This is a genomic window from Bradyrhizobium sp. 23AC (assembly GCF_054863025.1).
On sequence record NZ_JAVAYN010000011.1, the window covers coordinates 172274 to 229944 of the forward strand.

At 57.3% G+C, this 57671-nt stretch carries 46 protein-coding genes and 3 pseudogenes (2 of these 49 running past the window's edge); 24 read left to right on the plus strand and 25 right to left on the minus strand.

The genetic code is table 11. The features are described from left to right. From RAD10_RS24780 to RAD10_RS24800, 5 genes are all read right to left on the minus strand, one after another. On the minus strand, nt 1-411 hold the 5' end (the start) of the coding sequence (locus RAD10_RS24780; protein ID WP_461619546.1) for a branched-chain amino acid ABC transporter permease. The gene continues 636 nt to the left of window position 1, outside the view; the window shows 411 of its 1047 coding nt (coding positions 1-411); it begins with the start codon at nt 409-411; its stop codon lies off the left edge, out of view. A 3-nt stretch (nt 412-414) separates the two neighbouring features. Beyond that, nucleotides 415-1305, minus strand: a complete 891-nt coding sequence (locus RAD10_RS24785; protein ID WP_461619547.1) for a branched-chain amino acid ABC transporter permease — start codon at nt 1303-1305, stop codon at nt 415-417. Next, nucleotides 1305-2132 (minus strand): ABC transporter ATP-binding protein, encoded by an 828-nt coding sequence (locus RAD10_RS24790; protein ID WP_461619592.1) that lies wholly within the window; start codon nt 2130-2132, stop codon nt 1305-1307. The genes RAD10_RS24785 and RAD10_RS24790 overlap by 1 nt, the downstream gene beginning before the upstream one ends. 116 nt (nt 2133-2248) lie before the next feature. Continuing rightward, the gene (gene sfnG, locus RAD10_RS24795) at nt 2249-3355 is read right to left on the minus strand and encodes a dimethylsulfone monooxygenase SfnG (RefSeq protein ID WP_375849153.1); all 1107 of its coding nucleotides are present in this window, start codon (nt 3353-3355) and stop codon (nt 2249-2251) included. 669 nt (nt 3356-4024) lie between these two features. After that, nucleotides 4025-4225, minus strand: a complete 201-nt coding sequence (locus RAD10_RS24800) for a hypothetical protein (RefSeq protein ID WP_027544377.1) — start codon at nt 4223-4225, stop codon at nt 4025-4027. A gap of 1503 nt (nt 4226-5728) precedes the next feature. Here RAD10_RS24800 and RAD10_RS24805 point away from each other — a divergent pair. From RAD10_RS24805 to RAD10_RS24840, 8 genes are all read left to right on the plus strand, one after another. Further along, nucleotides 5729-7045, plus strand: a complete 1317-nt coding sequence (locus RAD10_RS24805; protein ID WP_458180839.1) for a lysine N(6)-hydroxylase/L-ornithine N(5)-oxygenase family protein — start codon at nt 5729-5731, stop codon at nt 7043-7045. Further along, entirely contained in the window at nt 7042-8295 is a 1254-nt protein-coding gene (locus RAD10_RS24810; RefSeq protein ID WP_458180774.1) for an MFS transporter, read from the plus strand. Before RAD10_RS24805 ends, RAD10_RS24810 begins: the two co-directional genes overlap by 4 nt. 21 nt (nt 8296-8316) lie before the next feature. After that, a complete protein-coding gene (locus RAD10_RS24815) occupies nt 8317-9096 on the plus strand; it encodes a phytanoyl-CoA dioxygenase family protein (RefSeq protein WP_458180773.1) in 780 nt (259 codons plus the stop codon). Nucleotides 9097-9121: 25 nt separating this feature from the next. Beyond that, complete coding sequence (locus RAD10_RS24820; RefSeq protein WP_461619548.1) at nt 9122-9451, plus strand: cupin domain-containing protein; 330 nt, start codon at nt 9122-9124, stop codon at nt 9449-9451. Nucleotide 9452: 1 nt separating this feature from the next. Next, entirely contained in the window at nt 9453-11036 is a 1584-nt protein-coding gene (locus tag RAD10_RS24825; RefSeq protein ID WP_461619549.1) for a class I tRNA ligase family protein, read from the plus strand. Then, nucleotides 11033-12178, plus strand: a complete 1146-nt coding sequence (locus RAD10_RS24830; RefSeq protein ID WP_461619550.1) for an aminotransferase-like domain-containing protein — start codon at nt 11033-11035, stop codon at nt 12176-12178. Before RAD10_RS24825 ends, RAD10_RS24830 begins: the two co-directional genes overlap by 4 nt. 569 nt (nt 12179-12747) lie before the next feature. Next, complete coding sequence (locus RAD10_RS24835; protein WP_461619551.1) at nt 12748-13521, plus strand: phosphoribosylaminoimidazolesuccinocarboxamide synthase; 774 nt, start codon at nt 12748-12750, stop codon at nt 13519-13521. Next, nucleotides 13518-14243, plus strand: coding sequence for an HAD family hydrolase (locus tag RAD10_RS24840; protein WP_461619552.1), 726 nt, complete (start codon nt 13518-13520; stop codon nt 14241-14243). The genes RAD10_RS24835 and RAD10_RS24840 overlap by 4 nt, the downstream gene beginning before the upstream one ends. Nucleotides 14244-14382: 139 nt before the next feature. Here RAD10_RS24840 and RAD10_RS24845 read toward each other — a convergent pair. Further along, a pseudogene (locus tag RAD10_RS24845) lies at nt 14383-14612 on the minus strand (IS110 family transposase); the annotation flags it as partial. A 445-nt stretch (nt 14613-15057) separates the two neighbouring features. Here RAD10_RS24845 and RAD10_RS24850 point away from each other — a divergent pair. After that, entirely contained in the window at nt 15058-16299 is a 1242-nt protein-coding gene (locus RAD10_RS24850; protein ID WP_461619553.1) for a cytochrome P450, read from the plus strand. 239 nt (nt 16300-16538) lie between these two features. On the opposite strand, the gene RAD10_RS24855 is transcribed toward RAD10_RS24850, so the two are convergent. Both RAD10_RS24855 and RAD10_RS24860 read right to left on the minus strand, forming a co-directional pair. Continuing rightward, nucleotides 16539-17045 carry an avidin/streptavidin family protein gene (locus RAD10_RS24855; RefSeq protein ID WP_461619554.1) on the minus strand — a complete coding sequence of 169 codons (507 nt, stop codon included), beginning with the start codon at nt 17043-17045 and terminating at the stop codon, nt 16539-16541. A 377-nt stretch (nt 17046-17422) separates the two neighbouring features. Beyond that, complete coding sequence (locus tag RAD10_RS24860; RefSeq protein ID WP_461619555.1) at nt 17423-18505, minus strand: cytochrome-c peroxidase; 1083 nt, start codon at nt 18503-18505, stop codon at nt 17423-17425. A gap of 1222 nt (nt 18506-19727) precedes the next feature. Here RAD10_RS24860 and aepX point away from each other — a divergent pair. From aepX to RAD10_RS24890, 6 genes are all read left to right on the plus strand, one after another. Next, nucleotides 19728-20699, plus strand: a complete 972-nt coding sequence (aepX, locus tag RAD10_RS24865; protein WP_461619556.1) for a phosphoenolpyruvate mutase — start codon at nt 19728-19730, stop codon at nt 20697-20699. Between the two features lie 230 nt (nt 20700-20929). Beyond that, a complete protein-coding gene (locus RAD10_RS24870) occupies nt 20930-22120 on the plus strand; it encodes an aminotransferase class I/II-fold pyridoxal phosphate-dependent enzyme (protein WP_461619557.1) in 1191 nt (396 codons plus the stop codon). A 704-nt stretch (nt 22121-22824) separates the two neighbouring features. Next, nucleotides 22825-23613 carry a phosphocholine cytidylyltransferase family protein gene (locus RAD10_RS24875; protein ID WP_461619558.1) on the plus strand — a complete coding sequence of 263 codons (789 nt, stop codon included), beginning with the start codon at nt 22825-22827 and terminating at the stop codon, nt 23611-23613. 41 nt (nt 23614-23654) lie between these two features. Beyond that, entirely contained in the window at nt 23655-24812 is a 1158-nt protein-coding gene (locus RAD10_RS24880; protein WP_461619559.1) for an aminotransferase class I/II-fold pyridoxal phosphate-dependent enzyme, read from the plus strand. A 20-nt stretch (nt 24813-24832) separates the two neighbouring features. Then, nucleotides 24833-25438 carry a CDP-alcohol phosphatidyltransferase family protein gene (locus RAD10_RS24885; protein ID WP_461619560.1) on the plus strand — a complete coding sequence of 202 codons (606 nt, stop codon included), beginning with the start codon at nt 24833-24835 and terminating at the stop codon, nt 25436-25438. Between the two features lie 102 nt (nt 25439-25540). Then, a complete protein-coding gene (locus RAD10_RS24890) occupies nt 25541-26368 on the plus strand; it encodes a class I SAM-dependent methyltransferase (RefSeq protein ID WP_461619561.1) in 828 nt (275 codons plus the stop codon). Nucleotides 26369-26726: 358 nt separating this feature from the next. On the opposite strand, the gene RAD10_RS24895 is transcribed toward RAD10_RS24890, so the two are convergent. The 10 genes from RAD10_RS24895 to RAD10_RS24940 form a co-directional block, all read right to left on the minus strand. Continuing rightward, nucleotides 26727-28265, minus strand: coding sequence for a porin (locus tag RAD10_RS24895; RefSeq protein WP_461619562.1), 1539 nt, complete (start codon nt 28263-28265; stop codon nt 26727-26729). Between the two features lie 613 nt (nt 28266-28878). Further along, on the minus strand, nt 28879-30216 hold the full coding sequence (locus tag RAD10_RS24900; RefSeq protein ID WP_461619563.1) for a M24 family metallopeptidase: 1338 nt from the start codon (nt 30214-30216) through the stop codon (nt 28879-28881). A 109-nt stretch (nt 30217-30325) separates the two neighbouring features. Next, nucleotides 30326-31558 (minus strand): extracellular solute-binding protein, encoded by a 1233-nt coding sequence (locus RAD10_RS24905; protein WP_461619564.1) that lies wholly within the window; start codon nt 31556-31558, stop codon nt 30326-30328. A 245-nt stretch (nt 31559-31803) separates the two neighbouring features. Beyond that, nucleotides 31804-32652 carry a carbohydrate ABC transporter permease gene (locus tag RAD10_RS24910; RefSeq protein ID WP_461619565.1) on the minus strand — a complete coding sequence of 283 codons (849 nt, stop codon included), beginning with the start codon at nt 32650-32652 and terminating at the stop codon, nt 31804-31806. After that, nucleotides 32649-33623: a carbohydrate ABC transporter permease gene (locus RAD10_RS24915; RefSeq protein ID WP_461619566.1), complete on the minus strand. Its 975-nt coding sequence runs from the start codon at nt 33621-33623 to the stop codon at nt 32649-32651. Before RAD10_RS24915 ends, RAD10_RS24910 begins: the two co-directional genes overlap by 4 nt. Beyond that, complete coding sequence (locus RAD10_RS24920; protein WP_461619593.1) at nt 33620-34798, minus strand: ABC transporter ATP-binding protein; 1179 nt, start codon at nt 34796-34798, stop codon at nt 33620-33622. The genes RAD10_RS24915 and RAD10_RS24920 overlap by 4 nt, the downstream gene beginning before the upstream one ends. Before the next feature lie 524 nt (nt 34799-35322). Further along, entirely contained in the window at nt 35323-35580 is a 258-nt protein-coding gene (locus RAD10_RS24925; RefSeq protein ID WP_461619567.1) for a hypothetical protein, read from the minus strand. Between the two features lie 89 nt (nt 35581-35669). Next, complete coding sequence (locus tag RAD10_RS24930) at nt 35670-35969, minus strand: hypothetical protein (RefSeq protein WP_461619568.1); 300 nt, start codon at nt 35967-35969, stop codon at nt 35670-35672. 274 nt (nt 35970-36243) lie between these two features. Further along, the gene (locus tag RAD10_RS24935) at nt 36244-36729 is read right to left on the minus strand and encodes a hypothetical protein (protein ID WP_461619569.1); all 486 of its coding nucleotides are present in this window, start codon (nt 36727-36729) and stop codon (nt 36244-36246) included. Between the two features lie 10 nt (nt 36730-36739). Then, complete coding sequence (locus RAD10_RS24940) at nt 36740-37858, minus strand: helix-turn-helix domain-containing protein (RefSeq protein ID WP_461619570.1); 1119 nt, start codon at nt 37856-37858, stop codon at nt 36740-36742. A gap of 126 nt (nt 37859-37984) precedes the next feature. On the opposite strand from RAD10_RS24940, the gene RAD10_RS24945 reads away from it, so the two are divergent. From RAD10_RS24945 to RAD10_RS24960, 4 genes are all read left to right on the plus strand, one after another. Beyond that, complete coding sequence (locus RAD10_RS24945) at nt 37985-38863, plus strand: IS1 family transposase (protein ID WP_461619571.1); 879 nt, start codon at nt 37985-37987, stop codon at nt 38861-38863. 135 nt (nt 38864-38998) lie between these two features. Beyond that, nucleotides 38999-40198, plus strand: coding sequence for a pyridoxal phosphate-dependent aminotransferase (locus RAD10_RS24950; protein WP_461619572.1), 1200 nt, complete (start codon nt 38999-39001; stop codon nt 40196-40198). A gap of 42 nt (nt 40199-40240) precedes the next feature. After that, entirely contained in the window at nt 40241-41083 is an 843-nt protein-coding gene (locus RAD10_RS24955; RefSeq protein WP_461619573.1) for an isocitrate lyase/phosphoenolpyruvate mutase family protein, read from the plus strand. A gap of 367 nt (nt 41084-41450) precedes the next feature. Continuing rightward, nucleotides 41451-42359, plus strand: a complete 909-nt coding sequence (locus RAD10_RS24960) for a LysR family transcriptional regulator (protein ID WP_426420552.1) — start codon at nt 41451-41453, stop codon at nt 42357-42359. Between the two features lie 691 nt (nt 42360-43050). Here the strand turns inward: RAD10_RS24960 and RAD10_RS24965 are convergent. Both RAD10_RS24965 and RAD10_RS24970 read right to left on the minus strand, forming a co-directional pair. Then, nucleotides 43051-43818 carry an amidohydrolase family protein gene (locus RAD10_RS24965; RefSeq protein WP_461619574.1) on the minus strand — a complete coding sequence of 256 codons (768 nt, stop codon included), beginning with the start codon at nt 43816-43818 and terminating at the stop codon, nt 43051-43053. Next, entirely contained in the window at nt 43815-44132 is a 318-nt protein-coding gene (locus RAD10_RS24970; protein WP_461619575.1) for a hypothetical protein, read from the minus strand. Before RAD10_RS24970 ends, RAD10_RS24965 begins: the two co-directional genes overlap by 4 nt. Nucleotides 44133-44796: 664 nt before the next feature. Between RAD10_RS24970 and RAD10_RS24975 the strand changes: the two genes are divergently transcribed. Then, nucleotides 44797-45234: a hypothetical protein gene (locus RAD10_RS24975; RefSeq protein ID WP_461619576.1), complete on the plus strand. Its 438-nt coding sequence runs from the start codon at nt 44797-44799 to the stop codon at nt 45232-45234. Between the two features lie 738 nt (nt 45235-45972). Here the strand turns inward: RAD10_RS24975 and RAD10_RS24980 are convergent. The 3 genes from RAD10_RS24980 to RAD10_RS24990 form a co-directional block, all read right to left on the minus strand. Beyond that, on the minus strand, nt 45973-47367 hold the full coding sequence (locus RAD10_RS24980; RefSeq protein WP_461619577.1) for a Gfo/Idh/MocA family oxidoreductase: 1395 nt from the start codon (nt 47365-47367) through the stop codon (nt 45973-45975). A 159-nt stretch (nt 47368-47526) separates the two neighbouring features. Further along, nucleotides 47527-48555, minus strand: coding sequence for a radical SAM protein (locus tag RAD10_RS24985; protein ID WP_461619578.1), 1029 nt, complete (start codon nt 48553-48555; stop codon nt 47527-47529). 1082 nt (nt 48556-49637) lie between these two features. After that, nucleotides 49638-50192, minus strand: coding sequence for a GNAT family N-acetyltransferase (locus RAD10_RS24990; protein WP_461619579.1), 555 nt, complete (start codon nt 50190-50192; stop codon nt 49638-49640). Between the two features lie 436 nt (nt 50193-50628). On the opposite strand from RAD10_RS24990, the gene RAD10_RS24995 reads away from it, so the two are divergent. The 3 genes and pseudogenes from RAD10_RS24995 to RAD10_RS25005 all read left to right on the plus strand — a co-directional run bounded on the left by RAD10_RS24995 (nt 50629) and on the right by RAD10_RS25005 (nt 53713). Further along, on the plus strand, nt 50629-51207 hold the full coding sequence (locus RAD10_RS24995) for a GNAT family N-acetyltransferase (RefSeq protein WP_461619580.1): 579 nt from the start codon (nt 50629-50631) through the stop codon (nt 51205-51207). Nucleotides 51208-51340: 133 nt separating this feature from the next. After that, nucleotides 51341-52310 (plus strand): annotated as a pseudogene (locus RAD10_RS25000) (transposase family protein); the annotation flags it as partial. A 383-nt stretch (nt 52311-52693) separates the two neighbouring features. Then, nucleotides 52694-53713, plus strand: a complete 1020-nt coding sequence (locus RAD10_RS25005; protein WP_461619581.1) for an ATP-grasp domain-containing protein — start codon at nt 52694-52696, stop codon at nt 53711-53713. 915 nt (nt 53714-54628) lie between these two features. Here RAD10_RS25005 and ectB read toward each other — a convergent pair. After that, on the minus strand, nt 54629-55921 hold the full coding sequence (gene ectB, locus RAD10_RS25010; protein ID WP_461619582.1) for a diaminobutyrate--2-oxoglutarate transaminase: 1293 nt from the start codon (nt 55919-55921) through the stop codon (nt 54629-54631). 605 nt (nt 55922-56526) lie between these two features. Next, nucleotides 56527-56881 (minus strand): annotated as a pseudogene (locus RAD10_RS25015) (transposase); the annotation flags it as partial. Between the two features lie 527 nt (nt 56882-57408). Here RAD10_RS25015 and RAD10_RS25020 point away from each other — a divergent pair. Beyond that, nucleotides 57409-57671 carry the start of an aminotransferase class I/II-fold pyridoxal phosphate-dependent enzyme gene (locus RAD10_RS25020; protein ID WP_461619583.1) on the plus strand. 889 nt of this gene lie beyond the right edge of the window, so the window shows 263 of its 1152 coding nt (coding positions 1-263); its start codon is at nt 57409-57411; its stop codon lies beyond the right edge, outside the window.

Below are 57671 nucleotides of genomic sequence, written 5' to 3' on the forward strand. Positions count from 1 at the left end.
CGCCCATTGCACGAAGAATTGCGCGGCGAGCGTCGATACCGCGAGATAGAAGCCACGCAGCCGCAGGCTCGGCAGCCCGAACACGATGCCGATTGCCGCCGAAATGCCGCCGGCCAGCACCAGATCGACCAGCAGCGGCAAGGCCGGGACGCGAATATGGAGGTTGTAGGCGGCATACGCGCCGACAGCGAGGAAGGCCGCCGAACCAAGCGAAACCTGCCCCGCATAGCCGGTGAGGACGTTGAGCCCGACCGCGGCAAGCGCCAGCGCCAGGAACGGCGTGAGCACGGCATCCAGCACATAGTCCGATCCCGCAAGCGGAACGACGCCGTAGGCGGCCACGATCGCGATGCCGATCCACAGCGTCTCGGCCGAAGGCCAGCGCAGTCTGGCGGGCGTAAGAGCGGTCATAGCCTACACCCTTTCCACCAGCTTCTGGCCGAACAGGCCAGATGGCCGGATCAGCAAGAGCGCGAGTGCCACGACATAGGCTGCCCACGCCTCGATGCCGCCGCCAAAGAACGGCCCGACATAGACCTCTGCCAGTTTTTCGATGGCGCCGACGAGGAGACCGCCGACGATTGCACCGGCGATCGAATCGAACCCGCCGAGCACCAGCGCCGGCAGCGCTTTCAACACGACGAGCGACAGCGAGAACTGCACGCCGAGCCGTGCGCCCCACAAGAGGCCGCCGACGAGGGCAACGATTCCGGCCACCGTCCAGACCGCGGCCCACACCCGCGGCAGGCGCAGGCCCACCGCAAGGGCGGCAAATTGATCATCGGCTACGGCACGAAACGATAGCCCGGTGCGGGTATAGCGAAAGAACAGCGCAAACAGCGCAACCAGGCTGCCCGCGACGGCCGCCGCAAACAGGTCGAACTGACTGATCAGCACGCCCGCCACTTCGAACGGCGTGTCGCTGATGCCGATGTCGAGGCCATGCACCTGCGTGCCCCACAGAAGCTGCGCAGCGCCCTCGATCACGTAGGAGAGTCCAAGCGTCGCCATGAACAACGTAATCGGTGGCTGGTTGACCAGCGGCCGCAGCACCGCCCTCTCAATGACGATGCCTAACACGATCATGATCGCCAGCGTTGCCGCCAGCGCTGCGGCAAACGATGTACCTCGCTCGACCAGGCTGACGAAGGTCAGCGCAGCAAACAGCAGCATCGCGCCTTGCGCGAAGTTGAGCACGCCGGAGGTCTTGTAGATCAGTACGAACCCGATCGCCACCAGCGAGTACATCACCCCCGAAAGCAGGCCGCCAATCAGAACCTCGATCAGAAACTGAAAATCGATCATCAGATCGCAAGCTCCGTATCGTCCTCATGTGCGACGCCGAGATAGGCATCGATCACTGCTGGGTCGGCGCGGACCTGGTCGGGCGTGCCGTCGGCGATCTTTCGTCCGTAATCGAGCACGGCCACGCGGTCGGACAGCCCCATCACGACGCCGATGTCGTGCTCGATCAGGACGATGGTGGCGCCGAAGCTGTCGCGGGCGTTGCGCACATGCTGCGACAACTCCTGTTTCTCCGTGACCGTCACGCCGGCGAACGGCTCGTCCAGCAACAGGAGCTTCGGTCGGGCAACCAGTGCCCGCGCCAGTTCGACCCGCTTCTGGAGCCCGTAAGGCAGCGTTCCGGCCATGCGATCTTGAACCTCGCAGAGGTGCAGGAAAGAGATCACCTCTTCCGCAGCCGCGCGATTCTCTGCCTCGATCCGCCGCGCCAATGGTGAGCCGACGATCTGCCGCAGAAAACCCGCGCGCACGCGATGCGCCAGCCCCATCAGCACATTGTCGAAAACGGAATGCCCCTTGAACAGGGCAAGGTTCTGAAACGTCCGGGCCACGCCATGCGCGGCAAGCTTCGACGTCGGCACTTCGCGAAATGAGCGATCGCCGAACCACACCTCGCCCTGATCGGGTCGATAAACCCCGCTGACGATGTTGAGCAGCGAGCTCTTACCGGCGCCGTTCGGCCCGATCACCGCCCGGATTTCGCCCTCGGCGACGTGCAGATCGACATCGCGAAGCGCCGCGACCCCGCCGAATGTCAACGAAATATTCGCAAGTCCGAGGACCGGCCGCGCGAGCGTTTGGCCGGCCGGCTCGGTGCGGCTCGGTATCGCCTCACCCCGTTCTGCACTCGACCCACGCACGTCTCCATCCGGAGGCAGCTCCTCCAGCCGAAGTACGCCGGCTCCTGTCGCAATCCCCGCCACCTGGCTGCCTTTCCTTGCGCCTATTCAGCAGCCTGAACGTGTGCGGGCACTCTCGCCTCGAGCTCGCGGACCAGCGGGATCACATGCTTGCCGAAATATTCGACCTCTTCCTGGAAATGCAGGAACCCCAGCAGAATCAGATCAGCGCCCGCGCGTTTGAGCTCGATGATGCGTTCGGCGACCTGCTGCGGCGTGCCGATCAGATTCGAGCGGAAGCCGTCGTTGTACTGGACGAGATCCTGGAAGGTGGATTTGGCCCAATTGCCCTCACGCTCGGGGCTGGCATTGCCGGCATTCTGGACCTCATGGTGGAAGCCACGCACGGCATCCGGGATCGCTTTGTCGAGAATTTCCTGCAGGACGTCCCTGGCTTCCTTTTCGGTTTGCCGGACGATGCCGAACGCGTTGATGCCGATCTTGGTTCGCCAGTTCTTGCCGAACGCCTTTTCCTTGCTTCTGATGTCGTCGACTTGCGTCTTCAGACCGTCTGGGGTGTTACCGTTGGTGAAATACCAGTCGGAGACGCGGGCGGCCATGTCGCGGGCAGCGCGCGAGGAACCGCCCTGGAAAATCTCCGGCAGCGGGTCGAGCGGCTTCGGCTTCACGGAGTAGTCGCGAAATCGGTAGAAGTCGCCGTTGATGGTGAAGCTCTCCTCGTTCCAGATCCCACGCAGCGCGTTGATGAACTCTTCCGAGCGGCGGTAGCGCTCGTCATGATCCAGCCAGGGTTCGCCGATCGCATGGAATTCACCGCGGAACCAGCCCGAGACGATATTGACCGCGACCCGGGCATTGGTCAGGTGGCTGATCGTCGCAATCTGCTTTGCGGCCAGCGCCGGATTCCATGGGCCGGGAAGGATGGCGGCGATGACGTTGAGCTTTTCGGTGGCTGCGAGAAGTGCGTGCGAGAAGCTGACGGATTCGTGCTGCTTGTCGGCACCATAGCCTGCGGTGAAGCGGATCTGGCTCAACGCGTAGTCGAAGCCGGCCTTCTCGGCGATCTGGGCCAGTTTGCGATTGTAATCGACTTCCCAACTGGTGCGCTGTTCGATCGAGGAAATGACGAGGCCGCCCGACACGTTCGGCACCCAATAGGCGAATTTGATGGCATTGCTGTTCGTGGTCATGCTGTCACCTCACGTGATTGGCTTGTGATCGGCGAACGGCGGGTTAAAGCAGGCAGCACAGTGCATTCACGCCGCTCGGGACAAGCGAGTGCATACCCAATTCAATCCGACGCTAAGCTAGAAGTCGTAGAATTCTTGGCGATCTGCGGTGCAGGTGCCATTGACGCAGGATGGCCTCATCAACAGAGCGGCGCGCCCACCATAAGACGCGAAGTCCTCCGCGTGGCGGAACGTTCGGCCTCCTCGACGAGATCATTGCAAACCATCAGCGCTTCCCTCTCTCAAGCACCATTGATTGACGGTCGATAGTCCCAGAGAACCCATGAGCGCGCGAGTCTAAGACCAACTCTTTTTCGAGGTATCCGAGAAACTCATTTTTTTAGATTCGCAACAAGCGGCTTGTTTGTTGCTCCACGACCAAGACTCGCGTCGCACAATCACCGATGCCGACATTCCCTGGTCGCGACCGTCTGAAGCGGACGACTCCCGCGTTGGGAGCGCAACCATTCATCTTCAAGCGGTCAGCGTTGCCTCCAACCGTTTTGCGGTGCCTTCACCTGGCCCTGACCCGCGCGGACGGCCGACGCCGCGCCCCTCAGCCGTGGGAGCGCGATCGCTCAACGGTCCCACCGCTCCCACACAAGCTGAAACGTCTGTCTGCCTTGGGCTTTATGGCGCTTGATTGCCGGCGCCGCGGCGTTGCTCGACAAGTGCCCTCGCCGCGCGTTCCGCAGCGCGGGCGGAGCCGAAATGACCGCCGTCGAGGCTGTCAAAGACCCGCTCCGATGAGAAGAAGCGATAGCCGCGTCCGTCGCTGACGACGATACCAGCGGTTCGATCGAATACTTCGATGACATAGGCTTGGGACATGTCTGCTCGATCGCCGGCCTCTGGCGCTCCTGCCTGATTGTTGATCAATTCGGTTTTGTTGGTACAATCAACTACAGACGCCGGTCGCAGCCGAGACGGCGCGATGTGGCATGCGGCTTCGCATGTCGAACATCAACCTTCCGTCGCATTGCGGCGACCCTGAGCCGCACGATCTGCTGCTGACGACTATCCGGCAGAACAGCACGATGGTCAATGAAATGGCTATCCAAAGTTGATGAATTGGCGCGGTGCCGCATTCATCTCAGACTAGAAATGAGCAAAGTTCTAGCGACGCCGGCTGCAGAAGGTCGTTGCGGCGCGACGCCTCCTGACCGACACTGGCTCAACGCGCGGCCCCCAAGCCCCGCATTTGCACTCGGGCACATAGATCATTACGCGTCTCCAAACCTGCAAGCATCGACACTATGTTGCTGAAATGAATTGTCCTGTCTCGCGTTTTTCGAGAGAATTGCTTTTCTGCCAGTCTAAGCGCCCTCACACGCACAAGATTGAATTGGTTCCCGTCGAGACCGACGGTGACGCCGCAACGTTTCGTCCGTTCGACCGAAATCGGCCCACAGTGTCGACGAGGTCATCACCGTGACGACGACGTCGCCCGCGACGGTATGTGACTTCGATCGACCGCTGGCGCCGGATTGCGGCGCGGCCCGCGCAAAGCAGTGACGTGTCCGTCATGAGCTCGTGTGCTTCATCCCGATCGTGCCGTTGCACGACGCTCCCGGATCGGGACAACATCGTCTCCCGGCCGCCCGGCAAATATGTGCCGGCGGCAACGCGCCACCCCATCGCGCAAACAGCCGTCGTGAATCATTTGGATGCGTACCTCCCTGCCGACGCGGGGCAGATCGGCAAGCTGTCCATGGTGGCGAGCATTGATTCGGCGCGAACGCATCCCGCACAACGGGCAGTTGGCCGCCGCCATCTCCGAACGCGCTGTCAGAATTATCTGCGTCGGTCGACTGGCTTAGGCTGTCAAACGCAAACCCACGAGGCACAAGTGACGAAGCTCGGAAGCCAGTTCGCATGGCGTTGATACCTATGGAGAACCCGAGGTCGCCGGCGACACTCGTCGGAGTCGCACAAGGCCTCCGCGCTCCAATGCCGATATGTGTATGATGTGCTCACCTCGGTTGGCTAAACCCCGTTCGCCCGGCCGCCCTCACACAGCTCGTCCATCACGAAATTGCGCAAAGAGTCCTTCCGCGTGCGGGTGCCGGTGGATGCTGACAGATCCATACAAAATCACGCGCTTGCCCGAGCTGGGCCGGCGACACCAGATGACGATGGCTGCTGCCGCCGGCTTCACGGCGCGGCTTTGTTGCAGCCACTCTACTCACGGCAGAATGGCATGCGGTCCAGCGGGATCATCTGAAGGCGCTTGTATCGCACGTGACGTCAGGTTGTAGGCTGCCAATTCGAGTAGGCGACTTCCTTCGTCCTCCGGATAGGTTTTACACGAGCGTGACAGAGGCCTCTGTGGATATGCTTGATGTCATCGGCATCGGGATCGGCCCATTCAACCTCAGCCTGGCGGCACTGATTGAACCTACCCCGCTACGCGCGCTCTTTTTAGAGAAACGCGAGGGATTTTGTTGGCATCCGGGACTGGCGCTGCCGAACAGCAGGCTACAAGTGTCGCCACTTAAGGATTGCGTGACCCTGGTAGACCCTACCAGCCCCTATTCTTTCCTCAACTACCTTGCACTGCACGGGCGGCTCTACAGCTTCGTCAACAGACGCGACGCCTCAACCTCGCGGCGGGAATTTACCGACTATTACCAGTGGGTCGCACGACGGCTCAAGACGCTCCGCTTTGGCGAAGAGGTGGTCGACGTAGCGCCCTTCAGGGACGGCTACCGCGTCAACACGAGCACAACCACATACCTCGCGCGCGCTGTGGTGATAGGAATTGGCGTAGAGCCGAAGATTCCCGCGTGTGCTAGGCCCCTGATCGGCAACGCCGTCTATCATGCGGCCGAGTATCTCGAGCGCGATCCACCTGACGTCGGCGAGCATGTGCTCGTGGTGGGAGGTGGTCAGAGCGGTGCTGAGATTGTTGAGCACATGCTTAGTCGTCCCGTAGCGGCCCGGATTACGTGGGTGACGTCGCGGACAAACCTGTTTGCAATGGACGACAACAGTTTCGTTAACGAGGCTTACATGCCGGGGTACAGCCGGCGTTTTCACGCTCTCCCGCTCCAGCAACGTCGTGCCATCGTGGAGCAAGAGAAGCTGACAAGCGACGGCATTTCCGTCGAGTTGTGCAATCGCCTCTATGACCTGTTGTACGAACGCGGCGTTGAGGGCACGCTGGACGACAGTTTTCGTTTGTTGTCCAACGTTGTCCTAACGGACATCACGTCCCACAACAAACGTTGGCAAGTCGATCTGAGTGAGATCGCGGCGCAGCGAAATCACAGCATCCTGGTTGATCGCATAGTGCTCGCCACAGGCTTCCAGCCGCGCACCCCGCCCTTTTTGCAAACGCTCCTCCGGGGCGCGCGTATGGAGGATAGCCTGCCTGTCGTCGGCCCGGACTACGCGGTCCGGTTCGATCAACACATGCCAGGGCCGGTATATCTGCAGAACCAAAGCCGCCTGCAGCATGGGCTGCAGAGCGTCAATTTATCACTGGTCGCATACCGCAGCAGCCTCATTATCAATAGCCTGCTCGGACAACCGTTCTATCTCGATACGTCAGATCGGCAGATCCTGGACGGTCATGACACATCAGACATGCCCGAACCATGTAGTCGAGATGCGATGCCGTCCACGCAACCCATGGCCGCAATCACATGAGCCGAGCGTCGTTCTCCCCCGTACACGGCCGTCGTGTTGATGCGTCCGCTGTAGCTGCGGACGAGCTATCTGTCAGGCTACATCACCGCGCCTTTGGACCATTTCTGGTCGCATCGATTGTTATTGCAGCAGCTTACGGCACGAGCTTCCTATTGCCGGACTACATGCAGGCGCTCGGTAAGAGCAGTGAAACCGCAGGCTTTCTGATCTCCAGCGCCATGGTTGTGACGATCGTGTGCTGCTGCTCGGCAGGCTGGGTCGCGCAGCGCATCGGCATTATGCCGACGGTGGCCGCCGCCTCGATCACCATGGCGCTAGCCATGCTGCTCGTTGCCGGCGCAGTCCTCGACGAGCGAGCAGCTTATGCTGGCAGTATGCTGATGGGCGCGGGATGGTCGGTGTCCTTCATCTTGTCGCCGCTGCAGATCATTCGCCATCTCCGGCCCACCGCACGTATCCAATATTTAACCATTTTGTCCGGCTCACAAATGGCCGGGCTCGGTCTAGCCGCTCCACTCGGTCACTTCTTGGCAAACGTCACCGGCTCTTTGGCCATGGTCTATGTCCTGTTCGCGATAGCATGCGTCATCGCGACGATCTGCGTAGAAGTCGCACGACGTGCCATGTTGGACCTGTCCGCAGTGCCGATGCCGCATATCGAACTCACGGTAACTGAGACCGTAGCGCTCGTTCGAAAATCCACAGCTGCCCCCATCGCCATGATTGCGGTTGCTGCCTGCACTTTCTCGGGACTGTCGACGTATCAGAGTGCCTATGCCGCATCCCGTCACCTGAATTCCGACTTGTTCTTTTTGATATTTACCGCGTCCAGCGTGGCGCTACGCTTCTCTCTCGCCCACGTGATGGGCCGCCTGCCCGTACACCGACTTGCGCTCATGCTCTTCGCAGCTACTGGTGCGTCACTGGTACTATTCGTTGTCAACACCGGCAGCACCGCGCTCTATATCGTGGCCACGGCAATCTTCGCGACAGGCTATGGGCTCACCTACTCCACCCTGAACGGAATGGCCGTCAATCTTGCTGGCGACCACGGCGTGTCCGTGCCGGTCACCTCACAAATCTTCACGCTGGCATATTTCCTCGGATTGTTCGGCTTTCCGTTGGCCGGCGGGCAGTTGATCCGCGGATTTGGTCCCGACGTGATGTTGCTGACGCTATTGGGCGCGACGGCCTTGAATGCGCTGCTGGTAGCTGCGCTTCGAGTGAAGGCTACAACTGGTTACCTGTAATTTTGAGAAAGGAGCTCGCATATGCTGACCGAGGCGCAAAAAGCGAAATGGCAACAGGACGGATACCTCCGGCTCGAAGGCTTATTCGATCCGGCCGCTCGCGACGCGATTTCCAATTTCGTGGACGACGTCGCGCGCTGGGATGTAAGTGCCGACAAATGGATGATGTGGTTCGAGAAGACGGCCGGCAATCGCAAGATCATCTCAAAGGTGGAGAATTTCCTGGATTACCATGACGCTCTGCGCGAGGCGCTGTTGGCCGACGGCCGCATTCGCACGGCGGTCGAGACGCTACTCGAGGAGGACACGCGGATGTTAAAGGAACTGCTGATCTTCAAGTATCCTGATAGCGGCGGCTACCGCCCGCACCAGGACATTTATCATATCCCACACAAGATACCGGAACGCATGGTGCATGCAGTCGCAGCCATTGCGATCGACGATTCGCAGCCTGACAACGGCGGTCTTTTCTTCACGCCCGGTCGCCATAAGGAGGGAGTGTTTCCAATGGATGCCGGCGGCGTGATCAATCCAGAGGTCGCCGAGACCTTCACATGGGAACCGGTGTCATGGAAAGCCGGCGATGTGTTTATTTTCGACGACTACGCCCCCCACTATTCACTGCCAAATAAGAGCAATAGGCCCCGCCGCGCGCTTTATCTTGTGTTCCAGCGCGCATCTACGGGAGGTCCAACGCGTGCCGAGTATATGCGCATGAAGCGCGCCTACAACCCACCGGAAGGCAAGCTATCGGATCCGGAAAACCTGAACGCGCCTAACGGCATATTCTATCGCGATTGAGTGCCAATTCGAAGGAAGGACCGTCGTGTACACCAAGCAGATCGATCATTCTTTGATGCGAACAGAATATGGCGTGCTGGTCTGCCGTCTGTTGGAGCATCTTCCGGATGGTCTCAGCCCCGGGTTCGGCGCCTCGGTGGTGGAGGTCGCGCCCGGTGGTGCGGTCGATCTGCACGGGCACCACGAGCACGAACTGTGGGTGCTGATTTCCGGGCATGGAGAGTTCGAAGCTGACGGCCAGATGAGGCCGGTGAGCGAGACGACGTTGTGCTACATGCGACCAAACCAGCAGCACACGATCCGCAACGTCAGTCGGGACAGTTCTCTCAGATTTCTATCTATTTGGTGGGATTGACATGCGCACCTATTTTGTCTGTCCCGCTCCCCCCTGTCCTAACGGCAAGCTGCATCTCGGTCACGTCGGCGGCGTATACTTACTCGCCGACATGTTCACGCGCTTTCAGCGTATGGCCGGCCATCGCGCGTACTATATTACGGGAGCGGATGAGCACGGCACGTACACGCTGGTGAAAGCACGAAAACTTGGCCGACCGGTTAGCGACGTCGCACAGAAGCACGTTCACGAGATCTTGCAGTGCTTGCGCGCGGTGCAAATCACGCCTGATGCGTTTGTGCGTACATCTAGCGAGACCCACAAAGAGAATGCGCTGGCGATTTTCCGCGAATTGCAGGAGGCCGGCTATGTCGACGTGCGCGACGGTGTCCAGCTCTATTGCGAACACTGCGACGAATTCGTGGCCGACTCGCTGGCAGTGGGCGCCTGTCCGGCATGCGATGCGACGACCGACAGCAATTTGTGCGAAGACTGCGGGCTAGCTGTTCAGCACGACACCCTACGCGACGCGCGGCACACCACGTGCGGCGGCTCGCTTGGGCTAAGGCCGATCAAGCAGGCCGTGTTTGATATACCCCGGCTGGCTCAGGTGCTGGACAAAGCCATTGAACAAAGCGCGTGGCCCGGGGTTATCCGCGACAAGGCGCGCACTTGGTTAGCCGGCGCCGTACATGGCTTGCCGATGTCACGCCACTTCAGTCATGGCGTCAAGCTAACACAGCCTGAACATTTGATTGGCCAAACCCTACTCACATGGTTTGAGGGCCTGTGGAGTTTCGACACTGGGATTCGCGAGCTATGCGACCGTGACAATCTGGACGCCGACTCGGCATTGCACGATCCGAACACCCAGCTTTTGTTTTTCATGGGCCAGGATAACCGGTTTTACTACACGGTAGGTGTGACAGGCACCCTGCTCGCGCGCGGCTACCCGATTCCCAAGAATCATTCCGTCCAGGATTTCTACAAGCTCGAGGGCGAAAAGTTTTCGACTAGTCGTGACCATGCCCTTTGGGCCGATGAGGTGACGCGAGACGTGGACGCCAGTGTACTCCGCTACGCGCTGGCGCGAGTAGCCAAGCCATTCGACAGCAATAGGAACGACTTCGATGTTGACAGCCTGATCATGGCAGCGTCACGCCTTCGGATCTGGGAGGATGCGTTACGCCACTCAGCCAACAACGCACGCACAGTGGACAACAAGCACCTCTGCCCTATTCTCCGCAGCCTGGTTCAGCGTTATGCCGATGCGATCGAGTCGCTGCGTTTCTGGGATGCGCTTGATATCATCGACACGTACCTGGAGGTGGCCGACTTTGCCCGCGAGGACAATGGTACGTGGAATGCTGCGACGATCTCATTGTTCCTGAGTCTGCTTTATCCCGTGGTACCTGAGCTAGCGATACGCTACGGTCAGCATTTCTTCGGCGCGGCCTGGCAGCCGTCCCTCACGAAACCTGCTGCAGCCGCTGCGCTGCCGGGCGCAAGAGTGGACTTCCCGTATTTCAGTGCGGCGGTATCTGCGAACTTCATTGCAGCGTACAACACGCGTTTTCGCACAGAACAGGTGAGGCAATCTGTTTGAGAGACAAAACCATGACTTCGCGGGCCTCCAACCGTAGCGCTCTCGCTCAGGGCTTTGCCCCGTTCTCTTACTCAGGTGCGAAGCACGCCATCAATTTCGGTTACGGCCTGCCCGATCCGGTGATGTTTACAGAGCTGGCCTGGCCGGATGCATTTAACCGGGATACCGGGGTCGCACCCGCCGATCTGCCGCAGTATACGGATGCGCTGGGTTTACCCGAGCTCCGTACAGGGCTCGCAGGGCGCTACGGTGTGCGCCATGACCAAGTTATCCTGACGGGTGGCGCTTCACAGGCTTTGCAATTGATTGCCGACGCTTGGATCGACCCAGGCGATATCGTCCTGACCGAGGACCCGTGCTATTTGGGCGCATTGCGAACGTTTTCGATCGTTGGTGCGAACGTCCTCCAGCTCGGTATGTGCGCAGAAGGAGTCGATCTGAATGAACTCGAAGCAATGTTGGGTAGCAATACCCGCGTGACGCTTTTCTATACGACGCCAGCATTTCATAACCCGACCGGGCGCCAGATGTCGCGCACCCATATGGCCCGGGTGGCAGCGCTACTCGACCATTATGGCGTGGCGTTGGTACAGGATCTTGTGTATGCGGAGCTGCCCTATAACGGCACGGTTGATTGGTTGGCACCAGGCGGCAACGTGATCAACATCCATAGCATCTCCAAGGTCGCCGGACCGGGGTTACGGGTAGGCTGGGTGCTTGCGGAGTCGGACATCATCAACAGGCTTGCACGGCTAAAATGCGATGGCGGCGTAAGCCCCATCGTCAGTAATATCGTTTTAGCGTTGGTGCAATCGGGCGCCATTGATGCGCACATTGCGCGCCTGTGCCAGCATTATCGGGCCAAGCGGGATATCCTGCATACACTTTTGCAGTCTAGCCGCTTTTGCGAGCCAGAGTATGTCGTACCAAGCGGTGGTTTCTCGTTTTGGGTGCGGTTGGCTGCTGGTCTCGAGGTTGAGACTTTCATTGAGGCTGCACGTCGCGAGCACGCCGTTCATCTCATAAATGGTCGCAATTATGGCCCACGAAGTGGCGATCATGTACGCCTGTGTTTTAGCTATCTCCCCGCATCGCTCATTGAGCAGGGCCTGGCGCGATTGGGTACCTTGCACGCGACCTAACTAAGCTTCACACACATAACGTCGCCTGCGCCCGCACGGCTTCCAGCGCGATCGTTGCCTTCAGTGCCGCGTCGATCTTGCGTCTGGTGTTCGTCGTCATCATGGGCTCCGCCTATCAAACGGAGCGAGCCCTTCCAATCAAGTCCGTGGCCCGAAAATCGGGGTCCATTACAATCCAGCTGATCTTGTCGGATATCCTTCAGTGTCGATTGTCGGTTTTGAGACAGTTGGAGCCATGTGACGCGACGTCCGCTTCAAGGCTCTTGAAGATGCTTGGATCAAGGGTCTGCAGAAGCGCCAGTTTCAGTTCGGCACGCCATTTGCGTGTCGGAAGGACATCACTGAGCAATCGGTGATGTGGGGCGGATCCACCGCCTGACAATACCCGACGTTGCGCCACTCCGTTTGTAATCGGAACGAGGTGGTATGCAATGGTACGCCTGGGCGGTTGCGGCGCGGTCGCTCACAGCCTCGTCGGGATGCCCTGGGGGTGTACGAACACGAAGACCCTTGCGTACGACAGGACAGTGTCCTGAACGCAGGAACATAGTGAATAGATGGAAATCCAAATGCAGCCTATTGAACACGCCGCGTTTCCACATCCGGACCACTGGCGCTCCAGGTTCGAAGATTTGCCTTTGCTAATAGAGGGCGAATCGAAGGTGATCCGCGTTATCGACGATCAAAGCGTCATCGTGCGCCTAAAACCCACGTTGTTTTCGTACTCCGCAAATCGCGCTGCCACAGTTGAGGGCACCGACTGGTTACGTCTACGCATCAGCGAGCGGCTTTGGCGGATGCTAGAGACTGAGGGTGTGCCTTCCACGATCGTGCACGTTGGTGACGACTATTACATCAGTCAGCGAGTTGCGGCTCCGCCTATCGAGGTCATCGTGAAGGCTGCCCATGTCGGGACACCAAAACATATTTACCTCGGGTTGGAGACTTTTCCAACGCGTCATGGCGGATACCTCCGACCCGATCAACGACACGAACCCTATGTGCGCTTCGACTGGCGCAACCCACTACCACATCGGGACGAATGCATGCCGAACTGGCTGGCGGACCGCTTCATCGATACGGATGCTGCCAGGCATTTGGCTTTGCGAGCCTTCAAGGCGCTAACGAGACTCTTGGCATCGTGTGAAATTGAACTCCTCGATATTTGCTTTTTTATCACCGCCGAAGGCGATGCGATATTTGGCGAGGTTTCACCAGACTGCATGCGCGCCAAGCACGCGTCAAATGATTTAGATAAGGACCTTTGGCGCAAAGGCAAAGATCCAGAAACTATTCTCCGCCAGTGGCGAGCGTTTCTGGATCGGCTGAAAGTGCTTCCATGAAGATGAGCAATCCAACAGCCATCATCTTTGACTGGGGTAACACCCTCTGCGACTATCCATTACGGACCGAGGCCGCACAGGTTGAGTTCTTGCATGATTTCCTCACCGATCCGTCCAGCTTTACAGATTTGGCCACTGTCACAGCGCCGAGATCCATCGCTAGCGCAGCGTTGCAGGCGCTGAACAAAGAGCGCGAGGATTGTCGTGTGGTTTCTTTCGCCGACCGGTTGAGATGCGTGCTGGCACCCGACATGGATGACGCGGATGCAGCGCTACTCGAGCTGCGCCTCTGCGAAAGAATCTTTGCCAGTGGCCGGCTCATGCCAGAAGCGGAGAAAGTCATTGCTACAGTTCGCCGAATGGGCTACCGGACGGCGATCTTGTCTAATACGCCTTGGGGAACGAGCCACAGGTTGTGGCGAGCCGAGGTAGGTCGGCACACAAACGTCAGCCGCAACTGCGATCTTGTCATGTTCTGCGGCGATTGCGGTTATCGCAAGCCCAGCCAAGCCGCTTTTGAAGCCTGTTTAGAACTTTTGCGTGAGGCGCCAGACGGGGTCATCATGGTAGGTGATAGCTTTCACTCGGATGTTCTGGGCGCACGCGGCGCGGGATGCCGAGCAGTCTGGTTTTGCCGTGACGCCTCGTTGCCAAAAGACGAATCGGTCGCTGTCATGACGACGCTCGATGACATCATTTCGCTCCTCGGCAAGGGTGCATAAGCAGTACCGGTAATTTTCTAAGAAGCGTTTGTGACTCTGGATGCCGCTGTGCCACACTCAGATTGAGCACTACAGTTGATGCGCCGGGAAACCGGCAAGGAGTAGGTGATGGACATCCACTGCGAAGAGGACGTAAGTGCTGCTCTTCGCTCCTTCCCGGCACGACGCGCATGCTCGGTCGCGTCAGCGCATCGCAGATTGCTTCTGCATCTGCCGCGACATTCTTGCCGCGCTTGAGGCAGCCTCTGGACGTAGCCCGGCGGCACCAGCCGGACCTGGTGGCCGAGCGCGATCAATTCGCCGGCTACAATGGTGCGCAATCGCGCACGCCTCGCTACCGATCAGGCACGGAGCGAGCCCGGCTAAGAACGCCAGCAGATCGAGCGGTCGCGCAGAGAAGCTGGCGTCGTCTCGATGCCGCAATCACTTGCCAAAACTCCTTCTCGGTCTGACATTCAGCGACGGGATCGGGGTCAGTCAAGCCCCAGTTGCCGCCTCCTGACCGGCCAAGCCGTCACCAGAATTCTGCGATAGCTCGCGATGACGCTGCAACCAGCTGGGCGGTTGTGCGAGGAACGATTATAGCAGTGAACGCGAGCTCACGCGCCTCCCAATCATGATAGGGGGATCTGCCCTCCGGCTTGCGATATTGTTCGACCATTCAAACCGATCAATCGCTCGCAACCGAAAGCGCCGCAGCGGACGGGAAATGAAGGTCGGTCCGTCCAAAAATCGTGGGAAGCTCTCAGAGCCGCGGTGGGAATTCGCCCAGGCGAGCGAAAGCAAGATGAGAGGTTAAGGCCGGAGGGCGATCATGAATACAAGATTGGCAGGTCATGCGCGCCAGAGCGCATATGATGTTCTTCTGAGCGATCTGGATGTCAGCGACGTCAAGCGCTTTCAGGATGACAGCATTTGGCCTTACTTCGAGCGGCTACGAAAGGAAGATCCCATCCACTACTGTAGCGATAGCCCGCACGGTCCCTATTGGTCCATAACAAAATACCACGACATCGTTGCAGTCAACATGACTCACGGCGTGTTCTCGTCAGAGCAAGGCGTCACGATCGTCGATTTGCCGGAGGAGTATTGGACTCCGAGTTTCATCAAGATGAGCCCTCCGAAACATGGCGAGCAGCGCAACACGATCAGCCCGATAGTGGCACCGGAGAATCTGGCCAAGCTCGAGGGCTTGATCCGTCGGCGGGTCAAGGCCATTCTGGATGGCTTGCCGCGCAATGAAACCTTCGACTGGGTCGATAAGGTCTCGATCGAGTTGACGACGCAAATGTTGGCGACGCTGTTTGATTTTCCATTTGAGGATCGGCGGCTGCTGACCTATTGGTCTGACGTCGCCGCCACAACTCCGCGAACTGGCCACGAGATCGACACTTGGGAGAAGCGACGGGCAGTCCTGTCCGGGTGCTTGGACTATTTCACACGACTTTGGAACGAGCGCAAAAATGCCGAGCCCCGCGCCGACTTGATTTCGATGATGGCGCACTCACCGGCGACTCGGAATATGGAGCCACCCGAGTTCCTGGGAAATCTCATCCTGCTGATCGTAGGCGGGAATGACACCACGCGCAATTCGATGAGTGGAGGCGTATTGTTCATGAACCAGAATCCGTCCGAGCTCCGGAAGCTACGCGAGAATCCTGTGCTGGTATCGAGTGCCGTCTCCGAGATCATACGCTACCAGACGCCGATCGCACACATGCGCCGCACTGCCATGGTCGATATCGTGATAGGCAACAAGCAAATCAGACGAGGCGATAAGGTCGTCATGTGGTACATTTCCGGGAACCGCGACGATGAGGCCATCAACCACGCCGACAACTTCATCATCGATCGGAAGAACCCACGGCAACATCTCTCGTTCGGATTTGGCATCCATCGCTGCGTCGGTAGACACCTTGCGGAACTGCAGCTGAAGATCCTTTGGGAAGAAATGCTGAACAGGCGCCTCGACATCAAGGTCGTCGGCGAGCCGGAACGAGTCGCATCTAACTTCGTGCACGGTTACTCCGCCCTCCCAGTGCAGATGGCAGCTTAGGCAATAGGCTTCTCCTTGCAATCGATCTGAGATGAGCCGGAGATTGCAACCGTGAGCCGGTCCGAGCAGTCCCACGCTGGGAGAGGGCTTCTCGCGATCTTCGAAAGCCCCGGCGGATGTCCAGGCGGCACTTGTCGAATATTCGATGAGTGCACTCCCGCCAACGCCGGCGGCGCAAAAGCGAGTTCATTTGGCAATGTCGGGTGACGTCGCTCAACGTCGTCACCCGAAAAGATCGCTTATTTGCGGTTTTTCGTGTTGGAGAGTTTCTCGCCTGGCCCGTCCTTGGCCTCCCCTTTACCAGCGGATATCAATTTCGACTTGTCGCCGCTGCCGAACGTGAAAGTGTCAGCGCCGGCGCTGATCCCATTCCATACCACGGGCTCGGCGAGCGAGAGGAGCCAAAGCCCTTGAAAACCCGATGCGGCATTGAGCTGTCCCGTCCACACGGTCGTTGAGCTGCAGCCCCCGAAGTTGACTGTAAAGCTGATCGCTGTGCCGCTATTGGTTTGGGCCAGCCAGCCTGTCATCGGCTGAGGGGCGCCTTCGTCGCAGCTATTCGTTGCGTTATTTGTATAGGTGCCGGAAATGGCGCCCGTGCTCTGGTCGTAGCTGTTGACCGCCAGAACCGAGCCGTATTGGTTGTTCCAGGTCCAGATGGGCTGCGCCCGTGCGGGTGCCGCCATTAGCAGCCCAAGGCCAGCCAAAGCCATCCATCTTGTGAGTGTCCGTTTAGCTTGATGCATCACCGACTCCATGTCGCTTCAGAAAGATCGCGCTTTGCATATAAACCTCTCTTTCAAGATTTACAATCCAACCGTGCATTCTATTATACCGCCCTTACGAGTTGCTTTATTCGATATGCCGTTTAGGTTTGGGCCAATCGTGCTTTTCATTCAGCACGGCGAGGGACAACTTCCTCCACAATGTCGGTCGGCGCCGGCGCATCGGTCTAACCCATATGTGGGAACGGCCTGGGCCGCGAGATCTTTCGTGGTTGAACAAGAGATGACTGTGCGGTCATGAGTTCCGCTTCGAGTAAGGCACTTGGCCGCTGGCGAACGCGCGGCTTCCAGCGCCATGCTTTCATCAAACAAAACGGCCACTATAGGAACGGAACATATTATTTTCCTGTAGACGGCAGTGGCGTCGTCTCGGTCCGGGTGGGCAGTATCGGATACTCAATCTTGGGCAGCTGCCCGGTCAGCGAATTCAGAAACGCGACAATATCGTTCTGTTCCTTATCGCTAAGCTTGGCGCCAAGCTGAACTTCAGCCATCACGCCGACAGCTTGCTTAAGGCTCCAAACCTGACCCGAATGGAAGTATGGCGGTCGCAACGCGACGTTGCGCAACGGTGCTGCACGAAAAACGTATTCGTCGCTGGCCACTTTTGTGACGGCGGATCTGCCTTTGTCGGCGGTCGGAAGCAAGCTTGTGCTTGGTCTTTCGACGGCGCCAAATGGAAAGTAATCCTGTCCGCCAACGTTGATTCCATTGTGACAGGAGGAGCATCCTGTTTCCATGAATAGCTTCAATCCAGCTTTCTGCTGAACGTTGAGAGCATTTGGATCGCCTTCAAGGTACTGATCGAAAGGGGCCGCGGGCGTAATGAGAACCGCTTCAAAGGCCTCGATCGACTTCGCGAAGTTGTCAAAGGTGACTGGCGATGCCTCGATTGGAAAGGCCTTTTTGAACATGACCACATAGTCGCTCATCGAGTTCAGCGTGTTGATCACATGCTCTGGAGTCGCGTTCATTTCAACACTCGCCTGCACGGGGCCCTTTGCTTGCGCCTTGAGATCCGGCGCCCGCCCATCCCAGAACTGCGCCACATTGAAGACCGCGTTATATACGGTGGGGGCCCGGCGTGGCCCTAGTTGCCAGCCGTGACCGATCGATGTCGGACCCGCATCCGCTCCGCCGGTACCTAGATTGTGACAAGTATTGCAGCTAATGATCCCGCTAGCCGAGATTCGCGGATCGAAGAACAGCATCTTACCGAGCTCGACCTTCTCGTGGATAACCGGGTTGTCCTTCACCGCAGGAACGACCGAGGGGATCGGTTTGAACGTCCGCCTAGCAGCGTTCATCAAATCATCGTCTGCGCCTGCCTGTGACGAGACGAGTATCGCAATGGCCGCGACACACAACTTGCGTACAAGGTGGACTTCCAGGACCGCGGGCTTCTTTCTAATATGGATCATCGGTACCAGTTCTCATTGATGCTCTGGGGAATTGGAAGACATGACGCCGGGCTCGTCGCCCGTGGCGTTAATGCAGCTGCAACTCACCTGACGTTCACGCTCGAGTCGCCGCGGCAAATCATCACAATAGAGCGACGCGCTTCAGGCTTTTCTCACGCAAAGTTCTTCCGAAAAGTCGCCGATCTTTTCCGAGTTGTTCGCTGGCACCAGATGCTGCCGATCTGCGCAGCGTTTGCCCGGCTCCTGCAGTTTAACCCCTGTGCTGTACTTGGCTAAACTCCATTAGCGAGCGAACGCATTCCGCCTCCCGCGAAAGCGCGTCACGTGATACCAGCGGTCGGTTATATGGCTTCCAATGGCAATATGCGCGACGTTGAGGATCATTGCAGCATTCGGCATGCTCGTCGGCGTTAGTCGGCGCCTTTTAGACGAACTGCACCACGCAGGAATTCCAGTTGGGATAACACTGGTAATGGTCCACTTCCTTCCGGTCTACGGCTCTAGGTCACGAGCGCACGTAGATCTGCAAGGAGCCGACAACCGGCTTGATGGAGACGATACCGCGCACCCGGTCCTCCACCCTTTCAGAGGACCCGGGACGCGAACAGCAAGTCTCGTACCAAATGCGGCACCCGCCGAGCTCCGCGCAGAAACAAGCGCTTGAGAAGCTCGACGAGCAATTGCGGCGCATCACCCGATTGAAGCAATCGCGACCTATGTCGGACATGGGACACACGATTCGCTACAGCTGAGACATTGGTGAATATCGAACGGAGCGGCTGGAGATATCTTTGCGCGCTACAGATGTGCGAGAGCGGGGCACATACTACAGTCAACGATCCCAGCGTTCACCAAGGATACAAACACTTGCACCAGATTGCATAAATCATGCCTTGCCAACACCTTGAGCCAAGTCAACAGGCTCCAGGCCGAGCAACGCAGGAAGCTGCGCTGGTTCTCTGATCGTCAAACGCGTGCGCTCTGCGAGCCACCGCCGATCAACAACAATGTCCCGCGCTTTGCGGTTAGCCGCAGCGGGTGGGTTATTTGGGAGATGGAATACGCTACGCGCCGGTCAACTACCAACGATGGTGATTGATCAAAATGACAGAAGCATATCACCTGACTGAGCTGCGGGATCGCCCAAACGACTTAGCCAACGAGAATTCGACTAAGGACGCACTGTGCGCCCGACAGGTCAACGCACCTCCAAGGAATCGGCATGCAATATCAACCAAAATCGGCTGTTATCAATCGACCTGAGCGAAGCTCAGGCTCCTCGCTTTCACAAATTCTGCGCGATGAAATCTGCTCCAAGACCACCCTCTCATTCTTGATGGAAGCTCATGATGCGCTTTCGGGCGCGATTGCCAAGCGCGCAGGCTTCAAGAGCCTGTGGGCGTCGGGCCTGTCCATTGCCAGCTCTCTCGGCTACCGCGATGCCAACGAGGCTTCTTGGAGCCAACTCGTCGACGTGGTTGAGCGCATCGTGCACTCGACCGAATTGCCTGTGCTTGTTGACGGCGATGGCGGTTTTGGGAATTTCAACAATGCGCGCCTGCTGGCACGCAAGCTCCATCAACGTGGCGCCGCCGGGATTGCGCTGGAGGACAGCTGCTTTCCGAAACAAAACTCGTTTGTTGGCGACCGGCACCCCCTGGCCGACGTCAATGAATTTTCCGGGCGCCTGCGGGCAGTGAAAGATACAGTCGCCGACGACTTGGTCCTTGTGGCCCGGACCGAAGCCCTGATAGCCGGCCATGGAATGGACGACGCTATTCTGCGCGCCAGCGCTTACGCCGCGGCGGGTGCCGACGCTATCCTCATTCACTCGCGCAAGACCACCGCAGAGGAGATCCTCTCCTTTGCAGCTGCCTGGCAACACCGTCTGCCTGTCGTGATCGTTCCAACGAAGTACTACCGGACACCCGCCTCTGCATACCGTGATGCCGGTATCTCCACGGTGATCTGGGCCAATCACTCCATGCGCGCCGCTATAGCGGCAATGGGGCACGTGTGCGGTCGCATTCTTGCTGAGGAAGGCATTGCCGGAATTGAGCCAGACGTTGCGACGCTCGACGAGGTCTTCGAGTTGTTGAAATATGACGAACTTGCCACGGCAGAAGCGCGATATTTCCACCCAGCTGACCTATGGCAATGTCCTCAACGGGACAAGATGCCTGTGCCCGACTGAGTTTCTTCCATGCATCGATTTCTTCTAACCTCGCGCCTAAATGCAACCTCAAACAAAGCACGTTTGCCCTTGCCCGACATCGGAGATATCGACATCTATTGACCAATCTCGATGCCCCGGGGCGGAAAACGGCCGATGCGGACGATGCCTAGATCCCTCCGAGCCCCTGGCATCCGGCAGATTTCAAGCACATAGGGCCCTCAAAAGTAACAGGTTTGAAAGGAACGCTTATGCTGGCGCAACGGACCCGCTTATTCAAACTGTCGGAGACTGCCGCGGCGAAGGCGGCAGCTAAAGCCGCTGCCGCGAAGGGCAAGAAAATAATCGACTTGACCGCCGGAGAGATATGGAGTGACCTTGCTTCGTCGGTACGCGAGGGTGCGATTGCCGCGATCGATCGTAACCTCAATCGATACACCGACACTGTCGGACTGATGGAATTGCGGGAAGCGCTTGCTCGCAAGATCTGCGCTGAGACTGATCAACCCTGGTCGGCCGATGAAATCGCGGTGACGAACGGTGCCAAACAGGCGCTCTTCAATGCGGCCATGGTCATTCTTAACCCCGGCGACGAAGTCCTGATTCCCGTCCCGTACTGGACCACCTTCCCGGCACAGTCTCTCGTTGCGGGCGGCATGCCGGTCTTTGTTGAGACCCGGCATAGCAATTTTGTGCCGAGAGTTAGAGACCTAGCGGCCGCCATTACGTCAAGGACTAAGGCAATCGTAGTCAACACGCCGAACAACCCCACGGGCGCGATCTACGACCGCGACACGCTTGCTGGTATTGCCCAGCTCGCCATAGATCGAAATCTTTGGATCATCTTCGACGAATGCTACGAGACTTTCGTTCATGCCCCACATACCCATCATCCCATCGTCTCGGTGAGCCCCTTGGCACGCGACCGTATTTTGATCGTTAATTCATTCTCCAAGTCGTTGGCTCTGACCGGTTGGCGAATTGGCTATCTGGCTGGCCCCAAGGTGGTCATCAGCGCGATCAAGGCGCTACAAAGCCATACAACCTCCAATCCGAATGTCATTGCACAGCATGCGCTTCTCCACTACTTGGAGCACGGCGATCCTGCGTTTCGATTGCAATTGCAGCGTCGCATTGCGAACGCCCGGGCGCTCGGGCTATCGATCCTCTCAGCGCTACAATTTGTTCCTCCTCCTGCTGCCCAGGGCGGATTTTACTTTTATCTTGATATTCGCGAATTGCAGGAGCGTGCGAAGGCCTTCGGTCGCGAACTAAACGCGGATGATGTAGTTAAGATGTTATTGATGGATGCTGGTGTCGCAACCGTCTCCGGCACTGCCTTTGGCGACCCCGCCGGCGTCCGCCTCTCCTACGGCGTCGATCTTGAGTTGCTGGACAAAGGCTTGCGGGACCTGACCGCAACTCTGAACACGTGGATCTGATCAGCCGCTCGACGAGGTCCCGTAGCTAAGAGGGTGACGGTACGCAGCATTCCAAGCCATGCTACAACGCTTGCACTGTTCATCTCAAGCGACCGCGCAAGAGTGTGATCGGCGCCTCGGCTAGCCCCTGGACGCTCGCTTTAGTGGCGTCCCTCCGTTGGAATAAGAAGCCGTTGCTCGTGGTTTGCACGAGCTCTACGTGACGTAGGGCGGTGGCCGCTCATGCTGCCAACTCTCGTACGACTTCTCTTTATGGCGATTGGCCTTTCACATCGCGGTTTGGACGTCATTCTCGCGATCGCCTTAGCTTGAGCAGAACATGCGACCGTCGATCGATGTCTTTTTACGGCCCAAAACGGCCATGAATGGCGTCCGGCGGCGTCAACTACCAACGCTAGTCGTTGATATGGATGACGCTCGCATGAGAAACATGCGCGACCGACGGGCCGGTCGACCAGCATCAGAAAACGCTCGCGCATGCAACAACAACTACAAGCAGTCTCCGCACCATCGAACCCCATGCATGCCGGGTGCTTACCTCCAGAAAGGTTGCGAGCGGCGGCCTAATCCAACCACAACCTCCGCCTGCGTATCAAACGTGAATTGGACCCGGCGGGATCGCGTCCTAAAGCATGGTTCAATGCCTCCTGGCGTCTAGCATCGATCGCACGCCCCCCCGGTATCGAAACCATGAACGGAAGATAATGATTATTGCTCCTAAGAACGCTGTCATTCTCGCCGCCGGCTTCGGCTCTCGCCTCCGACCGCTAACGGATCTGCGGCCGAAGCCGCTGGTCGAGGTTAACGGCACGCCGATCCTCCACAACGCGTTGAGAAATCTGGAACTAGTCGGCGTCGAACAGGTGACGATCGTCGTCGGATACCGCAAGGACGCCATTCAATATGCCTGCGGCCACCGGTTCGGCAAGCTTGAGATCAACTATGTGGAGTCAACAGTATTTCAACGGACCGGAAGCGCCTATTCCTTGTGGCTGGCGCGCGACACGCTGCTTTCGGCAGACTGCTATCTTCTCGAGGGGGACGTCTTCTTTGAGACCCATGCGCTTCGCCTCCTCAACTCGGACGATAGGGCCGATGTTGCGGCCGTTGCGCCGTTTGAATCCAATATGCAAGGCTCGGCAGTTTTTCTGGCAGAAGATAGAATAGTCGCCGGATTTCGGCTGAAACAAGACGCATCGAGCCTGACCTCTGATGGACCCAAGCTCTATAAAACAATGAACCTGCTCAGGTTATCCAAGGCAACCTTAGCTAGAACTGTCGTTCCCGCGCTCAACGACCTTATCGGCTCCGGAGCCACGCAAAGCTACACGGAAGAACTACTAGCATATCTGGTTGAGCACCGGGGGCTGCAACTTGCAGCCGCTGAATGCGACGGCGTTAAGTGGTACGAGATTGACAGCCAGGATGACTTGCGTATCGCCGAAAAGATTTTCGCATCGAGTTCGAGTGAGCGTCGTGGCCGTGCCTTATGAGACCGCTGGAAAGCCACCAAAGCTCGATGCGAACGGCGGAAATGAACGAAGGACACTTGGCAATGGCGCAACAACAGATCAGCATGATGCGTGCAGCAGCGCCGAAACTACAGGTCTTCGCAGACGCGTTGAAGATGACGTGGCAGGAACTCGCGAACTCTGGAGAGAGCGTAGCGCCTCAGTTCCAAACGCATAGGTTCAATGGGACCGACGAAGACCGAGCTGCCGCTGTTTCGTGGATAGGTGATCGGATCTCGCCAAAGCCTGCGCTTGATCGGCTTATGGTCACGAATGGCACGATGAACAGCATACTTTTGCTTTCATCATCTCTCGTTGGGCCCGGTAACGTCATTCTCACTGAGGAGTTGACATTCCCGATCGCCTTCACGTTGACAGAGATCGCGGGCGCCAAAGTTGAAGGAGTTGAGATCGACGACGTAGGTATGATTCCTGAGGACTTTGAAAGAAAGTGCGAACAGTTCAAGCCAAAGGCCGTCTATGTGAATTGCACGGTCCACAGTCCGACTGCATACGTGACACCAATTGAAAGACGAGTACAACTCGCTGAGATTGCGCGGCGCTATGGTGTGCAGATATTTGAGGATGAAGCTCAGGCACTTTATCCCGAAACCGTTCCATACTCGTTTGCAACCATCGCGCCGGACATCACCTGGTACATGATGGGGCTCTCAAAGTATTTGAGCCTCGGAGTGCGCATGGCATACGTCGTTGCGCCTTCACCCCAAGCGCTGAGCTCGATTCTGGACAGACTGCGACCCGTGACAACTTGGCATCCGGCGCCGATTCTAGCCAGTATCGTGACGCGCTGGATTGAAACGGGCAGAGCGCAAGAACTGCTCGGTGCCTCACGCAAGGAAGTCCATTGCCGCCAGCTTGTCGCGCAAGACGTCCTCAAAGGTCTGGACGGCTTCAAGACCTCGCGAGGGATCCATTTTTGGCTGCAAGCGCCACCGGGCGTGAATAGCACAGAGTTCAGCGAAGCGATCGGCAAGGCAGGAGTTATTGTCCGCCCCAGCCGGCTCTACTCTCGAGCTAACAAGCCTCGCTTTCAAGGCGTCCGCCCTGGGATCGGAGAGCCTGTCAATATCGAGGAGACGCGTCGCGCTGTAGAGCTAATCCGCGAAGTCTACGAGAGGCTCGATCGACGCAACCACAGCGCCGCCCGAGCTACATTTTAGACATCGAAATTGAGGGCGCGATGATCCGACAGCTAGCTGATCCCGCAAACGCTATCACGACATTGGGCCTTGCGCTCTCAATAGCAGCCATCAATCTCGCGTTGTTTGACCAAATCGCACTCGCCGTGTCCACGGCGCTCTGGGCGCTTTTGGCCGATCATCTCGATGGAGTCGTCGCCAACCGCACTCGGAACCGCGGGGTTATTACCAGTCAGGTTGGCAAAAACCTCGATTCTTTGGCCGACCTGGTCAGCGCCGGGGTTTTTCCGGGCATCGTGCTAGCGAAAGTCACCAATGGAGCGCCGTGGGGGATAGGAGTCGCGACGCTCTTGGGTCTGGCGAGCGCGCTTAGACTTAGCTACTTCAATTCTGTCGGCCTTGACGGCCGCAATTTCATCGGCCTGCCCACGACATACGCACTGCCAGTTGTAGCCGCTGTGGTCTTGTTGAGCCCATTCGCGGCCCCATTAGCCGTCGGACCAACCCTTGCCGTTGCGATGCTAATTGTTGCAGCCCTTCACGTGAGCTCGGTGAGGGTTCCGAGCACCCGTGGTTGGATGTATGTGATCGTCATCATTTACTGCGTCTCGGCTTCGGTCCTGCTTGCGCTCAAGTCCTTCACGTGATCATCGCACAAGCCGGGGGCGTCGGCACACCACACTCTTCATCAACTGAATGAGGTAGAGAAATTGGTGAGCCATGTGTCAACAGACCGAATAGAGGAAACGATGACGAGAAATGCGTTACCACCCAATAACTGGGCGCTGTTTAATGAAACACTCGCCACTGACTTTCAGGTACGCCCGGGTTACGCGACCGAGGCGCTGCAATACTTAAATGCCGAGCTTTGTGAGCGCGGCGGCCGGGCGCGCGTGGCCGATGTCGGTGCCGGCACCGGTATATTCACCCGACAGATCGCTCGGTTGGTGACAAATGCTGCGGTTATCGTCGGAATTGAACCAAGCGACGCCATGAGACGAGTTGCTGGAATGCAATCCAGCACGAGGCCGATCGAATACGTCGCCGGTTCGGCCGAGGAGTTGCCACTGCCCGCGACGCCATACGACGCTGTGACAGCGGCCATGGCCGCGCATCGATTTAACCGTCCGATTTTCTTCAACAGACTTCCACTCATGCTTCGCCCGGGAGGACTTATCGCATTCATTGACAACTTGCCGCGCGACAATCCATCGAAGCTGCATGATCGTTACCTGACTCTTCAGGAGAGGTATGTTTCATCTTTCCGCCGAGGAATGAACACTGATGGGAAAACCAACGACTACCTATTTTTAGATTTGGTGAAGGAGCTGAGCGAACATGGAGGCTTTCACGATATAAGAAGCTTGCAGTGGAATAACGATCACCACGTCGATGAGGCAACGTTTATTGCCTTTGCAAATTCATCGACAATAAGCCTTCGCGTGATCGAACAAATTGGCAAAGCCGAATTCGATGCAAGAATTAGAGAGATCTACCGCAATTCGGCCAAGGATGGCTCCAAGACCGAGCTGACCTATACGACCAAGCTAATTGTCGCCAGGCTGGCTCCCTGTTGAACTAGTGCACTGCTTTTTAGAGGCGCTGACTTGGTTAAAAGTCTGGGTGTTATCCGGCCGCCGGCTGAGTCGGCAGATCCGGTTATCTGTCAGACTGGTTGCTTCCGGGAGCCGCCGTTGGACGAAAGGCGCACTGCCAATCATGCAGGATGCAAGTCTAGTCTGAACACCCGCTCACGTTAGGACGCTCCGCCAAGGAGAGTCCAGAACACCTCCGCCCCGCATCACGGGGGCGAGAGAGGCCTCCGATGGGCATGTCGGAGGTCTTCCTTGGAGCTTTGGCACCGAACTAGCCGGCTAAGGGAGCCGGCTTTGCCTGGTTTCGCCGGTACCCACTACCGTGGAGGTGTTGAACGTTTCACCAATTGCGCTGAGCCCGCACAAGTAAGCTCACCGCGTTCTGGTTCTTGAGTTCGTAAATTCCCCCTGGCTTGGAAACAGCGGCAAGGGTTGGCATAGTGATCATGCCAGCGTATTTCTGATCAAGAAAAGTGGCGGCGAGGTCAGCCGAGAACGTTAGATTTCTGACCGGCGTCCAGCGGACGACGGTACCGACGGCCGCGATGTTGAAGTCTGGATTGCAGACACCAGTCAACGCGAGCGCCGTCATGCCAGTGCTACCGCAGATCTGGGCCTTAGCCCCACCAGTGTAGCGGACGGCGGCCCACCCGCCGTAGAGAGACGTATTCCAATAAGGGTCCCAGTTGTGAGTGTAACCAGCGTTGAAGCCGTACGTCGTGGTCAGTTCCAGGCCAGTCCCGATAGTGGCGGCTGCACCTGAGTAGACACCGTCAGAGACGCCGGCGAAGCCGACACTCTGGTACGCGACTCCTCGACCGGTGCCTCCGTACATAGCCCACGCGGTCGCGAGATTTTCCTGAATGTCGAAGCTGCTCGCGCCGTTGGTGTACACTCCCTGCAAGTTGATTGAGTCACCTGCGCCAGTGGGAATGTGTTTGATCGAGAGCGCTAACTGAGCAGCCCAGCCCCACTTATCAGTGGCATGTCCGCTGGTTTCGGCCGCGCTGTAGTACGCAGCATGGTTGTTGTGCGCCGCGAGCGATGCCTGGAAGAGACCCCACCCTTGGTCAATGCGCATCATGCCAACTATGTCAGGAGCCCGGGTACCGCCGAAGCTCTGAGATCCGTAAACGCCGGTGGCGATCCCGGCGGCCGTGGCATTGGTCGTATTCCAGATGTTGGTCTGGTAGTACGCGGTTGGATCTTGCGCCGAAATTGTCGCCGTAATCCCTTCACCAAAGTCAGCGGTATAGCTCAACTGATTAACACCTGTTGAATCACCTCCGCCGCCAGGAAGGCCGCTGAAGTTGTTGGCCGGATAGTTGGTCCAGGGAGCGCTGAACTGGGAGACCGCCTTACCCATTGTGAAGCCGGCGAACTGGACGAAGGCAAAGTAGACGCCAAGTGTCCCTAATCCGGCCCCGTCACCCGAATATGAGGTGGCGCCCGTCCCGGTGCCTGTGGTGGAGCCAGTGGTCCAGCTGAAGGTCGACTCGAAGAAGGTGCGGACCATTCCGTATTCGGTCGTGGTGCGCGTATCGATAGTGAAGTCCTCGCGAGAGCGAGCACTGTAGTAATTGCTGAGACGGTTGTGCGCCCCTGCCGGTCCGCTAACAGGGCTATTGTAAATGCTGTTTGTCGAAACTGCGGCTTCGACGCGTAGGTATCCGCCCAGTTTAATGCAGGTGTCAGTGCCGGGAATGTAATAGAATCCGACACCATACAACGAGCAGACCTTTACATATTCGATCGCTCTGACCTTGACCGGCGGTTCAGCTGCCCGTGCCCCATCCATGGCAAAAAATACTGCCGCTGAAGCCAGCAAAGCCTGCATAGTGGTTCGATGTAAGTGAAAGCTCTTGTTCGAGAATGTCATTGCCACCCTATCCTATAGGCCAGAACTTGGTCGAGGCGATGCCATAACGCGGCGAAACAATCACTTCAGTGACAGACATCAACTATCGTGATGAGACGCTCTGATTTTGCGATGGAGCGCTTCGAGAGCGGAAAATATGCAATGCGACCTTCTCGGCTAAACAATCGGCTAGCAATCACCGGAACGCGCCAATTCAACCAAACAAATGGAAACAGATACTGGTCGGGTTCAGACAAATGCGGCAGGGAGAGCTTCTGCTTGCGCTAGCGGCTTGGCGCATCCGTTATCATCGAGGGGGGCGTCACGTCGTTTTAGGCAAGAAGTCGCGAGGCCGAGAGCCGTGGGCCGCCTAGCGTCTACGAGCCGCGATTGTCGCAGCCAGTAACGACTTCAAGGCGACGGTTCTGCACCAACGGCCGCAGATCAATCAGGGATTGTACTGCTTTCGCCGTTTGACAACTGCCGGTATCAGCCACGACCTGATCGCCCAGAGGGAGATCCGTTCAGACGCCGAGACTAATGGGAAAGGGTCTTGTGATGCTACTCACATGCCGCAGATCTCGTCGCGCGGCCCTCACGCGGCCTATGAACCTGCGCGAACCTAGTGCGCAACTTAGTCGCAAAAGTCGGGATCAAAAAGGGACGAGGATAGAAGCTCTGGCCCGTCAGAACGGATAGCCAACTGATGCTCGAGCTTTACGCCCTCGCCGCCGTCCCTGCGGCCGGCGAAAGTCCCCACGCACAGCACCATACCCTCCTCTATGTAACCCTGGTGGATGCTTCCGTGACGATATCCAGGACGCCGGCCAATGGCGGGAAACTCTCCGATACTCATTCCATTTCCATGAGCAATACGGTGCCACTGCCGGTATTCCTCCGGAAGAACGTTGGCTTTCTCGATGATTTCGGCGAACGAGCGCCCCACCTGCAAAAGCTCGGTATTGACCGTGATTTGATTATAGGCCCGCTGATAAAGGTCTCTTTGCTCTGCTGTTGGCTTTGCAGCACATATAAAGGCACGCGAAAGATCCGCGCCATAACCAAGCGGTCCGATGAGATCACAATCGAAGGTGATCATTTCGCCCATCTCGATTCGCTTCTGACTGGCCTCTTGATGGAAGGGATTTGTGCGCAAGCCGGACGTTAGCAGCCGAGTTTCGATGTATTCTCCTCCGAGCGCGATATTGGTCTGATGAAAATGCGACCAAAGCGATAATTCTGTGATACCTGGACGCAACTCGGCTTTGATGCGCCTGATCCCAGCCTCACAAACGTCAATTGCAATTCGCGTAGCCGTAATCTCATCTTCAGACTTAATGGACCTGGCTTGCTCCATCATTTCCTGCGCCTCGTCGCTTACAACAAGGCCGATATCTTCTAGGGACTTTAATCCCATTCTGTCGCAGCGATCCACGTAGAGGCGAGGCTTAGCGCTCACCTTCGGGATGCCGATAAGGTCAGCGATCTCGACTGCAAAGTCTCTCACATGATTGTGCGCCTCGGGTCCGGAGTAGTAGTAAAACCACGGTCGCGCGACGCGAACCTCATCAATCCCAGGTAGTCCATCAGCATGATGTGACCTGCCCCCGATTTCGAAAAGAAATGTATTTCCGGACCGCAACACCAATGCGTACCGCGCGGGCTGATGCATCGTCCAAATTTGCATGTTTCGCACGCCTGTCGCGTACCGTATGTTGACAGGGTCAAACAGTAGAAGGGCGTCACAACCACGCTTGTCCATTTCCTTTTGCAGACGGCCGGTGCGATAATGGTGAAGGCGCTCGAGATCAACATTGTGGCGCTCCGGATTGACACCGTAGCACTTACAAACGTCAGCAGGCGGATAAATGTCTGCTACGGATGATCGCGCGAAATTGCCTCTTTCCCGCTGTTGGTGCAGTGAAGTGCCGTTTCGGTTGATCCCGTTTCCAGTACTATCGACATCCATCATCGTGAACTTCCTCCCTCTGTGGTAGTCGGCCCTCGCATTGCGCGACGCAAACGGCTTTTGCCAATGCAATGCCTTCGCAGAGACCTACGGCAGTACTCATCCCGAGCGCTTACTTAAGTAGAGCCCGCGTGGCTGTAGCCATATCTTGCAGAGCTACCTTGGGGTCTAACGCACCCGTATATACTCTCTGCATGTAAGTCGTTATGATTGAGTGGATTTTCAGACCATTAGGTCCAGGAAAGCTCGGCCAAGAGCCGGCAATTTTCAAACTTTGAGCCGCCATTCCTAATTCAGGATTTTCCGCATAATACCTGCCCAGCTTATCTGGTGACTCGATCGCAATCTGATTGAAAGGCAGAAATCCGCTCCGTTTACCTACGAAGCTTTGTGCGTCGGGCGAAGACGCGTATTTCAAGTAATCCCAAGCGAGATCAGCTTTTTTTTTGTTGGTGGTTAGCAGCACACCTGCCATGCCCGAGGCTGGCACTCTTCCCTTTTCCGCGACGGGAAAGGGAACGACCCCAATCTCAAAAGCCCCCGCCGCCGCTTTCTTGTAATTGGAAAGACCGCTCGATGAATCGACGAGAATGCCTAGCGCGCCTCCAATGAATGCCTGACGTGCTTGCGCCTTGCTCATATCACTGTAGTGGCGGGCCGCGCCCAACTCCGCTAAATCGTGAAGAGCTCTGATGCCTTCTGAAGAGTCAAAAGCGACGTCCTTTCCGTCATCACTCAAAATCTTCCCACCCTCGCTCTGCACAAGGCTCATGAAACTCCAACTCGAGGAGCCATCCCAGTTAAAGAAGATTCCACCACTTCTGGCTTCAATCCTCTTGGCAAGTCTAAGGATTTCTGGCCAAGTTTTAGGCAGGTGATTGGGATCCCCGCCCGCTTCGGCAACAAGCTTGTTGTTAAAGATCACAACCATAAAGGACGCACAAAACGGAATTCCATAGGTCTTACCTCCGCATTTCGTGACCGCAAACGCGCCCTCGGGCATACCAAGTGAAGCCCACTCAGGATCATTCGTGATGCGGTCATCAAGTGGCTGTGCAATTCCGCGGTCAGCGAGCACACAAACATCGGAAGTGCCAAAATATCCGGCGTCTGGAGCTTGGCCGATGAGTGACTGCCTGAGCGTGATAGCCATCGCGTCGGTGTATTCGAGCGCAGACTCTAGGTCCACGGTCGCGCCAGGATGCGTCAGCTGAAAGTGCTCCTTGAGCTTATTGTGGACGGGCGCCATTAGATTGGATGCTGCGTAGAGCAGGTTCAGGTCCGCCGCAGAAGCTGGCGCCACGCTTATCGCGATGGCCAAGGTCGTGAGTAAAATGAGTTTCATTGGGTTCTCGAGATTGGCTAGCGAATGCACATGCTGAACTTGATGGCCGCACTTCCAAGAAATCGCTCTTCTTTGAGAGAACGCTGCTGGCAGCCAACGAAGCACAAGGAGTGCAACACAGCCGGATCCGCAGCCGTGCCGACCATCAATCCGAAAGCGGCAGCGCACGACGAGAGCAAAGCCGGCAAACTGATGCCTGCGATTGGGGTATCGCTGGGGGTCAGGGGCATAGCAATCTCCTGTGACTATTTCACCGCTCCTCCTGTCATTCCTTCGACGAACCACTTCTGAGCGGCAAGGAAGGCGATGACGAGCGGCAACACGACGAGAGTGGATGCAGCCATGAGGGGACCGTAGTCGCTGCCGGCCTCCTCGTTCTTGAATGCCATGATGCCAAGCGGAGGCGGCATGAGGGCTTGGTCGCGCACTGAGATCAGCGGCCAGAACAGGTCGTTCCAGTGCGAGACGATTGAGAATATTGAGAAGGCGATAACGGCCGGCAGCGCCATCGGCACCATGATCCTCCAGACAATGGCCAGTTCAGACAGGCCGTCGAGGCGCGCGGCGTGAATCACGTCATCAGGAATCGTCTTGAAGAACTGCCGCAACAGGAAGATACCGAAGGGGGAGACCACATAAGGGAAGACCAGCGCTGCATAGGTGTTGAGGATACCGATCTGATAGCCGAGGATGAAGAGCGGCAGAGAGAGCACCTGGTGCGGCAGCAGCAGACCAATCAGCACCATAACGAAGAGCAGGTCGCGGCCGGGAAAGCGAAGTTTGGCGAGTGCATAGGCACAAGGGACGCAGAGGAGGATCTGAAAGCCGAGGATCAGAGCACAGACGATAAGCCCATTGCCCATATAGCGCGGCAGCGGCGCTTCAGTCAGCGCCCGCGTATAGTTCTCGACCCCGTAGAACTGCGCCGGCCAAAAGGAGAAATTTGCGCGGAAGATCTCGCCCGGAGGCTTGATCGACAGCGACACCATCCAAACGAAGGGAGCGAGAATGAGCGCTCCGGTGACAAGCAGCACGGCATGTCGAAGAATGGCGGCCTGCGGCGACAAGCGGTTGATGAAGGTCTTGGCGCTCATTGATAATGTACCTTCCTGTCGACGAGGCGGGTTTGAGCGAGAGTGAGTGCCACGACTATGATAAGAAAGACCACCGCAAGGGCGGCGCCATATCCGGTGCGCAGATACTCGAAGCTTTCCCGATACAGCGTATAGAGCAGCACCTCCGAGGCGTGACCGGGCCCGCCTTGGGTAAGCACCTTCACTGTGTCGAAAGCTTCGAATGCCCTCAGCGCCACCACGGTGATCACAAACATCGAAACTGGCCCGAGCATCGGGAGCGTGACAGTGCGCAGCCGGTCAAGCCAAAGGTCAGCACCGTCGACATCGGCAGCATCATAGAGATCCTGCGGGATGCTCTTTAGGCCGGCCAAGAACAACACCATGGCGTAACCGAGGTTTTGCCAGATGCCGATCACGGCCAGCACGGGAAGCGCCGTATTCTCGTTGCGCAGCCAGTTCGTGCTCGGCAGGCCGATAGCAGCGAACGTTTGATTGACGATGCCGATCGTGGGGTGCAGCAGCGCCTCCCAAGCGATCGCCATGGCTGTGAGCGTCGCCATGAAAGGCAAAAAATGGATGGCGCGGTAAATGGCGCGGCAAGACTTTCCGCTTTCGATCAGAAGCGCAATCAGAAGGCCGAGGACGAGCGTCCCAGGCACGACGATCAGAACGTAGACGAAGGTGTTGAGGAGTGACGCCCTGAAACCCGTGTCAGCGAAGACCTCGCGGAAGTTGGCGAGGCCGACAAAAGAGAGCGTCCGCGCGCCTAACTGCCAGTCGGTGAGCGCGACCACGAAGACACCGAGTACCGGAAGAAAGAAGAGGACGAGCAGAAAAAAGACTGCCGGCCCGGCCAGCGTCCAGGCTGTCAGCGCTTCTGGAAGGGTTTGGCTTCGCCTCAAAGAGACAGTGGGCGATGGAAGCGCTCGAAAGCCATCTGCGACGGACCGCCCTTCGGGTCCGCTAGAATGAGCAAGAAGCTCGCTCATGGGACGAGTTCCTGGATTGGCGTGATCGATGCGTGGTCAGATTCAGCCTCCCGGCGCAGACGTTGCCCATCACGGGCAAAGACAAGCACACGGTCCGGCCTTACGCCGACGTGCAAGGTTTGCCCGGGTGCTATATAGGGAGCCCGTTCGGCCAGCAGTCTTGCGATCAAAGGGCAATCGATGCCTGCGAGATCAAGATGGACGAAGAGATCGGAGCCCATATGCTCGATCATGCGCACCGAGCCGGTCAGCGCGCCCTGCCCGCCGTGGTCTGCGAGATGAAATGCTTCCGGGCGAATGCCGAGGGTGAGGTGCACGCCAGCAAGTGCATCAGCCTCGATCGGAAGCGTCGAACCGGCCACATCGATCAGACCCCGGTCGCGTACCACGCCGTCTAGTATATTGATCTTTGGCGAACCGATAAATTCGGCGACGCGACGATCATCGGGATCGGCATAGATATCTCGTGGCGGTGCTACCTGCAACAACTCGCCATCGAGCATTACTGCTACCCGGTCGGACAGCGTCATCGCCTCGGCCTGGTCATGGGTGACATAGACAAAGGTGACCCCGAGCCGCTGGTGCAGCTCCTTGATTTCAGCGCGCATCTGCACGCGCAGCTTGGCGTCGAGGTTGGACAGCGGCTCGTCCATCAGGAAAACGGTCGGATGGCGTACCATTGCTCGGCCGACCGCCACGCGCTGGCGCTGGCCACCAGACAGCTGCAGCGGTTTACGCGCCATCAGATGGCCAATACCGAGGGAGTTCGCCGTCCGAGTGATTTCCAGCTCGATCTCGGCAGCGATCCGCGCCGTTCCTGGCAGCATACGGCCGAGAAGAGGAAGCCTCTGAAAGGCCGAGAGCCGACGCATCCGGAGTGGCAGCGCCAAGTTGGAGGCAACTGTCATATGGGGGTAGAGCGCATAGGACTGGAACACCATCGCTACGTCCCGCCACTTTGGCCTGAGGCCATCCACTGCCCGGCCCGCAATCGATACCGAACCCGCGTCCTGTGTCTCAAGACCTGCCAGGATGCGCAGCAGCGTCGACTTCCCACATCCCGAGGGCCCCAACAAAGTCAGGAACTCACCATCCGCTATGGAGAGAGAAACACCGCGTAAGACGGATGTCGGACCGTAGTTTTTCCGGACGCAGTCAATTGATACGAATGCCATGGCCGCCTTCCAGGTCAGCACGAAACGTTTCGCGGAGCGGAGCATTGCAATCGTCACTCTTGCTTGACCGCATCGCTGCTACGCGAGACCTTAGAAGCTCGATTTGCTACAGGCAGATGACGCTCATCGAATAACTCGATATGAACTTCGCAAGATGAGATGAGGCACCGATCTCCGGAAGCGTAACGTCCGGCGAACACGAGAGCTGTCGCCCAACGCAGGGCGTGACTCCTGGAAACCACGCGGGAAGCTGGGTAAGAGCATCTACGGTCCTGATTGGATCCAGCGCGCTTCGAAAAGCCTTGGCTCAAGGAAGATCACACAACGTGCATCGGTTGGTCAGGCCGCCGGACGCGATCTTGTCACGGCGCGGAACAGGTCCCGATACGACGAGCCAGCGAAGGTGAACCGCATCATCGTGCGCGCACCTCACCCATAGCTGCGCCTTCACGGCTTTCGGTCACTCGATGAGGGACTACAGACGCACGCCGTATCCAAAGAGACGGTAGAGTCTCAGTTTGAATTTATTTGCCGTCGAGGGTAAGAACCTCGATATCATCGGGATCGATCGGCAATTTGCGCTCTTTTGCCTGAGCAAACACGTATTCAAACGCATCACGCCAAGAGCCACCTATTTTCTGGTTCATGATGACTTCGCGATCCTCTCCCAGCTCTTTGCGGAGCCAGAGCTGAACCTGAGCTGTATTGCCCTCCAGCTCGTGAATGCGCGCTTGCAGCCTTGGAAATTCGAGACCGGCTTCCGGGTCGTTATAGTCGTTCAACGGCATTGTCTCCTCCCTTGCGAGGCTTACCGCTAGCTTTTCTTCCAGCGGGCCAAAGCTGCGGCTCTAGCTATCTCAGGCTGTGTTTTTTAGTCTGGACCAAAGTTGCGATCGCATTCTTGGCAGCTGTCCAAGCCAGAGTTGTCTTCGTACACCTCCTTGAGTAAGTCGGTTACGTCGCGGCGCTCCTGCCCAGATTTAAGCGTGATTTCTCCGCTCGAAATACGAGCATTAACGACCTTGTAGGCCCGCTCAACGTCTCCGTCGCCATCAAAATAAGTGCCCGGATGATTCTCGCATTCCTCAAGAATGCCGAGCTCGCAGAGCAGGGTGCGCGCCCACTCATGTTGTTCTTCTTTTTTCATCATCTCCCATTTCGCTTGACCCATCTGGTGTCACTCCCACTATTCGGATATGCTCAGCCCAAAGCTGATAGGAATAAACTGGATCAATGCCTAGAGGCCCTAAAGGCGAGCGACGCCCCGGAGACGTGATCGGTGCCGCCGTCATGGTCGGCCGGATTGCGACCGGCGAGATTTCGGAATCCCCAGGCAGAACACCTAAACGAGCAAAGGGCGGCGCGGCGCGCGCTAAGACGCTTACTGAAGAGCAGCGTTCAGAAATTGCTCGGGCGGCTGCATCCGCCCGTTGGAAAAAAAGCACTTAAGCCGCGTCGTCGTCTTCAATCCCGCGCGCGATCTTCATTTCCTCAATGTCTTCCTCGAAATTGAAGATTACTTGAAGCGGCTCTTCCTTTGGATGGGTCGCGTTGTAGTGATCGACCTTCATTGCCAAGGCGAAACAATCGTTGGCTATTGAGCGCCTTTCGCCTTGCACACCCTTTTCAACGTGATTGCGAGGGGCCAGATCGATATCAGCCCATCTAAACAACGGGAAACCGTCTTTGTCTTTCGTCTTTGCTGGGATGAAAGCGCGGTATTGCCGTCCGTCTTTGTCGGTCCTCGTTTGCTCGCGAAGTATGTCAGCCATCTCGCGAGCGAAGCTTGCGGCCACGTCAACAGGACGCGGGGCCCATTTACCTTTCGCCATAGCCCATGCAGCAAGCTCTCGAAGGTCGGCTGGTTCAGCGGAAACCTCTTCGTGATACTGTTTCCAGATATCGAGCATATTCTCTTTATACGTACCCAAGTCCGTCTCCTTATGAATCGGTCGGGATCACATCACCCCAACCATCCATCATCATCGACCGCGCTAGATGTGGGCGGACCTTCACAAGATACTTTCGCAGGAGATCGTACCTATTGAGCATGCGTTGTAATTGCCCAATGGTAAGACCCGGATGAACTTTAACTCGCTTCGAAAATGCCAACACATCGCTTTCCGAGAAGAACGGTTTCTTACGTAGGTAAAACGAACGAATTTGCTCCGACGACACACAAAAATCAGCAGCTTCGGTATTGGCGATTCGCTCTTCTTCGTTGGTCGAAGGCTCGTTTGTCGCGCCTAAATCTTCGTCCACGATGGCTTCAGTCATTCCATGGCCGTGCAAAACGTGTGCACATTCGTGGCGTAAGACGAACCAAAAATTATCGATGCGGTCGAACCGCATAGACATGCCGACGACGGGAGCGGTCGGTGACAGCCAAAAACAAACGCCGTCAATTTTCGCTCCTGGTAAGCTCTCAACCACGACAAAGCGAACGCCAGCCTCACTGAGAAGACGCGGGACATGACGAACGGATTCGGGCTCATCTCGCATCGATGAAAACTCCGCAATAGCTTGCTGAAGCTTCGTTCGATTATAGGACTCGGGATGCATTTCGGATGCGATCTGGCGCGCGCGAAAGAGCCAAGCCAGTTGAGGTGCGGGAATGTTCGAGTAATCGGTCTTCTTTGCCGAATGGGCTAGATGGGGAACCTCGTCCAGCGTCGAAACACCGAAAAAGCGACAAACCTGCTGTTCTAGCGAACCGGCCCTATGTTCGGGGTCGATCCAGCCGCGCTTGATCATTTCCCGGAGGGGGTATTGTGAGAGAACGCGCGAGCGTGCCGAAACCGTTGGATCTGGCTCTTCCGCCCGTTGGACGTCCCATTCGGCCTGAACGCGCGCGAACATGCTTGCCGGCTGATCGAGGGCCGCACCAAGAGTGCGGGCCATATTGTGGCTAATACCGCGCTTGTCGCTCAATATCTGGTTGATGGCGGCCGTAGTCGTGCCAAGCGCAAAGGCGAGATCGCTTTGATTCCAGCCCTTCGCTTCCATTGCTTCCTTCACAAGCTGCCCCGGCGTCTCTTGTGGAACTTGGTCGTCTGGCATTCTAAATTCGTCCCTGCTGATTTCCCTCTTAGACCATAATAAGTTAAACATCAATATCGCGTTAACGCTTCCGTTAAACTGAACTTTATGCTTGCAACATAACCGGAACTCGCTATGCTTTAGGATATGAACAAGCTGCCTCTGCAAATCCGCGCTCCAATCCTGACGATGCTCTGCGAGGGCAGCAGCATGCGGTCAGTCAGCCGGGTTACGGGGGTCTCGATCAACACTGTTTCCAAGCTGCTGATTGATGCCGGGCTGGCTTGCGCGGTTTTCCACGACAAGACCGTGCGCGGCGTAGCCGCCAAGGCCGTTCAGTGCGATGAGATTTGGTCGTTCAGCTACGCCAAGCAGAAGAACGTCGAGTTCGCCAAGGCCGCCGCTGGCGACGTTTGGACCTGGACGGCTATCGATGCCGACTCCAAGCTGATTGTTTCATGGCACGTTGGCGACCGTAGCGCGCACACTGGCACATCTTTCATGGCCGACCTGAAGGCGCGGCTTGCCAACCGCGTCCAGCTCACCACGGACGGCCACAAGGCCTACCTTAAGGCCGCGGCAGAAGTCGATTTGGATGCTGACTACGCGATGCTGAACAAGATTTTCGCGACGGACTATGCTGGCGCGGGCCGCTACAGCCCGCCCAAGTGCATCGGTGCGATCAAGCAGCCCATCATGGGCAACCCGGACCCGGACCTTATCAATACGTCTTTTGCCGAGCGCCAGAACCTCACTATGCGCATGTCAATGCGCCGGTTCACCCGCCTCGCCAATGCGTTCAGCAAGAAGTTTGAGAACCACTGCCACGCGCTGGCGCTCTACTTTGTGTTCTACAACTTCTGCCGGGTCCACAAGACGCTGGGGGTTACCCCGGCAATGGCTTCTGGCCTGATCGAAACGGTTCTGAAAATGCCGGATATCGTTGCACTGATCGATGCCGCCAACCCGGTCCCGGGTATTCGCGGTCCCTACAAGAAGCGCGAAGCCGACGAGATTTCAAACTGAGACACTACTACGCACCGATATATCGCATCTTCCGATGATTCCATTTGAAAATGAGATAACACAATTGGATAGACCGCTTGAGAGCGAGTAGAAGCCGTCGAAAAAGTGCTCCTTCCGAGTTCACAGGCTTCCAACTTGCCCCTCGTTGCACAACGGCTCGACGTCGTCCGCCCCTCTGAAACCAAGGCGATGACAGCGCGCGCCGCCGAATTGCGTGATCAGGGCGTCGATGTCATCACGCTCAGCCAGGGCGAACCGGATTTCGACACGCCGTCCGCGATCAGCGAAGCCGGCATCCGGGCGATCCTCTACGGGCGGACGAAATACACGCCCGTCGCCGGGATCAAGCCGCTGCGCGAGGCGATTTGCAATATCTTCAGCCGCGATCACGGTCTCGATTACGGTATCGACCAGATCACCGTGGGTTGTGGTGCCAAGCAAGTTGTCTTCAACGCGCTTTTCGCAAGCCTCGATCCGGGCGAGGAGGTGGTGATCCCGACGTCGTGCTGGGTCTCCTATCCCGATATGGTGGCACTCGCTGGTGGGAAGCCGGTTCTCGTCCCTTGCGATGAATTCCATGGATTCAAGCTGCGTCCCGAGGCGTTGGAGGCGGCAATCACGCCGCACACCAAATGGCTCATGTTGAATTCGCCATGTAACCCGACTGGTGCGGTCTACACCCAAGGCGAGTTGGTTGCATTCGCCGCGGTGCTGCGCCGGCATCCCCATGTCCATGTATTGTCCGACGACATCTATGAGAAGCTGACCTACAATGCGGCCTTCGCGACCATGGCCGCGGTCGCGCCGGACCTCTATGAGCGCACACTGACGGTCAACGGCGTGTCCAAGGCCGACGCCATGACCGGCTGGCGGGTCGGTTACGGCGCGGGACCTTTGTCGCTTATCAAGGCCATGAACCTCGTCCAAGGCCAGACCTCCTCGCACACCAGCTCGATTTCGCAATATGCCGCCATCGAGGCGCTATCCGGGGGCCGGCGGCATATCAAGGAATTCGCGAGCGCATTTCTCGAACGCCGCGATGTCGTCGTGACCAAGCTGAACCAGGCCGAGGGGCTTTCGTGCCGGGTGCCGGACGGTGCCTTCTACGTTTTCCCCTCCTGCGCGGGTGTTATCGGCAAGCGCACGCCCGATGGCAAGGAGATCGAAACCGACACCGATTTCGCCATGTATCTGCTCGACGCTTTCGCCGTGGCCGTCGTGCCCGGCAGCGGCTTTATGGCCTCACCCTATATCCGCATTTCCTATGCCTCCTCGCTCGAGGACCTCACTCGCGGGTGCGATCGTATCATCGCAGCCTGCGCGGCTTTGTCCTGAAAGGTCTCTCCGATGTCCCCTGCCAAACGCCTCCGCGCCCGCATGGCCGAGACCGCCCTAGTCCACATCATGGCCGCCCATAGTCCGTTTTCGGCGATCCTCGCAGAACAAGCCGGGTTCGATGGCCTGTGGGCTTCCGGGTTCGAGCTGTCGGCACTTTATGGCCTGCCGGATATGAGCCTGATCTCGATGACACAGCATCTCGACATGCTGCGGGCGATCGCCGGACGCGCAACGCTACCGATTGTGGCCGACATCGATACGGGCTACGGCAATGCGATCAATGTCATCCACGCCGTCGGCGAATACGAGCGGGCCGGCGCTAGCGCCATTGTCATCGAGGACAAGACTTTTCCGAAAGTGACAAGCCTTGTTGCCGGCGGCCGCCAGGAACTGCTGCGCGTTGAAGAGTTTCAGGGCAAGATCGAGGCTGTGGTGGCGACAAGACGGGACCCAGATTTTCTGATCATCGCCCGCACCGAAGCCCTGATCGCCGGCCTTGGCGAAGCGGAAGCCCTCGATCGCGCGAAAGCTTATGTAAAGGCTGGCGCCGACATGATCCTGATCCATTCGAAAAAGAAGGATTCTTGCGAGATCGAAAGCTTTTCGCGGGCTTGGGCCGGCGCGGTGCCGCTGGTCATTGTGCCGAATGCCTACCCGGATCTCGACGCCGAGCGTGTCAAGTCCCTCCGCAACATACGCATGATGATCTACGGCAACTATGGCATCCGCGCTGCTGCAACTGCCATGCAGGAGACCTTCCGCCGCATCATCGCCGACGGTGGCGTTCAGAACGTCCACAAGGACATTCTGCCGGTGGAGGAGATTTTCAGACTTCAGAAGATGGACGAGGTTAAAGCCGCTGAAGCTCGGTTCCTCCGCTGAATGCAGCATTCCCCCCGCAACCATCGAGATTTCGATGCGGTAAGTGACGTCCGAGCGCCTGTCAGGCGATCATGAGGCCGATACTGGGTGGGGCGACTTCTAGGAGAGGCATCGCCGGCCAATCGTCCCGGCGGCTTTAAGATGCGTCTCCGGGAGGAGACGGTCGATTGACGTGTTGAGCCTAACGGTAGGGGTCGCACTGGTTCTTAAGCCGCGCATGTTTTGTGCGCGAAAGGCCATCGACGAGCAGCAATCCGGCAACAAACATCAAATAGGCTATAAGCATCGAATAATGTGATTGAATATCTTCGGTTGGTAATGCCCACCGTGAAATCAGCGGACATCTCAGGACGCGCGGGAATAGAAGATGGCCAGCGACGACGATGAAGTGCCCATCAACGCGATTCGCGTGTTCGTGGCGATCGCGCGAGAAGGAAGTGTCACGCGCGCGGCCAGCGCGCTGGGAGTGACACAGAGCTCGGTCAGCCGCTATCTCGCCGTGCTGCAGGAGTATCTGGGGACCGACCTCATCGCGCGACGCGGAAAACGAAGCGAATTGACGGAATTCGGAAGGCTTTTTGCAAACACGGTCGCCGAACCATTGGACACGGTGTGCTTCACCGCAAAGAGGATGCGCCGGCGGACCCGCCCAAGCGCCAATCGGATTGTGGTGCGCACGTCGCTTTCGACCTTCGCCTACTCGCTTCTGATTCCGAATCTCCAGGCATTTTCCGCTGAGATGGGCGGCGTCATCGTGGATGTCACGAGTTCGCTATCTCAGCCGACATCGTCGGACGACTACGACGTTTTGATTACGCGCGATCTTTCCATGATCGAACCGGCCGATGATTGGGAGGTCTACAACGAGCAACTCGTCTGCGTAGGCTCGCCAAGTCACGTGAATGGCAAGAACCTCTCGATCGTTCGCTCGATGCCAATTCTGAACATCACGTCGCGCCCCGACATACTGCCCACCTGGCTGCGGGCGATGAGCCTGACCTTTGCAGACGTCAAGACCGGCGCGCGATACGATCATAATTACCTTGCTCTGCCGGCGGTCATGACGGGAAAATGCCTTCTGGTAGCGCCCGAAATTGTTGTCAGCGATTTGGTGCGCGGAGGCGTTCTGCACGTGGTACCGGGATCTCGGACTGGCAGCGGCATGCAATATCGCGCCTATGCTGTCGACCGCAGCGACAATTCTGAAATCTCTCGGGCTTTTTGCCGGTGGCTCGTCCGTCTTTGCAAAAAGGCCGCCCTCCTCGAAGCCGCTTGACATCGCGTGAGCAATCGCGGCTCCTCTCAAGGAGCAGACCCGCGCTATTGAGACCGCTCTTCCTCGAAACCACAGCGGCAGCCATATCGAGCGGTTGAGGGGAACCTTCATCGCCACCATTATCTGGCCGGCTCCCACTAAGTCCAGGACCCGACGGAAACGGCTTACCAGCCCGCGATTTCCGAACGTCAACCGACTCTAAAGTTTGGGCGGAAGCGAGCGCCGCGCGCGAGCCTGTTGATTAGCCTGGATCATTCGCTCCGAGAGCTGCGAATGGTAGGGCGCGCTCAGCAGCATCAAAAAGAGCGCCCGGTCGGCTTGGTAGCGAGCAGCGGAGCGGCTGCTTCTTGAACCTGTCATGACCAGCGCGCCTCCGGTCGTGCGGACCGACCACAACCATCTTCGTCTGCGCTGTTCCAAGATAACTTCGAAGATTGGAAATCGATCAGACATGTCATCAGCCCCTCAACAGATAACCTCCACCGTAGTCTGCGCGTCTGCCTCCATAGCCAAACCTATGCGGTGCCGGCTTCCTCTTCCGCTCTACTGGCTTTACGCGCACTCGGTGTGGGTTCTCGGAAAGCTTTGATGGACCGCTTCGATGGGCCAATTCCTTGAGCCAAACCTCTTTCGGCGGCGAGCCCCGCGCTCCGGTGGACGATGCTCATTTCGTCATTTCGGCACGCAGGTCTTAAGACACGGAGAATCGGTAGAGGGCGGCAGGCGTCTCGCCAAGGATCCGCCCTCGGGCGTCCTCGTCTGGGACGAGTTCCTCAAGCCACTCAAATGTCTGCGCATAGGATGGCGCGTAGGCGTGGGCGGCTGCGACGTGCGGCCACTCCGAGCCCCAGAGCAGCTGTTTCGGCCCGAGCTCCTGAAGCATCCTGGCCCCGGCTGCCTGGGCCCAGCCATCTGGGACGCGTCCGATCCCCGACAGCTTCACCCACACCTCGGCTCGCTTGGCGAGCGCCAGGAGCCGCGCAAGACGTGGATCCCAGGCAGGATCGCGCGCGCTGTCTGCAAGTCCGAAGCCGCGGAAAACCAGTCGATGGCCGTCCGCGAGAAGCAACTCTACCAGGTGCTCGCGTCCTTCGAGGCCACCCGACACCTCCAAGTGCAAGCCTAGCTGGAGCGCGGCTTCAAGGGATTCGGCCAGTGGATCTGGATCGGTGAGGGTTAGCGTCAAACCCACGGCGCCTGATCGAGCCCACTCCTCCAGCACCTCAGGCGCAAGCGGTCGCACGAGAGGCGGAATGAGCCTCACCGGCATCCGGGCCTGGCTCGCCTGGGCGAAGAGCTCGGCCGGATCGTCGTTCAGGAAGGCAGGCTGGACCAGGACCAGCCCAGCGATCTTGGACTCGCGCGCGGCGCCTTCCAGCGTTTCCATGGAGCCGTCGATGATGGGCACAGCCTGCCGGCTCTTAAGACGGAAAGCATGCACCTCGCAGTCGATCCTCATGAAGCGCCCTCGCCGCAAAGCTTCGCCGGAATAACGCTCAAAAGACCGCAGCTCACACACATCTCCATAATCTCGATGCCGGCGCGAGAGTGGAGACTTTCCAGCTCCTGCTCAAGCACGCTGCCGGTGATGTCCGGCTGCGCGTCCGCGCGATGAAGATGTGCCGCCATGACCTCACCGATAGGGCCGAATCCGTCGACGGAGTGCTCGCGCGACACTGCAAATGCGGGCTCGCTGCAGATGCTCTTCTTGGTCATTTGGTCAGCAATGTAAGTCTCGTTGCGGAAAAACGATACGGGATGCGGATACGTCACGACAATCCGGTTATCTTGCAGTGACGCAATTCGGAAGGTCCAGCTCTTTGAGGCCTTACAATCATTTCGCGCGATGCAAATACCTTGCGAGCGAAATCCAGAATCGTTGGCAGCACCTAGCGTATAATTGTCATCCTTCCGCCAATGCCACCGCCGACATTTGTCTCGATTGCCACGCTGGGGCCGGCCGCCGTCATATGCTTGCGGTTGACTCCAATCGTAAGGCCTACATGACATTTGTGCGTTCAGCATGACTGCTTTGGTGACACCGAACTCCCTTAGCAATCTTGCCTAAGTCATTTTCTAATCCGGATAGCAGTTCCTTTTGCTTCAGGCTCACAACGCAGGATCAAGTCGCGCAGAAATCCAGCAATCTTTGCGCCATTGCGCAGGATTCCAGAGAACTCTATCTTCGCGATGGTTTGTGATTGCGCGGGCGATCGAAGGGGCAATCGCACCTGCCCCCTCGCTTTCCGGCAGCCGGATGGCCGCAGGAACTGGAGCGGCCAGCGATTGAGCGTGGCAGATCGAAGATAGTGGTCTCAGCCGTATCCGCAGCGAACTCACCAGCAATGCCATCCTGACCTAGGCTCGAAACATCAACGCCGTCGACACGAAGCAGCATGGGCCTCGTTCAATTGAGCAACGCACGCAGGCGCGGGGTTTGCAGAAAATTGGACACGTTAACCAGAAACGAAAGGCCATCACCGACCACATCGGGGCACTACTTGCCTACAGCGCCGCGCGACCTCAGCCCTTAGCCGGCGCCAAGCGCGCCGTGCCGAACTGGTGGCTGATTTGCCGGCGGGGGCTCCTTGATCACAGCTCGATCATCGATTTTCGAAAGAACGACGACACGGCAGTCGAGAACGTTTGCAAGTTCAAGGCCTCGAATGACCATGGCGGCAACTTCAGGCGTGCCAAGATGGCGAGCCATGCCGGCTTCGTTCGTGACAGCGGTGCAGACGTCGATCGCGGAGCCCGATCGTGGGAGAGCCGTCAAAGCCGCATCCACGGAGCGGACTTGGGCGCGGGAAGTGCGATCCAATCAGGATCCGACCACGACCGCTCCACCTCAAAGCTGAATAAAGGGATCAGATAGTCTTGGAGTATGATTGTGACGTGAGGTTCGCTGGCCTCATCCTCGGTCAACTGCCCGTTCTCATTGGCGTCCGCATATTGAGTTGTGATCTGAATCAAATGTCTCCTTCCGAAGGAAAACCTCATATCATCGAAAAGGAACAAGGCGCCTGGCCTCAACAACCGCACTGCTGCAATCGCGGCCGCTAAATCGACGTAGATTGAATGGCTACCATCGAGATAGACGATATCAAAAGTCTCTCGATTCCTGGCGAGCCTAATCAGGTTGAACAGGTATGTTCCTGACGGATTTCCCAGAAAGCTGATGTTTCGATCGCGATTCCGGCCGCGGCTAGGTCGCCCCGGCGTTCGGCGCAAACATGTTCGAAATCCAAGCCCACATAGTGGATGCCGAGCTCGTCGATGGCCCTGAACCGCTCCTGCCTGAAGGTCGGCCCTACGCCGATCTCGAGAAAGCGGCACCCGGATGCTGCCGAAGGATCTTCACCAGGCGTGTATGAACCGACTGCCTGTACGCTCGGTAGTTGCTGGGCAGAGGATGGCTCCGGTCAAACAGGGCGTCGTGACGGTCAATCTTCACCAATCGCCTCGCGGTTGGTCAGAAAATACATCTGGCATGCCGTACGCGCGGCCAAGAGCCCCACCTTCCCGGTCACGGTCATGATGGCCAATGTCGGGCCGTTTCTGGCGAACACGGCACGCCCAGAATGCCGAGGGCGCGCTGCGGTCGAAGCGACATTCACGCCGGAACTTTGTTGACGGCGCGCAATGGGATCGTCTGTTCTCTGTTCGCTCCATCCCTCGTGAGTGCCGCCAAATAGTGAGCAAAGAGCGATATCGTCCGGGTATGCGACTCGAGGGAACTCTTGTCGCTCCGTCCCGCCAGCCAATCGTCAAACAGCTTTTTGCGGCCAGCGCCAAGTTCAGCATTTCGGACAAGCGTGTCCCGTGCGGGATAAAGCCGTTCGCGCAAGGCTGCGCCGCCGAGGAAACCGGCATTCCGCCAAAGCGTGATGTGCGCCTCCCTGGTCAGTTGCGGATGACCTTCCATGCTCGTGTGTGGGCGCTTGAAGATCCTGGCCTCGATCGCCGCGAAGGGACCGATATTCAAGCGGATGGTCTCGGACCCGTACCGTCCGTTCTTGTTGTAAGCATCGGTTGGCAGTTGCCGCCAGTTGCGAAGCGACACGCTGGTCTGCAGAAGGTCAAGCCGAAACAGGCAGACGGTGTCGCGGCTTCCGGGACGCCTTGCGGCTCCGGACGAAACAATATCCGTCTCACCCCAGAACGGCGGCGCGGGAAACGGTCGACGAGGGACTGGCGCGTCGCCGCGAAGCCTGCTTACCGGATGCGGGCCAATCTGCTCGACGTGGTCGGCGGCGGTCGCCCGGTGGACATCCAGCTCGAGCGCCAGCCTCCCGAAGTGGTCCTCATTGTGAGCCAGGAGACCGGAGAGAATGTCGATGTAGTGATAACCGGAATGGCAAAGCATTCCGTAGCCGTAGCGGTAAGGATGGTCCTCCCGGGAGAGGATCTCCTCCTCCGTGTTCCACACTCCCGCGTGATGCTCGATGCCAATATAGGTGACCGGCGTGCCAAGGTTTCGGGAGGCGCGGCGCGCATAGCGTCCAACCAATTCGTAGACTGCGTTGTAGCGGCGCGGCGTCATGACCACGCAACGGCCGCCGGACCGATCGCAGATTTCCTTGAGCTCGGCTACCGCACCAACCAGCCGGTCCGCGGCAGGGCGTCCATTCGATCCCATGGGAAGAACGACGGGCTTGTCGACCAGGCAGTCAAGGCCAAGTCCAAGCGCCGCGCGCAGGTAGCCCAAATGAGCCTTGGGTTCGGTCGCGACGATCACTTTCGTGCCTGGACGTGCCAGAGCCGTCAGGACGTCCTCCCCATGGCCGGAATACCAGATCGCCCGTCGCCGGAGATCGGGTACCCATGAGAGGCTCGCCGGCTTGCAGGAGCGGGTCCGGAAAAAGGCATCCACATCGCCTCGCACGCTGTCGAGCTCGACGACATGGAACGCGGCTGCCCGACCGCTGGCGACGGCATCTTCGATCAGAGGAATATACTTCGCCCGGGCATAAGGACCGAGCCCAACAAGGATGATATCTCCTCGCATGCTTTCTGATACTCTCTCACTTTTGCCTCAATCAGAACTTCGGACGCGATGAGGGCAGACACTGGGTCGACCTGACGGACGCTGACAAGGTGGGATACTGCCTCCTCACACACCGAGAACCGCCGATATGAAGGCGCCTTCCGTTCATCGATTCCTTCGTCATGCGCAGGCAAGCGCACGGTTCTCGACATTCTTCAGGAGGGCGACCTGGCTCGGGCATTGGCCGCAGCCGCTGTTCGCCCGAAATTTCTTGAGAGCCGGCGAGCTACGCCAAACCTTCTCCAGGTCGAATTCCGGCGATCGGATATTGCCGAGGAGGAACTCGCGGCTATCGGGATCCCCGACGACGAAGGAGCAGGGATATAAATCGCCGTCCGTAGAGAGGTAGACCGCGGTGGCACCACAGTCGCATTCGGTATATCTGACGTTTGGCCGCGGCTGCGACGTATCGATGAAAATCGGCGGCGGTAGTTCGAGGCGTGCTGAGCTGGGCTGCGCAGCAATTCCCATCAGGGCTTCCTGCAGTTCTCGAATTTCGTCAGCCGAGCCCAAGAGCGCATCCTCATTGCCGAGGGCAACGCCCGAGGCGAACATCGGCTTGACCCTGAAGGAGTAGACGCCGATTGACGACAGGAGTCGGTAGGCGTCGAGCGCCTCACCGATGTTGTGCCGGTTGGCCGTCATCCTGGCCTGCACCAAGGCCCCGCAATTGGCCGCCTCAGCCATCTGCCGGAGTGCAGAATCGTAAACACCCGCCTTGCCCCGGAAGCGGTCCACCGTGTTCCGCTTCGCACCGTCAAAACTGAACTGGAACGTCAGCTTCTCGCGATCGTCAAAGAACGAGACGACGTCATAAATTGGCACCTGGCCGAGGCCCCCTGTGTTCAACTGGACGTGAAGGCCCCGCTTGTTTGCATGGGCCATCACGGCCGCCGTGCGCGGAAACACGCGCTTAAGAAGCGGCTCGCCACCCGTCAAAGAGACTTTTCTCAGCGAATATTTGTCGACGAGAAGGTCGACGAACTCCTTCATCTCCTCGATCGATAGTTGTGATGGCTCCAAAAGCCGCTTGTATTGATCCCGATACTCTTCAGGAACATAGCAGTGCTCGCAATGAAGATTGCAGTAGAAAGATACGCAAATTCTCGCGTGGTTGAAGACAATGGGTAGCAGATGGTCGCTTGGCATGGCATCCTCCTAGCTTTCTCCCAGAAGGGTTGCAGCAGGATTTATGCCAGTGCGACGCGCCGAATCTCCGACGACTTTGAGGGGCAATGTCGCGCTCCAAACAGCTTGGCGGATTCTAGACATCAGGTGTGTTTGGTCTCAGACATACGCACGCCCATTGCCCGAAGACGCTAGCCCGATTCAATTACTTCCAGATAGGCCACCCAGCGACACGCGCATCAATCACGGCCGTATCCGTAGCAATGAGCATTTCACGTTCCCATCCTTGGAAGTTGCGCATCATTCGTTGGCAGCAACCGCAACACATCCCCGTCATAATCTCGCACGGCAGGCAACCGCCCTTTGCGGGCACAGTTCTTGTTGGTGTACGCGCCTTATTGAGCAGCAACTCTGATCGTCCTCCTACTCCAGCAATCTGGTGTAGCCGACATATTTGAAACGAACCGCATATTCCATTGCTCTCAGATTTTGTGAAGTCGTTGACCTTGTCAGCGCGCTCACAGGGAGGTTGTCAAACGCGCGGACTTTGCTTTGTCAAGCAAGGCGCGCGTCAGATCCCGGATGGGGCACTCCAACTGCTGAACCGTGAAGAGCGAGCCATAGCCCATACGGTAGGTTCCAGATCGCGCCAGGCGTCCGGCCAACCTCAAGGGGGACAACTATGCGCGTGATCGCAGCCTAAACTCTGCCGTCTCCTCGCGTCAGCGCTGCAGCAACTGGAGCAGCGCGTCTTCGGCGGCGCCAAGCTTCTTCAACGGATGACAACCCAGGCCGGGGGACTACTCCTGTGACAAGCCCGCTCGAGAGGTTCATCCCAAATGACCGTGATAAGTGTGCTGTTCTGTTCCAAGATGGCGGAAGACCGGTCGAGATTGTTGGCCTTTAGCTCGATGGGGTGGCTCCATTACTCATGACCAGCCTCAAGGGACTCATGCCCATGCCGGTCACCCAATAGTATGTACCGCCGCCTCATACGATGGCTGACGCTGTTGGTGCTTTAAAATCATCGTCCCGCCACGCTCGACTTCAGTTCGGCCCGCGCTGAAATCCACGTTATTCACGGGCGACTGGTCTCACAAGCTTTACGGAAGTTGAGTCCATGGCCCTATAAGTTTTTGGAGAACGAGAATGTCGTAGTTTGCTTCACTACCGGGAAACGCTTCGGGGAGACATCCCACGACTGAAAGTCCACATTTTCGTTCTGCAAAAGAAATAACGCTCGGGGTATCAGCAAATACCATTGCTACGATGCAATGTAGATTGGCCGTACTTGCTTGGCTTAGAACAGCGTCTGCAAGAGCGGATCCAACTCCTTTACGACGAAACGACCCTTGAACATAGAGCGACATCTCCGCTGCCTGTCTCAATCCTTCATTGTCATGGTGCCGAGTAAGTGCTGTCCATCCGATCACGCTACCGTTGCTCATACAGGTGCAGGCCACAAATGAGGTACAACGCGCGAATAGAAATTCATTCATTTCCGTGACGCTCCACGGTCGTCTTCCTTGCGTCGATTCTCTATTCCGACATGCTGCGTTGTAGATGTCCGTTACTTCGGGTAGATCATCCGTTTGCAACCGGCGTACTTCATACTGCATTTCTGGCCCTTCAATCTCTTGTGGGATCGGATCCGGCATGATGAGGCGACACACCTGACGCACCATCTAAAGAGGCAACGCAACCGACCACCGCATCCTCTTTGGTCAGGTACTGATCAATAACGTTCTTTTTCACAAGGCGGCCCAAGCAACACCGCCCAGCTTCTCTTCGAGAAGCGATCGCAACTATCGCTACAACTCGTTGATTAACGAGGCCCATTGCGACTTGCGCACGTTATGGCAGGCCTCCCGTGCGGTGAACTGACGCAACGTGCTGCAATTGATGTTCAGAGAGCGACGCCAATGCAGGGACCGCCCATTCTCAAGAAAAGATGCGAAAGGCCATCGCACAAGGGGGGCAAACACTACCAGAGCTTGTAGCTTGTGTAGACAGTCCAAATACTCACACTGTTAAGCACACTCTAGCTGACGCCGCTCCCTCCTTCCACGGGCGGCAGCGGACGTCTAGCTGCCCATGTTTGATCGAAATGGTTGGCAGACGCGCGAACCTGCGTGCTTGCTCCATCATTGCAACGGACTTTCAAACAACTGGTGCCTGATGGTGATTCGACGCGCTAAATACCCAGATGCTGAAGACATCGCAAAAATCTACAATCAAGCGATGGCACCTGGCGTCTTTGCCATAAGTCGAGTGTCGCCCGATACGCGCACCGAACGGTTGGATTGGCTGAAGGAGCATAAAGACCCCTACCCCGCCTTCGTTTATGAGCATGAAAGCGGGAAAGTGATCGCGTGGTGTTCCCTGAACACACTTTCGATGCGTCCTGAATATATGGGGCTCTCCGAAGTGTCGTATTACGTTGATGAACAGCACCGGAGAAAAGGCATCGGGAGGCTGATGCTTGCGCATTTGATTAACACCGCCAACGCTTTTGGACTACGTGCGCTGTTGGGTCGCACCCTTGAGAGAAATGTCGGAGCGACCAAGAATTTCAATTCGCTCGGATTTCGACGTGTCGTGACACTGCGCGAACTTTCGCTCATTCGAGGAGAATGGCACAATGACATATGGCTGTGGAAACAGTTGCGATAACTGTCTGACTAGACAACTTGTGCATGCAACATCGATAACCGAAGGCTGCGTGCAGATCTGACTCCGGATATCTGGCCAAGTAATAAGTCGAGTTTCTGCGGTGGATAATTGTCTGGCCAAATCAAGAGAGACGATGAGCAGACGATCCGGCCGACACGACGCAGCCGCATTCAAGGCGAGGGTAGCGTTGGCCGCGACCGAGGGCGAGATGACGCTGGCTCAAATGGCTGAACGATTCGACCTGCATCCCAATCGGATCACGAAGTGGAAGTTCGAGCTTCGGGGAATGGCGGTGGAGCGCTTTGGTCCTGATGGCGGCAACAGAACGAGCGAGCCCACCGTGGGCGTGAAAACGCTGCACGCCATGACCAGGAAGCTGACGCTGGGGAACGATTCTTTTAAAAATGCGCGCTCAGCGATGCCGGCCTGCTGAGCGCTGACCTGTGAGCACAACCTGCCGATTTTTGAAGGTCGACCGCAGCAGCGCGATTATCTACCACTGCCTGCCATCTGCCGACCTCGCGATCATGCGACGGCTTGACTGGCTGCACCTGGATTTTCCTTTCGCCGGTTCGCAAATTTACGAGATCGGCTGGCTGTCAGGAAACGGCCGGCATGTCAAAACGCTGATGTGGCGGAGGAGGCGCCCAACCGCCGGCCGCGTACCATCAGGTCCAAACCCGGGAAGATCTATCCATATTTGCCGCGTCGGACGGAGATCACACGCCCGAACCAGGTCTGGCCGATGGACATGCTTACATCCACGTTGCGCTCGGCTTCATCGATCTCGCGACGGTGCTCGATTGGTTCAGCCGCCAGGTAGTGTCGGGCACGTCTCGATCACGACGGAGCCACATTCTGCGACGAGACGCCGGAGAATGCGCTTGCTAATCACCGGAGGAGCCGCATCTTCACCTATCATGGCTCGCAATTCGTTCTCCGATATGTTCGCCGATTAGGGCAGCATGAGCATGGAAGGCCAGAGCGACTGGCGAGACAATGTGTTCGGCGAGCGGTTGTGGCGCAGCATCAAATATGAGGAAGTCTCTCTGGCCTACGACACCGAGTCCGACGCGCGCGCCAACTCTGGCAGAAGTTTCGCCTCTGGACACGTAGTTGCCGCTCAGACAACCGGGCCACTTCTATCGCCAGGCCACGAGCGGTTCTATCAGATCAACTCTATAATCGTTGTCTCGCGTCGGACAACCGCGCGAATCTTGTTCGATCTAAGCCTTCTGACCGACTTCAACAGGCGGCGGCCTTTTGGAACGAGTTCAATAACCTATTGAGCCAGGAAACCTTGGCACGCGGATTGCAATTTGGGTTGTGCAGCACTGGGCCGATATCTCAGTGCAGACCGGATGGCTGAAAAACGGCTGCATTGGTTCTGCCTTAAGTGATTTCGATGATGGAGCTACCTGCGCGCTTTGGAACACAGATGAGGCTTCTCGATACTTAAGACGGGATTGACCTTTAGGAGACTCTAATGAGATTGCTGATACTTACCAATACACTCGACTGTTTAGGCGAGAACGACGCACCGATCAGTAACGCGTTTCGACGGCTGGGTTGCGAAGTAATTCTCGGAGAACTGAATTCTATTTCGGCGGACGATTATCGCTTTTCCACAAGAGGAGTTTTAGTGCCTCAAAATGCCGAGCCATATCATCCCGGCGCCTCGGCAGGAGGAAAACGAAATGTCTATTTTCTCGACGAATGCCAGTTGGTCTGGGTCATGAACCATCCTCAAGATCGTGTATCGCTTGACATTTGGCAAATGCTTTGGTTGGCCTCTCAGCATACCTCCTTCGTTAACAGCATCGAAGGCCTGATGTTTCTTACTCCAAAGCATGCATTGGGCTACGTCGTGCCTAAGGCGAACAGAGTTCTATCATATATTTCGAATGATTTTTCGCTGCTATGGGATCGCTACCAACAGACTTCAGATCAGTGGTGGGTAGCCAAGCCGCCAAATTCCACTTGTGGGCAAAACGTCTTTCTACTTACCCCAAAAGGACCAAATGTTCGGGCAATCCTGCAATGCCTTACCGGAAATACGGCTGCGTACAAAGATAGCTTCGGCGAGTTAGGCGGCTTCAAAGGTGAGTATACCGTTCTTCAGGAGTACATTCCGGAGGTGGTCCGCGGCGAGAAGCGTGTCATCGTTGCTTGCGGAGAGGCGGTTGCTTGGCACGGTCGACTCGGGCATCCAGACGATCACAGATCCAACATAGTGCTTGGAGGAAAGCCCGTTCCGGCGGATCTGCATCAGGACGAAATTGAGCTAGCCGAGTCGATCGGTCGAAAGCTGATGGCACATGGAATCAACTTCGCGGGGATAGACATGGCCTATCCTTACATAATCGAAATAAACCTTGTAAATCCGGGGGGGCTATACGACTTGCAGTTGGCTTCTGGAGTAGACCGTTCCGACAAAGTCGCCGAACTAATCATCGCTCACTTCAAGACGGTTCGTCTTCGTGAAATACGCACTTGCGAGCCATGAACGTATAATCAGACCCGACGACGTATCGCTCAACCTCGTCCAACTGGATGCTTCTTCGTTTCTCCGCTCATGCCAACTTTGGTGAGGAGGCACCTGCTGAGGTTTGTGAAATGGACTCGTGAAGCGGGACCGATTGAACCGGTTTGTTATTTGGAAACCGAGAAACTGACCGCTCCTCCTCCCTTTCTGTCACGCTGCCAGAGACTCTGTCTGCTGCTGCTGTGGTCATCTGGTCAACGCGTCACGGCCTTCGCGGTCTGCACCGTTCGCGCCAGACCGCTGTCGACGTGCGATCGCCGAGTGCCTGATGAAGGCGACGACCGTTGTAGAAGGCGCCTCGGCGGCCGGTAGACCCAGAGCGCACGATGCCAAGCAACGCGCATTGGCCGCCCACTGGTCCTATGGAATTGATAGCGGTGCTCCAAGTCGAACCGCTTGAACCGTTGCGAACCGTTCGGCGGCGGCATCGGTCTAAGCACGAGACGCTCGAACTCGCTCTGAAGAATCTTCAGGCGGTACTCCAGCTTGTCGGAGCAGCGTCGCTTCAGCATTCATGCGACGCATTCATGCGACGCATTCAACACGCGCAGGAGTCCCCAAATGCAAAGGAAGCCCGGCTACGCGCTCAGCCCGCGCTCTTCGCTTACCAGCCTGGTTGCGGATTCAGTCGTATCCCGTACGGTATATAGGCCATCTGCGCCGCTGAGATCGATATCGCGCCCGGCCAACGCCGAGATGATCCAGGTTCCGTCAAGCGTGCGGTGTGGATTGCGACCGGTCAAACAAGCATGCAGCAGCGTTTGCATGCCGCGCGGAACCCATTGTTCGTCCTTCAGCTCTTATAAATACCTCGCGATCCTAGCTCTCGGAAGCAACCGCGACCGCATCTGCCTACGCCGTTGCAATCAAAAGTTTTTACTCTGGTACTCCAGCCACTGTTTCGATCAATGATTTCTCGAATATTTCCAGGCCTTGATTTAACGTCTCGAGATCGATCGTGAGCGCTGGGAAGAACTTCACAACCTGATCGTCGGGTCCACATCGTTCGATAATCAATCCCGTCTCAAACGCCCTTCTTGCCGTTGCTTCTGCGAGTTCGGTCGTTCGGCAATCGAACCCCACTGCCATACCACGGCCTCGAACGGAAAACCCGTTTCCGTGCTTGGACGCAATGGCCTCAAGTCGGTCTAGCAATAGCGCTCCCATACGGCGAACCTCCTCCGAGAACCTCGTGCAGCGCCAGTATAAGTTTATCGCTGCGGTTGCAGATACCAATGCGAGGTTATTCCCGCGAAAGGTGCCGGTGTGCTCTCCCGGTTCCCATACGTCCAGTCCCTCCCTGATCAACAACATTGATAACGGTAGACCGTACCCACTTAGCGACTTCGACAGCACGATGACATCAGGCGACAACTCCGCAAACTCGAAGCTGAAGAATTCGCCCGTGCGTCCAGAACCCATTTGAATGTCGTCAACTATGAAAACCGCGCCGGCATCCTTTGCTATCGCCTGGATCGACTGTAACCACTTCTTGCTAGCTACATTTATTCCACCTTCGCCCTGCACTGTTTCGAGTAAAATAGCTGCTGGAGCGTCGATTCCACTGCCGCCGTCCATCAACAGCTTTCGTACGTACTCAGCCGTGTCGACACCTGAGCCCAAATAACCGTCGTAAGGCATGAAAGTTGTGCCAAACAGTGAAACGCCGCTGACCTTTCGGTAGAAGCGATTGCCTGTCGCGGCGATCGCTCCCAAGCTCAAGCCATGATACCCTTGGGTAAACGAGATGATATTTTGACGCCCTGTGACTTTGCGCGCGAGCTTTAAAGCTCCCTCAATTGCATTAGCCCCTGTTGGCCCCGTGAACTGGTAACGATACCGCATCGCCCGGCTCTCGAGTATGACAGAGTTGAAAGTCTCCATAAATTCGATCTTAGCAGGAGTTGCCATATCAAGGCCATGGATCATGCCATCTGACGCCAGATACTCAATAACAGCAGCTTTGATGGCGTGATTGTTGTGGCCATAATTGAGCGCCCCAGCACCGGAGAAGAAGTCTACCATCTGCCGACCATTCTCAGTCAACATGATGGAGCCGCGAGCACGACTGAAAACAGCAGGAAACGAACGTGAGTACGAGCGGACCTTGGATTCGAGCTCTTCAACAGCGCGCAACTTACCTTCTTCGATACTAATCGCCTCGCCCATTGGTAGTCTCCTCAGCGATGATGAGTAAATCTGCACGGTTGGCCGGGTGGCGAGGTGCATAATTGGTTTCTCCCAGACGGTTGCATAAGAACCAAGAGCAATGAAGCTACCAAATCCCGTAGTCTCTGACTGCGTACCCAGGGCGCAGCCCGACTGACATCGACCGCCGCATTAGCAGATCGCCACTTCTCCGAGTGCGTGGTCCTCTCGCGGGTGATACACTCGCGTCCTCGGAAGAGAAGTTACACGACCGCCTTTCCCTGTTCATGATCCTTGGAGCCCTTTGCGGCCGGTCTGGTACAGGAAACGGTCGCCTCGATGAGAGCGCCAAGGAGGTGTTTACGCAGGTAGGCGCGTCCGAGGTCTGCTCCTTATCTTACCGCGGGCGTCGGCGCTCTTGCGCGCCACAAAGCGTTTGCCGGCCAGGACGGCTTTGCCGAACAAGACGGCGCTCCGCGGCGCTGGGGCCACGGATGTCCTTCTCGATGGCATCGAACTAACTAGGTTTGGCTATCTTTCCGCCTTTGGCCGATTTCGTTGAAAAAGGCGGCGACAATCCGATGTATTGGCGCCAGCGCCGATGCGGCGAACGGCTTTACCGACCTTTATGCGGGCTTCAGAGTTTGCATTGATCAGCTTGGCCATCTTGCGAAAGCTCTGGGCGGTGGCTCCGAGGGTGAACTCGTCACGCGCGCCATTTGGGCCTCGTAAACGTAAACGGTCGAACTTGAGAATGCGCTTGAGGTGTGCGAACAGCATCTCGATCTTTTTGCGGAGCCGGCGCGAAGTGCATCCTTCCCACGACCTTGCGATCTCGCGGGCCATGTCACGAGCCCCCTCATAGATTGAACGCGGTACCCTCCGTGACGCCTGCTTGGGGCAACACCGGGGCTTCAATGCGCATCGATCGCAATCACGCTTGCTGGCGACGTAAAGCATCGTGGGACCATCGTTCACCAGCGCTCCGGTCGTGGTGACAAACCTGTCGATCAACTGCAGCAGTGATCGGTCGGGATATGCCTTTTGAGCGAGAACTCACAGAACAACGTAGCCTGTTCGACCTGCCGATGCCCCATCATGATTTTCAGTCTCGCCAAACTAGACAGATTGAATCATTGATATCTTTGCGCGCAACAGCCGGCTTTTTCAACAGAATCGGCCAAGACCGGATTGCTTTAGTAGCTTCGGATGGCGACACTGCTACAATGCTGCCCTGTGCTGAAGCCCTATCTGATGTAGTAGTGTCCAAGGCAGGCGGCCAGTGGTTTAGTTAGCTTACTGCCCGTTTGTCTTCCGAAATTCGTTCGGCCTGCCTAAATCTCTGCGGGCGCAGACGGCTGCATAGGTTGGGAGATCAGAATGGAAAGCGAATCAACACATCGGCTCGTTGCGCGGAAGGGCGGCCGCGTGAGTGAGCTCTTTCGGAACACCGCATGCATGCCCGGAGACGGCCGGCAGTATTTTGTATAGCCCATACAGCAGATCTCATGGCCATCGATGAACGTTATGCGACCACACGCCCGATTACTTCCGATAGGGGACCGCACGCTGCTCAGCAGGCAATTGATTTCGTGCAATGCTCTTACCTGGGCCTCGACAGCCATCCGTTGGTCGTCGCCGGGGCAATCGAAGCAATTGAGACGCAACGGTCATCACGTTGGTCCCGACAGCATCTCAGGTTCGCGCTTCTTGAACAACTGGAAAACACCCTCTCTGAGATGTTTTGCGCGCGCGCTATACCTTCCTCCAG

What these genes read in the sequence shown, in the direction of transcription:
- RAD10_RS24955 (WP_461619573.1), top strand. Translation starts at nt 40,241, where the DNA reads ATGGCCGAGACCGCCCTAGTCCACATCATGGCCGCCCATAGTCCGTTT.
- RAD10_RS24885 (WP_461619560.1), top strand. Translation starts at nt 24,833, where the DNA reads ATGATCCGACAGCTAGCTGATCCCGCAAACGCTATCACGACATTGGGC.
- RAD10_RS24815 (WP_458180773.1), top strand. Translation starts at nt 8,317, where the DNA reads ATGCTGACCGAGGCGCAAAAAGCGAAATGGCAACAGGACGGATACCTC.
- RAD10_RS24810 (WP_458180774.1), top strand. Translation starts at nt 7,042, where the DNA reads ATGAGCCGAGCGTCGTTCTCCCCCGTACACGGCCGTCGTGTTGATGCG.
- RAD10_RS24980 (WP_461619577.1), bottom strand. Translation starts at nt 47,367, where the DNA reads ATGCGAGGAGATATCATCCTTGTTGGGCTCGGTCCTTATGCCCGGGCG.
- RAD10_RS24945 (WP_461619571.1), top strand. Translation starts at nt 37,985, where the DNA reads ATGAACAAGCTGCCTCTGCAAATCCGCGCTCCAATCCTGACGATGCTC.
- RAD10_RS24870 (WP_461619557.1), top strand. Translation starts at nt 20,930, where the DNA reads ATGCTGGCGCAACGGACCCGCTTATTCAAACTGTCGGAGACTGCCGCG.
- RAD10_RS24895 (WP_461619562.1), bottom strand. Translation starts at nt 28,265, where the DNA reads ATGACATTCTCGAACAAGAGCTTTCACTTACATCGAACCACTATGCAG.
- RAD10_RS24930 (WP_461619568.1), bottom strand. Translation starts at nt 35,969, where the DNA reads ATGGGTCAAGCGAAATGGGAGATGATGAAAAAAGAAGAACAACATGAG.
- RAD10_RS24995 (WP_461619580.1), top strand. Translation starts at nt 50,629, where the DNA reads ATGTTTGATCGAAATGGTTGGCAGACGCGCGAACCTGCGTGCTTGCTC.
- RAD10_RS24910 (WP_461619565.1), bottom strand. Translation starts at nt 32,652, where the DNA reads ATGAGCGCCAAGACCTTCATCAACCGCTTGTCGCCGCAGGCCGCCATT.
- RAD10_RS24890 (WP_461619561.1), top strand. Translation starts at nt 25,541, where the DNA reads ATGACGAGAAATGCGTTACCACCCAATAACTGGGCGCTGTTTAATGAA.
- RAD10_RS24920 (WP_461619593.1), bottom strand. Translation starts at nt 34,798, where the DNA reads ATGGCATTCGTATCAATTGACTGCGTCCGGAAAAACTACGGTCCGACA.
- RAD10_RS24940 (WP_461619570.1), bottom strand. Translation starts at nt 37,858, where the DNA reads ATGCCAGACGACCAAGTTCCACAAGAGACGCCGGGGCAGCTTGTGAAG.
- RAD10_RS24990 (WP_461619579.1), bottom strand. Translation starts at nt 50,192, where the DNA reads ATGCCGGATCCGATCCCACAAGAGATTGAAGGGCCAGAAATGCAGTAT.
- RAD10_RS24825 (WP_461619549.1), top strand. Translation starts at nt 9,453, where the DNA reads ATGCGCACCTATTTTGTCTGTCCCGCTCCCCCCTGTCCTAACGGCAAG.
- RAD10_RS24800 (WP_027544377.1), bottom strand. Translation starts at nt 4,225, where the DNA reads ATGTCCCAAGCCTATGTCATCGAAGTATTCGATCGAACCGCTGGTATC.
- RAD10_RS24875 (WP_461619558.1), top strand. Translation starts at nt 22,825, where the DNA reads ATGATTATTGCTCCTAAGAACGCTGTCATTCTCGCCGCCGGCTTCGGC.
- sfnG (WP_375849153.1), bottom strand. Translation starts at nt 3,355, where the DNA reads ATGACCACGAACAGCAATGCCATCAAATTCGCCTATTGGGTGCCGAAC.
- RAD10_RS25005 (WP_461619581.1), top strand. Translation starts at nt 52,694, where the DNA reads ATGAGATTGCTGATACTTACCAATACACTCGACTGTTTAGGCGAGAAC.
- RAD10_RS24850 (WP_461619553.1), top strand. Translation starts at nt 15,058, where the DNA reads ATGAATACAAGATTGGCAGGTCATGCGCGCCAGAGCGCATATGATGTT.
- RAD10_RS24805 (WP_458180839.1), top strand. Translation starts at nt 5,729, where the DNA reads ATGCTTGATGTCATCGGCATCGGGATCGGCCCATTCAACCTCAGCCTG.
- RAD10_RS24835 (WP_461619551.1), top strand. Translation starts at nt 12,748, where the DNA reads ATGCAGCCTATTGAACACGCCGCGTTTCCACATCCGGACCACTGGCGC.
- RAD10_RS24915 (WP_461619566.1), bottom strand. Translation starts at nt 33,623, where the DNA reads ATGAGCGAGCTTCTTGCTCATTCTAGCGGACCCGAAGGGCGGTCCGTC.
- ectB (WP_461619582.1), bottom strand. Translation starts at nt 55,921, where the DNA reads ATGGGCGAGGCGATTAGTATCGAAGAAGGTAAGTTGCGCGCTGTTGAA.
- RAD10_RS24785 (WP_461619547.1), bottom strand. Translation starts at nt 1,305, where the DNA reads ATGATCGATTTTCAGTTTCTGATCGAGGTTCTGATTGGCGGCCTGCTT.
- RAD10_RS24965 (WP_461619574.1), bottom strand. Translation starts at nt 43,818, where the DNA reads ATGAGGATCGACTGCGAGGTGCATGCTTTCCGTCTTAAGAGCCGGCAG.
- RAD10_RS24860 (WP_461619555.1), bottom strand. Translation starts at nt 18,505, where the DNA reads ATGATCCATATTAGAAAGAAGCCCGCGGTCCTGGAAGTCCACCTTGTA.
- RAD10_RS24855 (WP_461619554.1), bottom strand. Translation starts at nt 17,045, where the DNA reads ATGCATCAAGCTAAACGGACACTCACAAGATGGATGGCTTTGGCTGGC.
- RAD10_RS24960 (WP_426420552.1), top strand. Translation starts at nt 41,451, where the DNA reads ATGGCCAGCGACGACGATGAAGTGCCCATCAACGCGATTCGCGTGTTC.
- RAD10_RS24900 (WP_461619563.1), bottom strand. Translation starts at nt 30,216, where the DNA reads ATGATGGATGTCGATAGTACTGGAAACGGGATCAACCGAAACGGCACT.
- RAD10_RS24905 (WP_461619564.1), bottom strand. Translation starts at nt 31,558, where the DNA reads ATGAAACTCATTTTACTCACGACCTTGGCCATCGCGATAAGCGTGGCG.
- RAD10_RS24985 (WP_461619578.1), bottom strand. Translation starts at nt 48,555, where the DNA reads ATGCCAAGCGACCATCTGCTACCCATTGTCTTCAACCACGCGAGAATT.
- RAD10_RS24840 (WP_461619552.1), top strand. Translation starts at nt 13,518, where the DNA reads ATGAAGATGAGCAATCCAACAGCCATCATCTTTGACTGGGGTAACACC.
- RAD10_RS24880 (WP_461619559.1), top strand. Translation starts at nt 23,655, where the DNA reads ATGAACGAAGGACACTTGGCAATGGCGCAACAACAGATCAGCATGATG.
- aepX (WP_461619556.1), top strand. Translation starts at nt 19,728, where the DNA reads ATGCAATATCAACCAAAATCGGCTGTTATCAATCGACCTGAGCGAAGC.